The following is a 55,173-nucleotide window of genomic DNA, read 5'->3' on the forward strand; positions in this document are numbered from 1 at the left end:
CGCCGCCAACGACCTGCAGGTGGGCCAGACCGGCAAGATCGTGGCGCCCCAGCTCTACATTGCGGTGGGCATCAGTGGTGCCATCCAGCACCTCGCCGGCATGAAGGACAGCAAGGTCATCGTGGCCATCAACAAGGACCCCGAGGCACCGATCTTCAGCGTGGCCGATTACGGCCTGGAAGCTGACTTGTTTGTGGCCGTGCCCGAGTTGACAGCCGCAATTTGATACCTTGCGGGTCAGACCACTCGCGCAGCGACGTGCTCTGACCCCAACTGATTAAGGAAAGACCCATGAGCTACATCGCCCCCGTCAAAGACATGCTGTTCAACATCGAGCATCTGGCCGGCATTGACCAGATCGCCCAACTGCCCGGCATGGAAGACGCCGGTCTGGAAACCGCCCAGGCGGTGCTCGAAGAGGCGGCCAAGTTTTGCGAGGGCGTGCTCGCGCCGCTGAACTGGGAGGGCGACAAAAATCCGTCCACCTGGAAAGACGGTGTGGTCACTGCGGCCCCCGGCTTCAAGGAGGCCTTCAGGCAATACACCGAGGCCGGCTGGCAGGGCCTGCAACACCCCACCGACTTCGGTGGCCAGGGCCTGCCCAAGACCATCGGCTCTGCGGTGGGTGAAATGCAGAATGCTGCCAACCTGAGCTTTGCCCTGTGCCCGCTGCTCACCGACGGCGCCATCGAGGCGCTGCTCACCGCAGGCTCGCCGGAACTCAACGCCATCTACCTGGAAAAACTCGTCAGCGGCGAGTGGACCGGCACCATGAACCTGACCGAGCCACAAGCCGGCTCTGACCTGGCCGCGGTGCGCACCCGCGCCGAACCCCAGGCGGATGGCAGTTACAAGGTGGCAGGCACCAAGATCTACATCACCTGGGGTGAGCATGACATGGCCGACAACATCATCCATCTGGTGCTGGCCCGCGTCACCGGCGCACCGGAAGGCGTGAAAGGCATCAGTCTGTTTGTGGTGCCCAAATTCCTGGTCAACGCCGATGGTTCACTGGGTGCGCGCAACGATGTGCATTGCGTCAGTATCGAACACAAGATGGGCATCAAGGCCAGCCCCACGGCGGTCCTGCAGTTTGGCGACCACGGCGGCGCGGTCGGCTACCTGGTGGGTCAGGAAAACCGCGGCCTGGAGTACATGTTCATCATGATGAATGCCGCCCGTTACGGCGTGGGGGTGCAGGGCATTGCCATTGCCGACCGGGCGTACCAGAAAGCGGTGCAGTTTGCCAGGGAGCGCATTCAAAGCCGCCCGGTCGACGGCTCGCTGCCGGCGGCCGGCCCCATCATTCACCACCCGGATGTCAAGCGCATGCTCATGACCATGCGCGCCTACACCGAGGGCTGCCGGGCCCTGTCCAGCGTGGCCGCAGCCGCCTATGACGCGGCACACCACCACGAAGACGCTGAGACGCGCAGGCAAAACCAGGCGTTTTATGAATTCATGGTGCCGCTGATCAAGGGTTACAGCACCGAGATGAGCCTGGAAGTGACCAGCCTGGGTGTGCAGGTTCATGGCGGCATGGGTTTCATTGAGGAAACCGGCTGCGCGCAGTATTACCGCGACGCCAAGATCCTGACCATTTATGAGGGCACCACCGCCATCCAGGCCAACGACCTGGTGGGACGCAAAACCGCGCGCGATGGCGGCCAGACCGCCAAAGGTATTGCCGCACAGATCGAAGCCACCGAATTCGAGCTGCAGCAAAGCGGCAGCGACGATGCCGAGGCCGTGGCCAAACGCCTCAAGGCGGCGCGACTCGCATTCCTGGACGTGGTGACGTTTGTGGCCGCCAACACCAGGACCCAGCCCAACGACGTCTTTGCCGGCAGCGTGCCCTACCTGATGCTGGCCGGCAACCTGATGGCGGGCTGGCAACTGGCGCGCGCCCTGCTGGTGGCCCAGGTGCAGTTGGCCAAGGGGCAGGACGCCGCCTTCATGCAGGCCAAGATCATCACCGCACGTTTCTACGCCGACCACCTGCTGACCAAGGCGCCGGGCCTGCGCGACAGCATTGTGGAAGGGGCGGCCTGCGTGACTGAGTTGGCGCTGGACGCGTTTTAAAACTTTTGCCACAGCAGGCATGACGCTAAACCCGGTGCGGCGACCGGGCCATGCGCATGCGGTTTTGGGAGCAAATCACGCACGAAATAGAGGGTGCCTTTGCCCGACCTGCTGTCTGCGCGCGCCTTTGCCCCCAAAGCCCGGTCGCATGACCCTATCCCCGCACCTATGCGCCTGTGTGGCAAGTCGTTTTGTCGAAATTTCCCCTGCCAGTCGACCCACCAGCGCATCGCCCGACTGATTGGGCAAGCACCGTAATGCAGCCTTGGCCCCAGCATCGCTCCCCCCCGCGGGTCAGAGTGCCGGATCTGTAAATATCAGCGTTTGAGCTTGTCCGACTTGCCACGGCGGGTACTTGACCATGACCAGTTGAAACAGCGCCGAACCCTCGAAGCTGGCCAGCCAGGCCTGCAACCGGGGCCAGGCCTGGCTGGCAAACCAGACACTGTCGGTGTGCGCGAATTGACGCACAAAGGGCGCAATGGCGGCATCGGTCAAACCCCAATGGGCGCCTGACAGGCAGGCTGCTTCGGTCAGGCGCTGGTTCAGGTCAGCGAGAAATGCACCAGCCTTGTCGCGGGGCTCAGAAGCATCAGCAAGGTCAAACCGGTTCGGGTACTTGGTGCGGTCCAGCTGCGGCTTGAACTCATGGTCACAGCGCCTGATTAAACCCATGGCATCGGTCAGCCCGTCATCGGCTGGCAGCCAATTCAGCGGGTCACGGCGCTGCAGCGCCCACAGCATGATGTCGAGACTTTCTTTTAATACGTGACCATACGGGTCAATCAGCACGGGCACCGTGGCCTTGGCTGACACTTGCTGCAGTGCAGCCGGTTTGTGGCTCAGCACCACCTCGCGCAATTCGCACGGTTGCCCGCTGACCGCCAGCGCCAGGCGGGCGCGCATGGCGTAGGGGCAGCGGCGAAACGAGTACAGAATCGGATGGCTTATTTGGATGCCCCAACCCAGTCCAGCCCGCGCGCCTTGGCCAGGTCCCACTGGCGCTTGCGTTCACGGGCACCCGCTTTTTGGCTTTCGCTGGTGATGGCGTGGCAGCGGGCGCAGCTGACGCCGTCCTCGAACAGCGGCGACAACTTGTCAGCTTCGCTGATGGGCATGCGGCAAGCCCGGCACAGGCCGTAGTCACCCACTTCGAGGCCGTGACCGACCGCCACCCGTTCGTCAAAGACAAAGCAGGCGCCCTGCCACAGGCTTTGCTCGGGCGGCACGGTCTCCAGGTATTTCAAGATGCCGCCTTCAAGGTGGTAGACCTCATCAAAACCCTGGGCACGTAACAGCGCCGTGGATTTTTCGCAGCGAATGCCGCCGGTGCAAAACATGGCGACCCTGGGTTTTTTGCCGCTGGCCGGGTTCAGTGCAGCCGTTTGTTCGACCCACTGTGGCAATTCTGAAAAGCTGTCGATGTGGGGATTCAGCGCGCCGGTAAAGGTGCCGATGTCCACCTCGTAATGGTTGCGGGTGTCGACCACCACCACGTCCGGGTCCGAGATCAGCTGGTTCCAGTCGGCCGGCTTGACATAGGTGCCCGCCAGTGTGGCGGGGTTGGCCTCGGGCACACCGAGTGTGACGATTTCGCGTTTCAGGCGCACCTTCATGCGGTAAAAAGGCGCTTTGTCCGACCAGGCTTCCTTGTGCTGCAGGTCCGTCAGCCGTGGGTCCTGACGCAAATAAGCCAGCACCGCGTGCACGCCATCCGCCGGGCCGGCAATGGTGCTGTTGATGCCCTCGGTGGCCAGCAAAATCATGCCCTTCACGCCATGCTGTTGGCAAATGGCCAGCAGCGGTTCTTTCAGCGCGGTGTAGTCGGGCAGGTCGACAAATTTGTAAAAGGCAGCGGTCAGGAATTGCATTCGGGCTATTTCATTGGAAGAACTTGCGGGTCAGACCACTCGCGTAGCGACGTGCTCTGACCCCAACATTATGTCGGCCAGGTGGAGCCGTGCTCGGGCACGATGGCGCGCCAGCCGAGTTCGTGCTTGATGCGGCTGCGCAGCATATCGGCCGGGCCGGCATCGCCGTGCACCACATAGACCTGGTCGGGCGCCTGCGGCATGGTGCGCAGCCAGGCCAGCAGCTGGTTGGCGTCGGCATGGGCCGAGGCTGATTCGAGTTGCACCACTTCGGCGTTGACATCCACATCGCGCCCGTGAATGCGCACCGACTTGGCGCCGCTGGCCAGTGTGTCACCGCGTGTACCGGGGGCCTGGTAGCCGGTCAGGATGATCATGTTGCGGTGGTTGCCGGCATAGTGCGCCAGGTGGTGCAGCACGCGTCCGCCAGTGGCCATGCCGCTGGCCGACAAAATGACCATCGGACCGTGGCGACTCGCCAGGGCCTTGGATTCATCGGTGCTGTTGATCATGGTGGCGTTGCGTGTCAGGGCGCGCGTGTCCTGGTGGCTCAGGCGGTGTTCGCCGGGGTGGTCTTCAAACAGATGGGTGGTGTGCACTGCCATCGGGCTGTCCAGAAAAACCGGCAATGAGGTCGGCAGGTCACCCTTCATCTTGAGCAGGTGAATGGCATGCAGCAAGGCCTGGGCCCGGCCCACGGCAAACACCGGCACCACCGCCACGCCGCCGCGTTTGGCCACGCGCTGCAGGGCCGGTGCCAGCTCGGCCGGGATGTCTTCCCTGGGGTGGACGCGGTCGCCGTAGGTGGACTCGATCAGCACGGTGTCGGCCTGCGGCGCATCGTCGGGCGGGCTCATGACGAGGTCGTCGGGGCGGCCCAGGTCACCCGAGAACAATATGCGCCGGCCTGCCACTTCGAGCAGGATGCTCGACGCCCCCAAAATATGCCCGGCCGAACTGAAGCTGGCTTTCCAGCCCGGCATGAGGTTGATGGTCTTGTCGAACTCGACGGCTTTGAGCAAGTGCAGGGCGTCCAGTGCGTCCTGCCGGGTGTACAGCGGCAGGGCCGGTGCGTGTTTGGAAAAGCCATGCCGGTTGGCAAAGGCCGCGTCTTCTTCCTGAATATGGCCGCTGTCTGGCCACAGGATGCGGCACAGGTCGCGTGTGCCCCGGCTGGCATACACATGGCCAGTGAAGCCTTCCTTGGCCAGCAGTGGCATGTAGCCGCTGTGGTCGAGGTGGGCATGGGTCAGCAGCACCGCATGGATCTGGTCGGGCGGCACGGGCAGCGGGTTCCAGTTGCGCAGTCGCAATTGCTTGTAGCCCTGAAACAGGCCGCAGTCCACCAGCAGGCGCTTGCCGTCGTGCTGCACCAGGTACTTGGAGCCGGTCACGGTACTGGCCCCGCCGAGGAAGGTGATGGTGACGCTCATTTCAAGGTCTCCTCATGAAGCTCAATTAAAAAGCCACGCCGTTGTGCGTCAACGGCGTGGCTTGATTTTGAACTTTTTACAGCTGGGTCAGACGACAAATATCAACTAAAAAAGTTTTTCAGCCGATCCGTCCAGCTGTCGCCGGTGGGCGAGTGTTTGCTGCCGCCCTTTTTGAACGACTCGTCGAGCTCGCGCATCAGCTTTCGCTGGTGTTCGGTCAGCTTGACGGGTGTTTCCACCAGAATGTGGCAATACAGGTCACCGGGGTAGTTGGAGCGCACGCCCTTGATGCCCTTGCCGCGCAGGCGGAACTGCTTGCCGGTCTGCGTGCCTTCCGGGATGTCGATGGCCGCCTTGCCTTCGAGCGTGGGCACGTCGATCTCGCCGCCCAGGGTGGCGGTGATCATGCTGATCGGCACCGAGCAGTGGATGTCGTCGCCGTCGCGCTCAAAGATGTCGTGTTTCTTCAGGCGGATTTCTATGTACAGGTCCCCCGGTGGCCCGCCATTGGTGCCGGGTTCGCCATTGCCCGCGCTGCGGATGCGCATGCCGCCGTCGATACCCACCGGGATTTTGACTTCCAGGGTTTTCTGCTTTTTGATCTTGCCCTGACCATGGCAGGCAGTGCAGGGCTCGGGAATGACCTTGCCGGTACCGCGGCAGGTGGGGCAGGTCTGCTGCACGCTGAAAAAGCCCTGGCGCATCTGCACCGCACCCGAGCCGCCACAGGTGCCGCAGGACTTGACCTGGGTACCGGGCTTGGCACCGCTGCCGTGGCAGCTGTCGCAGTTGTCCCAGCTGGGGATGCGGATTTGTGCGTCCTTGCCCTTGGCGGCTTCTTCCAGCGTGACTTCCATGGCGTAGCTCAGGTCGCCACCGCGGAACACCTGGCGGCCCCCGGCACGGCCGCCGCGTTGCTGACCAAACATGTCACCAAAGATGTCACCGAAGGCCTCTGCAAAACCACCATAGGCTTCACCGCCGGCGCCACCGCGCATGTTCGGGTCCACCCCGGCAAAGCCATGCTGGTCGTAGGCCGCACGTTTTTGCGGGTCCGACAGCATCTCATAGGCTTCCTTGGATTCCTTGAATTTCTCCTCGGCCACCTTGGCGGCATCCCCCTGATTGCGGTCGGGGTGGTGCTTCATCGCGTGTTTGCGATAAGCCTTCTTGATCTCTTCGTCCGAGGCGTTCTTGGGAACACCCAGCACTTCGTAGTAATCTCTTTTGGACATGGTCTGGTCTTGCCTGATGTCAATGCAAACGCCGCGGTGAACTTGTAAGGTTCAGCGCGGCGCCCACCGACGGTTTAAAAACAGCGTGAAAACAAGCGCTTAGGGCTTCTTGACTTCTTTCACTTCGGCATCCACCACATTGTCGTCGGCCTGGGCCGAACCACCCTGTGCGCCTTGACCGGCGTCACCTGCCTGCGCGCCTTCAGCGGCCTGCTTGGCCTGCATGTCGGCGTACATTTTTTCGCCGAGTTTCTGGCTCACCGTCATCAGGGCGGCGCTCTTCTCGTCGATGGCGGCCTTGTCGTCGGATTTAAGCGCGTCTTCGAGCTGCTTGATGGCGTCTTCGATGCTGGTCTTTTCAGCGGCGTCAATCTTGTCACCGTACTCGGTCAGACTCTTCTTGACGCTGTGCAGGCTGGCATCGGCCTGGTTCTTGGCTTGCACCAGTTCCAGTTTGCGCTTGTCGTCGGCCGAGTTGAGTTCAGCATCCTTGACCATTTGCTGGATTTCAGCCTCGGTCAGGCCGGTGTTGGCCTTGATGGTGATCTTGTTCTCTTTGCCGGTGCCCTTGTCCTTGGCGCCCACGTGCAAAATGCCGTTGGCGTCGATGTCAAACGACACTTCAATTTGCGGCGTGCCGCGCGCCGATGGCGGGATGCCTTCGAGGTTGAACTCGCCCAGCAGCTTGTTGCCGGCGGCGATTTCGCGCTCGCCCTGGAACACCTTGATGGTCACGGCCGGCTGGTTGTCGTCGGCGGTCGAGAAAGTCTGGGCAAACTTGGTCGGGATCGTGGTGTTCTTGGTGATCATCTTGGTCATGACACCACCCAGGGTTTCAATGCCCAGGCTCAAGGGGGTCACGTCGAGCAGCAGCACGTCCGTGCGGTCACCCGACAGCACCTGGCCCTGGATGGCCGCACCCACAGCCACGGCTTCGTCCGGGTTGACGTCTTTGCGCGGCTCCTTGCCAAACAGTTCCTTGACCTTTTCCTGCACCTTGGGCATGCGGGTCATGCCGCCGACCAGGATCACGTCGTTGATGTCGGAAGCGCTGACGCCGGCGTCCTTCAGGGCGGTGCGGCAGGGCGCAATGGTGCGCTCGATCAGCTCTTCGACCAGACTTTCCAGCTTGGCGCGGGTGAGTTTGATGTTCAGGTGTTTCGGGCCCGAGGCGTCGGCCGTCACGTAAGGCAGGTTGATGTCGGTCTGGGCGCTGCTCGAGAGCTCGATCTTGGCTTTTTCAGCGGCTTCCTTCAGGCGTTGCAGCGCCAGCACATCCTTGCCCAGGTCCACGCCTTGTTCTTTTTTGAATTCGGCAATCACGAAGTCAATGATGCGCTGGTCGAAGTCTTCACCGCCCAGGAAGGTGTCGCCGTTGGTGGACAGCACTTCGAACTGTTTCTCGCCATCGACATCGGCGATCTCGATGATCGACACGTCAAACGTGCCGCCACCCAGGTCATACACCGCAATCTTGCGGTCGCCTTTTTCGTTCTTGTCCATGCCGAACGCCAGCGCTGCGGCGGTGGGCTCGTTGATGATGCGCTTGACATCGAGGCCGGCAATGCGGCCGGCGTCCTTGGTGGCCTGGCGCTGGGCGTCATTGAAGTAGGCCGGCACGGTGATGACCGCCTCGGTCACGGCTTCGCCCAGGTAATCTTCGGCGGTTTTCTTCATCTTGCGCAGAATGTCGGCGCTGACCTGCTGCGGTGCCATGCGGTTGCCGCGCACTTCGACCCAGGCGTCGCCGTTGTCGGCGGCGGCAATCTTGTAGGGCATCAGGTCGATGTCTTTTTGCACTTCTTTTTCAGAGAACTTGCGACCAATGAGGCGCTTCACCGCGTACAGGGTGTTCTTCGGGTTGGTGACCGACTGGCGCTTGGCCGATGCGCCCACCAGCACTTCGCCGTCTTCCTGGTAAGCAATGATGGACGGCGTGGTGCGCGCACCCTCGGCGTTCTCGATCACTTTGGCGGTGTTGCCTTCCATGACAGCGACGCAGCTGTTGGTGGTGCCCAAGTCAATACCAATGATTCTTCCCATGATGCTTCCTTAAATGTTGGGGCAGTTGCCCAGCTGCAGTGCAGCCAGTCCAAGCGCCCGGGAGGGTTTTGAAATTCGAATGTGGATAAGGTGTGGCTACCCGCGCTTATTTCAAGCCGGGCAGTCGTTTTATTTTGCGGCGGCCACCGTGACCAGCGCCGGGCGCAGCACACGCTCGGCAATCAGGTAGCCCTTTTGCAGCACGGTGACCACGGTGTTGGCCTCCTGCTCTGAGGGCACCACGCTGATGGCCTGATGCTGGTGCGGGTCGAACTTGTCACCCGCGGGCGGATTGATGGCAATGACCTTGTTGCGCTCCAGGGCCGAAACCAGCTGGCGCAGCGTGGCCTGCGAGCCTTCGCGCAACTGCTCCAGCGTGGTGTCCTTGATGGCCAGACCGGCTTCGAGGCTGTCGACCACCGGCAGCAGGCTGTCGGCAAACGACTCCAGCGCGAACTTGCGCGCCTTGGACACTTCGTCCTCGGCGCGGCGCCGGGCGTTCTCGGTGTCGGCTTTGGCGCGCAGGTATTGGTCGGACAAGTCACTGTACTTCGCCTGCAACTGGACCACTTCAGCCTGGCAGCTGGCCAGCGTCTGCACTTCCAGTTCAGGCGGGGCAGTTTCGGTGTTGGCGGCGTTCACGGGCTCGGCAGCGTCGGGCTGAGAGTCGTTGGGGGGGGTGCTGGAGTGAGTCATTCAGGTGAAATGGTGGTTGGCAACAAGTTCTGTAGCTTGGGTTGAAGGCCGCTTTTGCAAGAGCTCAACGGCAAAAAAGTTGGGAGACCCTTCGCGACAGAAAAAAAGCGGGCTTGAAAAGCCCGCTACTTTGTGGAACGTGGGGCCGCCCAAGCGGCCGATGACCGGGGTTTAACCCAGGTTCAGCAATTCGACGTCAAATTTGAGCGTGGCATTGGGCGGGATGACGCCACCAGCACCACGCGCACCATAGCCCAGCTCGGGCGGGATGATGAGGGTGCGCGCGCCACCCACCTGCATGCCGGCCACACCCTCGTCCCAGCCCTTGATCACCATGCCAGCGCCCAGGCGGAACACAAAGGGGTCGCGACGGTCCTTGCTGGAGTCGAACTTGGCACCTTGCACGCCGTCCTGGTAAAGCCAGCCGGTGTAGTGCACAGTCACATTTTGGCCGGCAGTGGCGACTGTGCCGCTGCCCAAAATGGTGTCTTCAATGGTGAGGCCGGAAGCAGTTGTAGTCATGGAATGAATCGGTTCGTTAAGGGTAAAAGTGCATTTTAAGCCGCGGCCGTGGCAGCGACTTGACTGGCCAGCCATCTGTTGGCAAAACCTGCCAGGTCGCCCATGCGTTTGAGCAAATCAAGGCCCATGGGCGTGGCCAGGTAGCCGTCGCGGCCGTGGTCCAGAAAACCTGCGGCGCGTAACTCCTTGATACGGGTGTTGAGCGTGTTGGGCGTGATGTGGCCGACGCTGTCCTGCAGGATACGAAAGGTTTGCGGGTGCCCGTCTTTCAGGGCCCACAGCACCCGGATGGCATAACGTGACTCCAGCAGGCTCAACAATTGACCCACGGCAACATTGTCTTTGGAAGTCATGAAATTCATCTCCAGGAGGCAGGGTGTGGTGAAAGACCCGATCGGCAAGCGTGATCAGGGTGGCCGCACATGATGCGACGGTTTTTTTTTAAACTATAGCGCAATTTCGGTGCCTGCTACAGGTTTCATAGTGAAAAGGCGGGCATGACCGTCAGTCACCCGTGAATTTCCCGGGGTGGAAAGTTTTCACCTTTTGTACGCAATCGCACAGATTGTTGCTCCGCCCCTGAGTAAGCTGGGCCAACACGTCAAAAGCGTGTTGTTCACAATCCAAGGAAAACCTCCCATGAAAAAACTTAACTTCACCCGACTTCTTATTTCTGCCGCCGTTTGTACCGTGGCCATGAGCGCCCAGGCGCAAAGCGGTTTCTACGGCCTCACTGCGCCGGGCAGCTCTTACGTTGAGCTGGGCATCGGTCAATCCGATTACTCGGTGGGCAATGGCAGCGGTCTGTTTGACTCCGAAGACGGCGATACCGCTTACAGCATTCGTGGCGGCAGTTTCTTCAATGCCAATTTGGGCATGGAAATTGGCTACACCAACTTTGGCAAGATCAACCGCGCGGGTGGCACCACCAAGGCCGAAGGCATCAACCTGAGCCTGGTCGGCAAGATGCCGCTCAGCCCGAGTTTCAAGGTGCTTGGCAAGATCGGCACCACTTACAGTCACACCAATGTGTCGAGTCTGGACCCGAGCGTCGCCGCCGGGTCTGAAAAAGACTTCGGTCTGTCCTACGGCATTGGCGCCGAGTACCTGCTCACACCGCAGTGGTCGGGCGTTCTGCAATATGAGTCGACCAAGATGCAGTTTGCCGGTGATCGCAGCGACCGCGTTGGTCTGACGAGTTTGTCGGCCCGATACCGCTTCTAAACTCGGAATCTGCCTCTGGCATGGGGCAGGGCGTATGCTCTGACCATGCCACGCCTCACCCAAGCCCCCAATCTGTTCATGGCCACGCTGTGGGCGGACTGGCTGCGGACCGAGGGTATTGACGCCAGCGTCCAGCGCGAGTTCCTCCGCAGTGCCGCTGGCGAACTGCCGCCCGATCAATGCCTGCCGGAAGTCTGGATCAAAGACCCGCTTCAAGAAGCCCGGGCGCATGCGCTTTTGGGCTTGCTGCAGCATGTTCAGCAGCGCCGCTGGGTGTGTACTTGTGGTGAGTTGGTCGAAGGCGGCTTCGAGCAGTGCTGGCATTGCGGCAGCATGATGCCGGCAATTGAACAAGGTTGACGAGCCTGACCCCGGCACTGGCTCCACAGTTAGGGCTGCTTGGTTCCCCACCTGACCCGGTTGGCCGCTTCACCATGCGGGAAGGCCCGTCAAGCGGAATTGTAAGGGCAGGACGATGTCCCTGGTCTCCGTGGCCCTAAAACAGGGTCGCCATGCTGGCATGCTTGCTGCCGTGTCGCCCTTTAGAATCAAGAAATGTCATATCTTGTGCTCGCCCGTAAATACCGTCCCCGAAATTTCACTGAAATGGTGGGCCAGGACCACGTGGTGCAAGCGCTGACCAATGCGCTCACCAGCCAGCGCCTGCACCATGCCTACCTGTTCACCGGCACGCGCGGCGTCGGCAAGACCACGGTGTCGCGTATTCTGGCCAAGTCGCTCAATTGCCAGGGCGCCGACGGCCAGGGCGGCATCACCGCCACGCCGTGTGGCGTCTGCCAAGCCTGCACCGACATCGACAGCGGCCGTTTTGTCGACTACACCGAGCTCGATGCCGCCTCGAATCGGGGTGTGGACGAGGTCCAGGCGCTGCTGGAGCAGGCGGTGTACAAGCCGGTGCAGGGTCGCTTCAAGGTGTTCATGATCGACGAGGTCCACATGCTCACCAACACGGCCTTCAACGCCATGCTTAAAACGCTGGAGGAGCCGCCCGAATACCTCAAGTTTGTGCTGGCCACCACCGACCCGCAAAAAGTGCCGGTCACGGTGCTGTCGCGCTGCCTGCAGTTCAATTTGCGGCCCATGGCGCCTGACACCATCCGTGAGCATCTGCAAAAAGTGTTGTTGACCGAGCAGGTGCAGGCCGACGTGCCGTCCCTGCGCCTGCTGGCGCGTGCCGCGCGCGGCTCCATGCGGGATGCCTTGAGTCTGACCGATCAGGCCATTGCCTTTGGCTCGGGTGTGTTGCAGGAAGCCACGGTGCGCCAGATGCTGGGCAGTGTCGACCGCTCCTATGTGTTCAGGCTGCTGCAGGCGCTGGCGCAAGGCGACGGCAAAACCGTGGTCGACACCTCCGAGACCTTGCGCACCCATGGCCTGAGCGCAGCCTCCACACTGGAAGAAATGAGCGGTGTGCTACAGCGCATGGCGGTGTTGCAGGCGGTGCCCGACAGCGCCCAGGACGACAACGACCCCGAGTTTGCCGAGATCGCGCAGTTGGCGGCCCTGATGCCGGCCGACGAGACCCAGTTGCTCTACAGCATCTGCCTGCATGGCCGGGGCGAACTGGGGCTGGCGCCGGATGAATACGCGGCGCTCACCATGGTGTTGCTGCGCCTGCTGGCGTTCAAGCCTGCGGCGGCCGATGCGGCCACTGCGGAAAAAAAAACACTGAAAATTCTTTCGCGCCCCGGCGCTGAGCCATCGGCCCAGCCAACGAAAATTGCGCCCGGGCCAGCGCCAGCGCCGGTGACTGCCGCGGTGCCCCAGGGGCATCGTCTGCCGGTGCGCGACATGCCGCGCCCGCAAACCCCAAGCACCACGCCCGAGCCGCCGCTGGTACCGGATCCGGTTCAGGTCGTGTCCGATGCGCCCCCGCAGGCCGCAAAAATTGAAGCTGTTCAGGTGCACGAGCAGCCAGACCCCCGGCGCGATGTGCCGCTGGAGCGCGTGGCTGAAGCGGTGGCTGGCAGCACTGACGGTGATTTTTGGTACGCCACGGTGCAGGCCCTGATTGCCTCGGAGGCCATTACCGCGATGGTGCGCGAGCTGGCCTTGCAGGCGCAGCTGGTGGCGCGTGACACCGACCAATGGTTGCTGCGGGTGGAGCGTGAGTCGCTCAACCAGCCCGGCAGCCGCGAACGTCTGGCGGCAGCGCTGGCCACGGCGGGTTACCCGGTGCGTCTGGTGGCCGAAGTCGGGCGTGTCAGCGACAGCCCGGCCCGGCGCAATGCAGCTGCAGCAGCACAAGCCCAGCTGCTGGCTGAAAAAATCGTTTTCGACGATCCGTTGGTGCAGTCGCTGATGCGTGATTTTGGGGCGAAAATCGTTCCTGGCAGCATCAAGCCGGGGTGAAATTCATTTGCCTCCCTGATCTTTTTTGTGCCGGGCGGGCATGGCCTGATACCCGGCGTTTTTGACGATTTAAATTCAACAAGGAAATTCCATGTTCAACAAAGGACAACTCGCCGGTCTCATGAAGCAGGCGCAAACCATGCAGGACAACATGAAAAAAGCCCAGGACGAGCTCGGCAGCATCGAGGTCACGGGTGAGTCGGGCGCCGGTCTGGTCAAGGTCACCATGACCTGCAAGCACGATGTGAAACGCATCACCATTGACCCCAGCCTGTTGGCCGACGACAAGGACATGCTCGAAGACCTGGTGGCCGCCGCCTTCAACGCCGCCGTGCGCAAGGCCGAGGAAACCTCGACCGAGAAAATGGGCAAGATCACCGCCGGCATGCCTGGCCTTCCCGGCGGCATGAAGTTCCCCTTCTGACACGCACAAGCTCTGTCCCCAACATTTCAATATGGCCGACACCAACGCGCTTGAAACCCTGATCCAGTCACTGCGGCGGTTGCCGGGGGTGGGCGTCAAGTCGGCGCAGCGCATGGCGTTTCATTTGCTGCAGCACGACCGCGCCGGGGCGCAAACGCTCTCGATGGCGCTGGCGCATGCGGCGCAAGCCGTGCAGCATTGCGAACGCTGCCACACTTTCACCGAAGCCCAGGTGTGCAGCACCTGCCTGGACACGCGCCGCGATGCCAGCAAACTCTGCGTGGTGGAAACCCCCGCCGATCAGTCAGCGGTGGAACGCACCGGCGCCTACAAGGGACTTTATTTTGTGCTGATGGGCAAGCTCAGTCCGCTTGACGGCATCGGTCCGCACGACATCGGCCTGAAAAAGCTGTTTGACCGGGCGCTCGATGGCACGGTGCTGGAGGTCATTCTGGCGACCAACTTCACCGCCGAGGGCGAGGCCACGGCCCATGTGATCAGTGAGGGGCTCAAAGCCCGCGGGCTGCACCTGACGCGGCTGGCGCGCGGCGTGCCGGTGGGCAGTGAGCTGGAGTATGTGGATTTGGGTACCATTGCCCACGCGCTGGTCGACCGCCGTTAGGGCCTTTACTGGCGTGCCAGCTTGACGGGTTTTTTCTTGGCGGCTGATTTGGCTGGCGCGGCTTTGGCCGATTTGGCAACGGCCGTCTTGCCGCGTGCCTTGGTACTGCCTTTGACGCGGGCCTTGGCCGGCAAGTACAGCACCACCGATTGACCGCGCTTGAAGGTGGCCGACGTGCTGACCTTGTTCCAGTCGGCAAGTACCTGGGCGCTCACGCTGAAACGCCGGGCCATGCTGGCCACGTTGTCTTTCTTGCCGGCTTTCACCACGGTTTTGCGCAGCACCACATCGGGCGCCAGGGTGAGGTAGCCGTTGTTGGCCACGTGCTCTGTCACGTCACTGTTCAGGCTGGCCGAGCGGCGCACCAGCAGGGTCGAGCCCGCCTTGACATTCATCCGGGGCGGGATGTTGTTGACGTTGCGCAACTCATCCTCGCTCATGCCGACGCGCTTGGCGGCGTCTGCCGGATTGAGGGTGGTGGGGGCCACCCAGGCGGTCCAGTTGGCCAGACGCCCGCCGTTGTAAGCGCTCAGCTTGTTTTGAAAAAGCTCGGCGTTGTCCCAGGGCAGCAAAATCTGCGAATTGCTGGCCGCCAGCAAAACGGGCTTGTTGGCGGAGGGGTTGAGTGCCCGGAAGTCGGCCAGCGGCACCTCGGCGAGTTCGGCTGCCAGCGCCACATCGATGTCGCGCTCAATTTCGACGCTCTGGAAATAGGGGTGATTGCCGATGTCGGGCAGGGACACACGGAACGACTGGGGCGTGGCCACGATGTTTTTCACCGCCTGCAGCTTGGGCACGTACATGCGGGTTTCCATGGGCATGACCAGGTCCTCATAGCGGGTACCGGTGCCGGCATTTTTGGCTTTCTTGATGGCCCGCTGCACGCTGCCTTCGCCCCAGTTGTAGGCGGCCAGCGCCAGGTGCCAGTCGCCAAACATGCGGTGAAGCTTTTGCAGGTAGTCGAGCGCGGCGCGGGTCGACTCAATCACGTCACGGCGGTCGTCGCGAAACATGTTCTGCTTGAGCTCGAAGTACTTGCCGGTGGCCGGCATGAACTGCCACATGCCGGCCGCCTTGGCGCTGGACACCGCCTGCGGATTGAAGGCGCTCTCGATGAAGGGCAACAGCGCCAGTTCGCTCGGCATGTCGCGTCGCTCCAGTTCTTCGACGATGTAGAACAGGTACTTGCTGCCGCGCTCGGTCATGCGCGCCACGTAGTCGGGGCGGCTGCTGTACCAGAGCTCGCGCTCGCGCACCAGGTCGGAGTCCAGGTCGGGCATGGCAAAGCCGCCGCGCACACGATCCCAGAGGTCAACCGGGGGTGACAGCGACTGCACGCTGCGCGAGCGCAGCGAAGGCTCGCTGGCCAGGGGTTTGAGGCCACCCCCCGGGTAGACAGAAAAATTGCTGTCAGGGGTGCCGGGCAGGCTGGCGCCCGAGCCGGTGGCTGCCGTGGTCGAGCGGGTCGACGTTGGGTCGGCAGGCACCGATGTCGCGCAGCCGGCCAGCCACAGGACGGGCAGCAAGGCCAGTGCGTAAAAAAACTGTTTCAAAATTGATCTTTCCAGGTTCTCAGGGCGGCAAAGACAGCGACCGGGTCGCGTGCCATGGGGTCGAACTGCTGCACCGCATGGGCCACGGTCGGCAAATGGGTGCGTAAAAAGGGGTTGACAGCTCTTTCAAGGCCAATCGAGGAGGGTAGCGTGGGTTGCAGTTGCTGACGCAGCGACTGGGCCTGCGCCTGGTAGTTCAGCAGCGCGCTATTGTCAGGCTCAACGGCCCGGGCAAAGCGCAAACTGCCCAAAGTATATTCATGCGCGCAGCAGACCCGGGTGGCGTCGGGCAGCGCAGCCAAGCGTGTCAGGGAGGCCAGCATTTGGGCTGGCGTGCCCTCAAACAAACGCCCGCAACCGGCGCTGAACAGGGTGTCGCCACAAAACAGCACAGGGTCGGCGCCCGGCACCTGGCCCCAGTAGGCAATGTGCCCGGCGGTGTGGCCTGGCACCAGCAATACCTCAAGGCGCAAGCCGAGCACCTCGACGATGTCGCCGTCGGTGAGCCGATGCAGCGGCTCGGGCATGTCTTCGGTGGCGGGTCCGTACACCTGGGCACCGGTGCGCTGGCGCAGGACATCGACCCCGCCGGTGTGGTCGCCATGGTGGTGCGTGACTAAAATCGCCGCCAGGGTCAGTCCGTGTTGGGCCAGGGCCGTGAGCACGGGCTGTGCGTCCCCGGGGTCCACCACCAGCGCCCGACGTTCGTCGTGCAACATCCAGATGTAGTTGTCGTTGAAAGCAGGTATTGGAATTAATTTCATGGCTGATCAAATTATAGGTTTGCACGAATGGATCGCGACGCCACCCGGGGCTTACCTGCTGGCCTGGGAGCGTGCGCAAATGGCCACGGCCGTGGCCGACGTGTTTGGTTTTCATGCGCTGCAACTGGGTTTGCCCGAGCTCGATGCCTTGGCCGCCAACCGCATGCCGCACCGCTGGCTGGCCACCGAAACCCCCAATGAAAAAGCCGCTTTTGTCACTGACTTTTCGGCGCTGCCCTTTCCTGCCAACAGCCTTGATCTGGTGGTGCTGCCGCATGCTCTGGAACTCACCGCCGACCCGCACTCCGCCTTGAGTGAGGTGGCCCGGGTGCTGGTGCCGGAAGGGCGCGTCGTGATTTGCGGCTTTAACCCCATGAGTTTGTGGGGCTTTCGCCAGCAGCGCGGCCACCTGTACCGGCGCCTTGGCGTGAACCGCTTGTTTTTGCCGCAGGCGGGCGAATTCATTGGCTACCTGCGCTGCCGTGACTGGCTGCGTCTGCTGAGTTTTGAGATCGAGTCCGGGGATTTCGGCTGCTACCGGCCGGCCTTGACCCGCGAGCCCTGGTTGCAGCGTTTTGCCTGGATGGACCAGGCCGGCGCACGCTGGTGGCCCTTTTTCGGTGCCGTTTATTGCCTGGTGGCGGTCAAGCGGGTGCGCGGCATGACGCTGCTCAACCCGGCCTGGAAGCCGACCCGGCTGTTGCCGAATGCCCCTGTGTCCGTTGCCAATAGCTCGGGCTCCCGCAAGTCGGGTGCCTGAGTGTTTTTTACTTAATTGGTTGGGGGCAGAGCACGTCGCTGCGCGAGTGGTCTGGCCCGCAAAGTTTCAATTCAACCTGAGGTCATGCTTTTGAATTCGATCGAGATTTATACCGACGGCGCCTGCAAGGGCAACCCTGGCCCGGGTGGTTGGGGCGCGCTGCTCAAATCTTCTGACGCCCAAAAAGAGCTCTGTGGCGGCGAACTGGGCACCACCAACAACCGCATGGAAATGATGGCGGTGATCGAGGCGCTGGCGGCCTTGAAGCGCCCTTGCAAGGTCACGCTGCACGTGGACAGCCAGTATGTGCTCAAGGGCATGACCGAGTGGCTGCCGGGCTGGAAAGCGCGGGGCTGGAAGACGGCCGCCAAGGCGCCGGTGAAGAACGTCGATTTATGGCAGCGCCTGGACGCGCTGGTCAACAGCGGCAAGCACCAGATTGATTGGCGCTGGGTGCGCGGCCACAACGGCGACCCCGGCAATGAGCGTGCCGATGAACTGGCCAATCGGGGCGTTGACATGGCGCTGCGCCAGCGCTGACGACCGGGCTGCCCTTTTTTCGGCAAAGTGTGCGTTGTGCCGCTACAGTTGCCCGGTGCAGTTGGTAATGGCATTGACTGGAAAAAATAAACATGGCTTCTAAATTTTCTTTTGTGGCAGTGGCAGCGGTTGGTATCGCACTGGCCGGCGGCGTGGCCTGGTGGCTGCAGTCGCGCCCCCAGTTGCCCAACCCCATCAAGGGTGCCGAGGGCAGTGCCGCGCGACCTGCCGGCGGCGCGCCGGGTGCTCCCCGGGTGGTGGGTGTGGAAGTGGCCCGGGTCGCGGTGCAGGCGCTGCGTGACGATGCCCAGTCTGTGGGCAGTTTGCGCGCACGCAACAGCGTGATGTTGCGCCCCGAGTTGGTCGGGCGCATCACGGCGCTCAATTTCAAGGACGGTGGCCCGGTGCGCAAGGGCCAGGTGCTGGTCCAGTTTGACAACCAGTTGCAGCAGGCCGAGGTGCAGCAAATGCAGGCGCAACTCGCCATTGCCCAGGCCAATTACCAACGCACCCAGGAACTCGTGGCTGAGAAGTTCCTGGCCCAACAAACGCTTGACACCAGCGCGGCCAATCTCAAGGTCGCACAGGCTCAACTGGCGCTGGCCCAGGCGCGTTTGGGCCGCATGGCGGTGCGTGCCCCCTTTGACGGCACGGCCGGCATCCGGCTGGTGAATGTGGGCGACTACGTGAAAGACGGCACCGACCTGGTGGCCCTGGAGGATGCGCGCCAGATGCTGGTCGACTACCGGCTGCCCGAGCGCTACGGCGGAATGGTCAAATCGGGGCAAAGCGTCGAGCTGACACTCGACGCCTTGCCTGGTCGCAGTTTCAGGGCGGCTGTCGAAGCCATTGATCCGCTGCTGGACACCACCGGACGCTCTGTGGGCGTGCGCGCCTTGCTGGCGGTGCCCGAGCGTGCGCCGTTGCGCACCGGCATGTCGGCCCGTGTGACCACGGTGTTTTCAATCAACGAGGCGGCGCTGGTGGTGCCGGAAGAAGCGCTTGTGCCACAAGGCGGCAAGCAGTTTGTCATCCAGCTGGTCGCGCCGCCCGCCGGAACCACGCTGCCCGCCGACAGCCAATTTGTCTCGCAGCGTCAAGAGGTCAAGCTGGGCGTGCGCCGTGCCGGTCGGGTTGAAATCGTGGCGGGCTTGGCCGCAGGCGACACCGTGGTGGTGGCCGGCCAGCAGCGGCTGCAAAAAGACGGCTCACCGGTGCGCATCGTGGCGCTCGGCAAGCCCGCGGGCAAAGCGGCTTCTGGCTCCGCGCCAGCCGCTGATGCGCCAGGACACTGATCATGCAACTGGCTGAAACCTCCATCCGCCGCCCGGTCTTTGCCACCGTGCTGTCCCTGCTGATCGTGCTGATTGGCGCGGTCTCCTTCAACAGTCTGACGGTGCGCGAGTACCCCAAGATCGACGAGCCCGTGGTGTCGGTGTCCACTACCTTTGCTGGCGCTTCCAGCGAGGTCATGGAAACCCAGGTCAGCAAGGTGCTGGAAGACTCGCTCTCGGGCATCGAGGGCGTGGACGTGATCACCTCCACCAGCCGCCAGGAGCGCAGCCAGATCAGCGTGCGTTTTGCCCTGACCCGCGATGCCGATGCCGCCGCCGCCGATGTGCGCGACAAGGTCACCCGGGTGCGCCAGCGCCTGCCCCAAGGCATAGACGAGCCGGTCATTGCCAAGGTCGAGGCCGAGTCCTTCCCGGTGATTTTTCTGGCCCTGAGTTCTGATACCCACACCGCGCTGCAACTCTCCGAGATGGCCAACACCCTGGTCAAGCCGGTGCTGCAAACGGCACCGGGAGCCGCCGAGGTGAATATTTACGGCGAGCGCAAATTTGCCATGCGCATCTGGGCCGACCCTGACAAACTGGCGGCCTACAAGCTCACCGTGCAAGACCTCGAGGACGCCTTGCGCCGCGCCAACCTGGAGGTGCCGGCCGGGCGCATCGAGAGCGCCCAGCGCGAGTTCAACGTCACCGCCGCCACCGATCTTTCGCAGCCCCGGGAATTTTCCCAGGTGGTGATTCGCACGGTCAATGGCCAGCCGATTCGCATTGGCGACGTGGCCCGGGTCCAGGAGGCACCGGTGGATGAGCGCTCCTTTGTGCGCCTGAATGGGCGCGACGCCGTGGGCGTGGGCGTGGTGCGGCAAAGCACTGCCAACCCGCTGGACCTGAGCGCGGGCGTGCGCGGCCTGCTCGACAAATTGCGCCGTGACTTGCCGCCGGGCGTGCAAATCGAGGTGGCCAACGACAACTCGGTGTTCATCGACGAGTCCATCAAGGCCGTCTTCATCACCATTGTCGAAGCCGCAGTGCTGGTGGCGCTGGTGATTTTTGTCTTTTTGCGCACGCTGCGCGCCTCGCTGATTCCGCTCATCACTATTCCCGTGTCGCTGATCGGCACCTTTGCCATGATGGCGCTGGCGGGCTTCAGCATCAATACCCTGACGCTGCTGGCGCTGGTGCTGGCGATTGGTCTGGTGGTCGATGACGCCATCGTCATGCTGGAGAACATTTACCGCCACATCGAGGAAGGCATGGCGCCGTTTCAGGCCGCCATCAAAGGTGCGCGCGAGGTCGGCTTTGCCATTGTGGCCATGACCATGACGCTGGTGGCGGTGTACGCGCCGCTGGCGTTTTCGCCCGGGCGCACCGGGCGCCTGTTCACCGAATTTGCACTGGCGCTGGCGGGTGCGGTGGTGATTTCGGGCGTTGTTGCGCTCACTTTGTCACCCATGCTGTCGTCCTTGCTGCTGCGCCACAATCCGCACCCGACCTGGTTTGATTCGCACATGGAAAACCTGCTGCAATGGGTGACGCGGGTGTACGCCAGGCTGTTGGCCTGGTCCCTGCACCGGCGCGCCCTGGTGCTGTTGGTGATGGTGGCCAGCGGTGCGGTGTCCTGGTGGGTGCTGGGCGACATCAAGCGCGAACTGGCGCCGCTCGAAGACCGGGGCGTGGTCTTGGCGCGCGTCAGCGCACCCGACGGCGCCACCCTGGCTTACACCGACCGCTATGTGCGCGGGGTGGAAAAAATAGCCGAGGACTACCCCGAGTTCGACCGCATTTTTGCCACTGTGGGCAACCCCACGGTGTCCCAGGCCAATGTGTTTTTCAGGGCCAAACCCTGGGATGAGCGCGAGCGCACCACGCTGGACATGGCCCGCGCCATGACGCCGCGTTTTTCAAGCTTGTCGGGCGTCAACGCCACCCCGATCACGCCGCCGTCGCTGGGTCAGGGCTTTCGCAGCCAGCCGATTGAATTCGTCATCATCACCTCGGACAGTTACCAGGAGCTGGCGAAAACCGTTCGTGCTTTCGAGGACGAACTGGCCAAAAACCCCGGCTTTGTCCAGGTGGACTCGGATTTGCGCCTGAACAAGCCCGAGATCAAGCTCGAAGTGAACCGCGAGCGCGCCGCCGACCTGGGCGTCAGTGTCGATGCCATCGCGCGTTCCATCGAGACCTTGCTGGGTGGGCGCAAGGTGACGCGCTACAAGCGCGGCGGCGAGCAATACGACGTGATCGTGCAAACCACGGCCTCGGGGCGCGACACGCCCGACGACATTGAAAAAATATTTGTCCGCGGCAAGGGGGTGGAGCTGATCCCGCTGTCCAGCCTGGTGACCATCCGCGAAGTGGTGGTGCCGCGCGAACTGATCCACTTTGGCCAGCGTCGCGCCGCCACCATCACGGCCAACCTGACGGCCACTTATTCGGTGGGCGAGGCGCTGGACTTCATGGACGCCACCGCCAAGACCGTGCTCAAGCCCGGTTACGCCACCGACCTGAATGGCATCAGCCGTGAGTTCAAAAAATCATCTGATTCACTCACGCTGGTCTTTGCGTTGGCGCTGCTGTTTATTTTTCTGGTGCTGGCGGCGCAGTTCGAGAGCTTCGTTGATCCGTTTGTGATTTTGTTCAGCGTGCCGCTGTCCATGGCCGGCGCGCTGCTGGCGCTCAAATGGTCGGGCGGCACGCTCAATGTGTTCAGCCAGATCGGGCTCATCACGCTGGTCGGCTTGATCACCAAGCATGGCATTTTGATCGTGGAATTTGCCAACAAGCTGCGCGAGCAGGGGCTGGACACCCTGGCCGCCATCCAGCAGTCGGCGGCCCAGCGCCTGCGTCCCATCATGATGACCACCGGTGCCATGGTGCTGGGTGCGGTACCGCTGGCCATTTCCACCGGTGCCGGTGCCGAAAGCCGGCAGCAAATTGGCTGGGTGATTGTGGGCGGCATGAGCCTGGGCACCTTGCTCACGGTCTTTGTGGTGCCCACCATGTACACCTTGCTGGCGCGTAAAAAGGTGCCCGGGCCCAAGACGGAACCGGCTTTAAGCCCGGCGGTCAAACCCGGTTAACGCGAAAGAACAGCGTCAGGTCGTTTCCCCCGCCCTGCGGGCCCCTCCTAACCTGCGCAGAGCACCCAGACAAGCTGCTTTATCGCGCGGCCGTCAAAGCATTCCCGCGCTGTGTCTGCCAGCGAACAGACCTTTCCGGATGCCCCGCCTATAACCTGATCTGCCCAAGGCGATTCCGCTTTCGGAGCTCAGTTACAGGAGATTCCATGACGAAAATGAACACCCGAGGCGGCCTCGCCTTGTTGTCTGCCGCCGCCCTTGCGCTGACGGTGGGTTGCACCAGTTTGAAGACCCCTGCAACCGCCGATGTGGCGGTGTCGAATGCCGCCGTGGCCAATGCGGCGGGTGCCGGTGGCGCCCAGTATGCGCCGCTCGAAATGACCGCAGCCCGGGAAAAACTGGCACTGGCCAACAAAGCCATGCTGGCCAAGGACTACAAGCTGGCGATCGAACTGGCCAACCAGGCCCAAGCCGATGCCAAGCTGGCGCAAAGCAAAGCCAGTTCCATCAAGGCACAGGCTGCTGCCGATGTCTTGCAGGATGACATCCGCGTGCTGCGCGAAGAGCTCGATCGTCCGCGTTAAACCCTTTTCATCCTGACAGGAAAAATCATGACTAAAACAAAATTGGCCCCGATCGTTCTGGCGGTCGCCGCCCTCATGGCGGGCTGCAGCTCAAGCCCTAAAACCACCTCCCTGCTGGAGCAGGCCCGAGACGACTACACCGTGGCTCAAGGCAATCCCAACGTGGCTACTTACGCGCCACTGGAAATGAGGCAGGCCACCGAGGCCATGGCCCAGGCCAATGTGGAAGCCAAGGAGCGCGGCAGCGACGACAAGATCAACAACCTGGCTTACCTGGCCAAGCAAAAAATTGCCCTGACACAAGAGGTGACGAAACGCAAGATGGCCGAGGCAGAAATCGCCACGGCGGGCAAGGAGCGTGACCAGATGCGCCTGGACTCGCGCACCAACGAAGCCAATGCCGCCAAACTGAGTGCTGAAAGAGCCACCCTGGCCGCACAACAGGCGCAAAGCAATGCCGCCCAGTCACAACTTGCCGCCCAGCAAGCCCAACTGGATGCCGCCAACGCCCAGCGCCAGACGCAAGAGGCTCAGGCCCGCGCCGCACAGCTTGAAGCCCAACTGGCTGATCTGGCCGCCAAAAAGACCGCACGCGGCATCGTCATCACGCTGGGTGACGTGCTGTTCGGTACCGACCTGTCGCGCCTGACCGCCGACGGCATGCGCAGCGCCCAGAAGCTGGCTGATGTGCTGCAGCAAAACCCGCAGCGCAAGGTGCTGATTGAAGGCTTTGCCGACAGCACGGGCGCCGCCGACTACAACCAGGGTTTGTCAGAGCGCCGTGCCGGTGCGGTGCGTACCGCCCTGCTGGAGATGGGGGTGGCGCGTGAGCGCATTGACATGCGCGGTTACGGCGAATCTTTTCCGGTGGCTGGCAATGACAGCGCCGCGGGTCGCCAGCTCAACCGTCGTGTCGAGATCATTTTGTCGGATGACAGCGGCAAGGTGATTGCACGCTGATTTCCAAGTCATTCAACCCAAGGAAAAATCATGACCACCAAAAATGTGTACATCGAAAAAATGAAGTCGCAGCTTGACGAGCTCAACGCCAGCATGAACAAGCTTGACGCCAAGGCCACCGAGGCCAAGGCCGACGCCCGCGCCGCTTACCTGGAAGAAATGCGCAAGCTGCGCCACCAGTCCAAGCTGGCCAGCGCCAAGCTCGATGAGCTCAAGGCGGCGGGCGAAGACAACTGGAACGTCATGACGACGGAAATGGAGAAGGTGCGAGAGGCTTTCGTGCATTCCTTCAACTACTTCAAATCCCAGATTTGAGCGTCTTTCTGGAGCCAAACAGGTTGGCGTAAACCCAGGTGAATTCGGCCCCGATCAAAAAGATCTGGGCCGAGTAATACACCCACAACAGCACCACCACCAGCGAGCCGGCAGCACCAAAGCCCGACACGATGCCGCTGCTGCCAATATAGACGCCGATCAGGGCCTTGCCCAGGCTGAACAACAGGGCGGTGAACAGCGCACCGGTCCAGACGTCACGCCACAGCACTTGGGCGCGCGGCATCACCTTGTAGATCAGGGCAAACATGGCGGTGACCAGGGCAAACCCGGCGGCCGCATTGCTGGCGCTGGCGATCGCGATCCAGCCGCCAAACAGCGGGCTCCACAAACGTTCCATGGTGGCCAGTGCGGCACTCAGCACCAGCGATACCATCAGCAAGAATCCGATCACCAGAATCATGCCAAAGGACAGCAAGCGGGCGCGCAGCAGGCGCAGCCAGCCGCTCACCGGTGCCGTGGCGGGCACGCGCCAGATGCGGTCGAGCGCCGTTTGCAGTTCCCCAAACACGGTGGTGGCCCCAATCAGCAACAGCAGCACGCCCAGCAGCGTGGCCCAGGTGCTCTCGGCGGGTTTGCCGACGCTGACCAGCAGCGCCTGAATGGCGTCCGCGCCGGGCTCACCCATCAAGGAGCGCAACTGCAGCGCAATCTCGCCGCGCGCCGCTTCCTGACCAAACACCAGTCCGGCCACGCTGACCACAATGAGCAGCAGCGGCGCCAGCGAGAACAGCGTGTAGTAAGCCAGGGCAGCGCCCATGCTGGGCACATCATCATCGAGCCAGGCATGAAAGACCTGTTTCAGCAAAACCCAGTACAGCGGCAGGTCAAGGGGCATGGTCAAGGCAATGGGAGGTCAATACAAGGTTTGCTGGCGCAACACTTCCGTGCGCTTCATCGCCAGATAGTCTGAGCGATCCACGTCATGCAGCTGGCGCGGGTAACGCTCGACGGCGTTGAACCAGCTTTGCAGGCGATGCTCCAGCTGCGCCGCGGGGGCTTCGCGCCGCGACGCCAAAAAACTGTCAATGGCGAGGTAATAACGCATGGTGTTGCGTTCGACCACGCCGCGCACTCCCGAAACATAGTCCGTTTCGCCGTCTGCGCCGCCAGCCAGTCTGCTGAAGCCCACTTTGCCGGCACCCACGGTGGCCAGATAGGTCTGCATGGCCAGGCGCCCGGCAAAGCCCACGCTGTAGGCGTAGGTCAGGTGCACAAACGACTGCTGGTCTGGCAGTTCAACCACTTCCAGACGAATGCGGTAGTTGCTGGTGCCCAGCGGACCTTCTTTGGCGCTGAGCGTGATGGCAAAGTAGTTCTTGAAGGTTCTGGTTTCGTTGTAGCGAAACACCAGCCGGCTCGCATCTGCCATCGCCTGGGGTGTCTTTTTACCAATGTTGACCAGCAGGCGTGTGCCCTGCGGCCCGGCGACTGCGTGGCAATATTTGGTGTTGATGTGCAGAATCATCACGTCGCACCAGTGGTCAGCGGACTTCATTTCAGTCTTCACGGCAGCAAACGGGTAGGGCACCACGGCAAAAATGTCGCCGGACAAACCAGTGGCACCTTCAGCCGATTGGAGCACCATGGGCTGTCCAAACGCGTTGTTTGTCAGGGCGGGTGACAGGCGCGTGTAGTCACCCAACAGGGCGCCTGCCGGCCCCGCATCGCTGGCAGCCCAGGCGCCACAGCAGGCGCAGGCCAACACCAGTGCTGCCAGGCGACGCAAGCTGTTGCCTGGCCAGGCGTGCGTTGCGCGCATGGGTCGAAAACAGGTCAGTGTTATTTGGTCACTTCGTGGCCAATGACGCCACCCACGGCAGCACCGGCGGCCGTTCCCAACAGGCCACCACCGACGATGTTGCCGGCGACGCCACCGATCACGGCACCCGTTGCGGTACCTTTTTCCTGGTGCGTCATGCCGGCACAGCCACCCAGGCCCAGGGCGGCTAACAAAAGTGCGGCGGCAGAAATGCGTTGTGTAAAGTTCATGAGAATTCTCCAGTCAGTTAAAAGTTGGATCGCGCAACGCAGCACATGCTGGCACGGACGAGCTTGCATTGTTGAATGCCTGCGGTGAGGGGTCTGTGCGCTTGCGCACACAGGCAGGATGGTTTTTGTGCCTGAATCATGGGCCTGTGTGTGCCAGCGCACAAACCTTGCAAGCCGGTACCGGTAGGCTGGAAGCATGTCAATCGATGACCCTGTCAGGCAAAACAAGAGCCCTTGGGCGACAGATGCGTGTATAAGGGGTATCCATTTCGCGTCTAGTCAGTCCTGCATCACGAGTACCCCATTTTGAAAATTATCCCCAAGACCCTGACTTGGCTGGCTGTTGCCTTGTTGCTGGTGGCTGGTGGCATTGCCTTCATGTTCTGGTCTTACCAGCAGATCTCGGATGCCGCCATCCAGCGCCAACAAACCCGCAATGTCATCGGCATGGCCAACGACCTGCTGTCTGGCTTGAAAGACGCCGAAACCGGGCAGCGGGGCTATGCCTTGACGGGCAATGAGTCCTACCTGCAACCCTATCTGGCGGCGCGTGACCAAGTCATTCCGGATCTGAACGCCTTGCGCAAAGAAGTTGGCACTGCCACTGCCCGGGCCAGCCTGGACAGCTTGTCGCCGCTGATCGAAGCCAAAATGGTCGACCTCGCCGCTGCCATTGCGCTGAGCCGTGTTGGCGACCAGAACGCTGTGCGATTGCTGATGGAGGCCGGCACGGGCGAGCAGCTGATGGGTCAGATCCGCAGCGCAATGGACAGCTTTATCCTCGCGCAGGCCACGGACCGCTTGCGCAACGAGGCAAGTTTTGATGCCGCCATGCGACGCCTGTTGCTCACCCTGTTTGTGGTGGCCGCGCTGGCGCTGCTGTTCGCATTGAATTTTGCCTATTTGATCTACCAGAGGTCCCAGCAGCGGGTGAAGAGTCTGGTGCACCTCGAAACCCTGCATTTGCTGCAGGCGCAGGAAACCAGCAACACGCTGCTGGCCCAGGCCAACCACCGCTTGCAGGAGGGTGAGCAACGGCTCTGGGTCACGCTCAATTCGATTGGTGATGGTGTCATCACCACCGATGCCGCCGCGTGCATCACCCTGCTCAATCCGGTGGCCGAGGCGCTGACCGGTTGGACGCAGGCGCAGGCGCTTGGCAAACCGGTTGGTGAGGTGTTCCATATCGTCAACAAGGACAGCCGCACGCTGGCCACCATCCCGGTGGCCGAGGCCCTGGCCCACGGCACGGTGCAGAACCTGGTCAACCACACGGTGCTGATTTCCCGCGATGGCAGTGAATTTGACATTGCCGACAGTTGCGCTCCGATTCGCGCCTTTGACGGCCTGGTGGTGGGTGCCGTGCTGGTATTTCGCAATATCTCCGAAGAATACGCGGCGCAACAGGCCCTGCGCGACAGCGCCGCCCTGGTGCAGACCATCCTGAACACGGTGGTGGATGGCCTGGTGACCATCCATGCCCAGGGCGGCATCATCGAAACCGTGAATCCGGCCATTGAACTCATGTTTGGTTACAGCGCCGCCGAGCTTGGCGGCAAACACCTGAGTCTGCTGATCCCCGAGCTTGACGAGGACCATCACAACGGGTCGCTGGCCTATTACGGCGTCAGCGCCGAGGACCGCGCCAATGGCCTGGGTCGTGAGGTGCTTGGCCGGCGCCACAATGGCAGTATTTTTCCGCTGGAAATTTCCGTGAGCGAAATGACGCTGCGCGGCCAGCGATACTTCACCGGCATTTTGCGTGACATCAGCGCGCGCAAGGCGGCAGAAGAGGCATTCCGCAAGGCGGGGGCCCTGCAAAAGGCGATTTTCGACAGTGCCAATTTTTCCAGCATCGCCACCGATGCCAAGGGCGTGATCCAGATTTTCAATGTGGGTGCCGAGCGCATGCTGGGCTACACCGCCGCAGAAGTGATGAACAAGATCACGCCGGCCGACATTTCTGATCCGCAGGAGGTCATTGCGCGGGCAAAATCCTTGAGCGCCGAGCTCGAGACCAACATCCGCCCCGGTTTTGAGGCGCTGGTGTTCAAGGCATCGCGCGGTATCGAAGATATTTACGAACTCACTTACATCCGCAAGGACGGCAGCCGTTTTGCTGCCGTGGTGTCGGTGACGGCGCTGCGCGATGCCCAGCAAAACATCATTGGCTATTTGCTGATTGGCACCGACAACACGGCGCGCAAGGCGGCAGAAGAGGCACTGCACAAGGCCGGCGCCCTGCAAAAGGCGATTTTCGACAGCGCCAATTTTTCCAGCATCGCCACCGATGCCAAGGGCGTGATCCAGATTTTCAATGTGGGTGCCGAGCGCATGCTGGGCTACACCGCCGCAGAAGTGATGAACAAGATCACGCCGGCCGACATCTCTGATCCGCAAGAGGTCATTGCCCGGGCCAGGTCCCTGAGTGTCGAACTCGACCGCAACATCAGCCCCGGTTTCGAGGCACTGGTGTTCAAGGCCACCCGCGGCATTGAAGACATTTACGAACTCACCTACATCCGCAAGGACGGCAGCCGTTTTGCTGCCGTGGTGTCGGTGACGGCGCTGCGCGATGCCCAGCAAAACATCATTGGCTATTTGCTGATCGGCACCGACAACACGGCGCGCAAGCAGGTCGAGGCCGAGCGGGCCCGGCTCGACCTGGTGCTGCAAAACAAGAACGTCGAACTTGAGCGCGCCCGTCGCCTGGCCGACCATGCCAACCAGGCCAAGTCAGACTTTCTCTCCAGCATGAGCCACGAATTACGCTCGCCGCTGAACGCCATCCTGGGCTTTGCCCAGTTGCTGGAGTCGGGTACCCCGGCGCCGTCCGGAACACAAGCCGCCAGTGTCGGACAAATCCTCAAGGCCGGCTGGTACCTGCTGGAACTGATCAACGAAATACTTGACCTGGCGCTGATCGAATCCGGCCGCCTGTCGCTGTCGCTGGAGCCCACCTCGCTTCAGGACGTGTTGCAGGACTGCGAGGCCATGATCGCGCCCCTGGCCGAGCAAAAGGGCGTTCGCATCAAGTTTGCACCGGTCGACCATGCCTGTTTTGTCCTTGCTGACCGCACCCGGCTCAAGCAGGTGCTGGTCAATTTGCTGTCGAACGCCATCAAGTACAACCGTCCCGGCGGCACGGCCGAGCTCACTTACCAGTTGTATGCCCCCGGGCGTCTGCGCATCAGTGTGCGCGACAGCGGCGAAGGCCTGAGCGCGGCCAAAATGGAACAGCTGTTCCAGCCCTTCAACCGGCTGGGACAGGAGACCGGCGCCGAAGAGGGTACCGGCATTGGCCTGGTGGTGAGTCGCCGGCTGGTGGAACTGATGGATGGTGAAATCGGTGTCACCAGTTCCGTGGGGGTGGGCAGTGTGTTCTGGTTTGAGCTTGATGCGGCCTCCGAGCCGAAACTGGCGTTCGATGCGCAAACGGTGGTCGACTTGCCCGCGCCGCTGGCGCTATCAGACGGGCAGGTGCACACCGTGCTGTATGTGGAAGACAACAAGGCCAATATGGCGCTGGTGGAGCAGTTGGTGGCGCGCCGCGCGGACCTGCGGCTGCTGGGCGCCGAAGACGCCATGCGCGGCATTGCCATGGCGCGCGCGCACCAGCCCGACGTGATCGTGATGGACATCAACCTGCCCGGCATCAATGGCATGCAGGCGCTGGCCATTTTGCAGGACGACAGCGCCACCCGGCATATACCGGTGCTGGCGCTGAGCGCCAACGCCATGCCGCGTGACATTGAGAAAGGCATGGCCGCGGGCTTTTTTCGCTACCTCACCAAGCCCATCCGGGTGCCTGAGTTCATGGCCGCGCTCGACGAAGGCCTGGCACTGGCCGAGACCCATGAACCATAGCCTCGCAGGCCACGCAAAAAAAAGCAGGCACTACACTGCCACTTGTTGATCTACCAGACCGCCGGGTCTGACACTGGAGAATCTCATGGCCACACGCCCCAAAGTCAAAGCCAAAGGGCCGGTCACTGGCGGCAGCGGGGCGCAGCCTGTTCCGCTGCCCTTTCCCATCGTCGGCATCGGGGCTTCGGCGGGTGGCCTGGCGGCCATTGAGGCGTTTTTTTCGGGCATGCCGCGCGACGTCGATCCCGGCATGGCCTTTGTGCTGGTGCAGCACCTCGACCCCGACCACAAAAGCCTGCTCACCGAATTGATCCAGCGGCGCACCCGCATGCAGGTGTCCGAGGTCAAGGATGGCATGGTGGTGCGGGCCAACTGCGTCTACATCATTCCTCCCAACCGCGACATGGCTTTTCTCAATGGCACGCTGCAACTGCTGGAGCCCGCAGCGCCGCGCGGGCACCGCCTGCCGATCGACTTTCTGTTCGCGTCGCTGGCTTCTGACCAGCAGGAGCGCGCCATCGGTGTGGTGCTTTCGGGTACCGGCAGCGACGGCACCCAGGGCGTGCGCGAAATCAAGGCGGAGGGCGGCATGGTGATGGTGCAAAGCCCGGCTTCCGCTGAATTCGACGGCATGCCGCAAAGCGCGCTGGCCACCGGCCTGGTGGACTTTGAGCTGCCACCGGCCGAAATGGCGGCGCAACTGGTGGCCTACGTCGCCCATGCCCTGGGCCGTCCACCGCACCCTGCCAGCGCGGCGTCGGTGATGGGCGGGAACGTCCTGAAAAAAATATTTGTCTTGCTGCGTGCCCAGACCGGCCACGACTTTTCGCAGTACAAGCCCAGCACCATTCACCGCCGTATCGAGCGGCGCATGGCGGTGCACCAGATCGACTCGATGGCCGCTTATGTCAAGTACCTGCAGCAGACCCCGGTGGAAGTCCAGGCCTTGTTCAATGACCTGCTGATTGGTGTCACCAATTTTTTCCGCGACCCTGAGGCCTTTGCGGCACTCGAGGAAAAGGTCGTCCCGAGGCTGTTCGAGGGCAAGGCGGTGGGGAGCGCCGTGCGGGTCTGGTGCACGGGCTGTTCCACCGGCGAAGAAGCTTACTCGATTGCCATTTTGCTGCAGGAACGGCTTGAACTGCTCAAGGCCAGCTACAAGGTGCAGGTGTTTGCGACCGACATCGACAGTCGCGCCATTGCCGTGGCCCGGGCGGGTCTTTACCCCGCCAGCCTGGCTGAGTACGTGACGCCCGAGCGCCTGGCAAGATTTTTTACGCTGGAGCCCGACGGCAGCGCCTACCGGGTGCACAAGGGCATCCGTGATCTGCTGGTGTTCTCGGAGCAAGACGTGATCAAGGACCCGCCATTCTCGAAACTCGACCTCATCAGTTGCCGCAACCTGATGATCTACTTGGGCGCAGAGTTGCAAAAAAAGCTGATTTCGCTGTTTCACTATGCGCTGCAGCCCGGCGGCATGCTGTTCCTGGGCTCCTCGGAGTCCGCCGGTGAACAGGGTGACCTGTTTGCCGTGCTGGAGCGCAAGGCCAAAATTTACCAGCGCAAGGAGGATTTCCAGGGCGCCCAGCGCGCGGCCCTGGGCCGATTTTTGCCACCTTTGATGAACAAGAACATGTCGCCGATGCCCACCACCGAAAAAACGCCCATTCTTGCCAAGCTTTCCTTGCGCGAGCTCACCGAGCAAGCCTTGTTGCAGCAACTCTCGCCGGTCGCGGCGCTGGTCAACAGCCAGGGCGAGATTCTTTACCTGCATGGGCGCTCCGGCATGTACCTGGAGCCCGCGCCGGGCGAGGCCGGTATCAGCAACATTCTGAAAATGGCGCGCGACGGCTTGCGGCGCGACCTCACGGTGAGTTTGCACAAAGCCGCCGCCAGCCTGGATACCGTGCGCGTTGCGGGCGTGCGCGTCAAGACCAACGGCCACTTCACGCAGGTTGACTTAAGCGTTTCCCCGGTGCCGGGCGTCCCGGCGGCGGCGCTGGCGTCGCCCTTGTTTTTGGTGGTGCTGGAACAGGCGCCCGACAACCCGGGCGCCATCGCGCCGGCGCCGTCTGCCCTCCCTGCCGTCAGCGCCGCTGCCGGCAGCGACAAGCTGCAGACCGATGCCCGCGCCCAGATCACCGAACTCCATGAAGAGCTGCAAGCCAAGGAAGAGTACCTGCGCGCCATCAATGAAGAGCTGGAAACGACCAACGACGAGCTCAAGTCCAGCAACGAGGAAATGCAGTCGGTCAACGAAGAGCTGCAAAGCACCAACGAGGAGCTGGAAACCTCCAAGGAAGAAATGCAGTCGATCAACGAGGAGCTGAACACCGTCAACTCCGAACTGCAAACCAAGGTGGGTGACCTGTCACGCGCCAACAACGACATGAACAATTTGCTGGCCGGCACCGGCATCGCAACCATCTTTGTCGACCACAGCTTGCGCATCCTGCGCTTCACCCCGTCCGCCAGCCAGATCATCAACCTGATTCTGAGCGACGTGGGCCGTCCCGTGGCCCATATTGTGAGCAACCTGGTGGGTTACACCAGCCTGGTGGCGGATATGCAGGAAGTCCTCAAAACCCTGGTTCCGAGGGAGACCGAGGTGCAGACGACCAATGGCAAGAGCTACACCCTGCGTATCCTGCCCTACCGCACGCTGGACAACGTGATCGAGGGAGCGGTGGTGACCTTTGTCGACGTGACCGAGGTCAGGCGCACGCGTGAGGCGCTGCAAAAGGTCAATGCCTTGTTGCGCCTGGCCGTGGTGGTGCGCGATGCGCACGATGCCATCACCGTGCAGGCGCTGGACGGCCGCATCATTGCCTGGAACCCGGGGGCCGAGCAGCTGTATGGTTGGTCCGAGGCCGAGGCCTTGCAGCTCAACGTGAGTGACCGGATCCCCAAGGCGCTGCAGACCGTTGCCCTGAACCAGGTGCACCAGCTCAGCCAGGCGCTGACGCTGGCCCCCTTTCAGACCCAGCGCCTGACCCGGGACGGCCGCTGTCTTGATGTGTGGCTGACCGCCACCGCCCTGCTTGATGAGACCGGTCGGGTGGACGCCATTGCCACCACCGAGCGCGTCAGCGACGTCGGGGCTGCGACCGATGGAGCGCCATAGTCATGACCCACGGCCCCCTCACAACCGAGCAGTTGATGCACGACCTGCAGGTGCATCAGGTCGAGTTGCAATCGCAGAACGAGGAGCTGCGACGCGCGCAGCTGGCACTCGAGTTGTCGCATGCGCGCTATTTCGACCTGTATGACCTGGCGCCAGTGGGTTACCTCACGGTGGCGGCCAGCGGCCTGATTGTTGAAGCCAACCTGCGCGCAGCCACCTTGCTGGGTATTCCCCGCAGTGTGCTGGTCAAGCTGCCCCTGAGCCGTTTCATTGTCAAGACCAATCAGGACAGCTATTACCAATGCCGTCGGCAATTGCTGGAAACCGGGCAAGCCCAAAGCTGCGAACTGCAGGTGTTGCAAAACGATGGCGTCATGCTCTGGGTCAGGGTGATCGTGAGTGCGGTGCAGGACGGCACGGACGCGCCTGCCTTGCGCGTGATTTTGATGGACATCTCGGAACGCAAGCGCCTGGATGAGGCCTTGCGCGAGACCAACAAAAATCTGGAACTCGCCCGTGTGCAAGCGGACCGGGCGAACCTGGCCAAATCCGAGTTTTTGTCGAGCATGAGCCACGAACTGCGCTCACCCCTGAATGCCATTCTGGGTTTTGCCCAGCTCATGGAGTCAGGCACACCGCCACCCACACCGAGTCAGCAGGCCAGCCTGGACCAGATTCTGAAAGGTGGCTGGTATTTGCTGGACCTGATCAACGACATTCTGGACCTGGCCTCGATCGAATCGGGCCATGCGGCCTTGACCATGGAAGCCGTGGCTTTGAACGCCGTGCTGCTGGATTGCCAGACCCTGATCGAGCCCTTGACGACAGACCGCGGTGTCCACATCAGTTTCCCGGAATTGCCCGACACCTGCCGTGTGCAGGCCGACCCGACGCGGCTCAAGCAGGTGCTCATCAACCTGTTGTCCAACGCCATCAAGTACAACCAGCTCGGAGGTTCGGTGGTGGTGAGTTGTGAAAGTCCTGCTGCCGGACGCCTGCGCATCGGTGTGCGCGACTCTGGCCCGGGCTTGTCGAAGCAAAAGCTCGCCCAGTTGTTCCAGCCGTTCAACCGCTTGGGTCAGGAAATGGGCGGCACCAAAGGCACGGGTATCGGCCTGGTGGTGAGTCAGCGCCTGGTGCAGTCCATGGGCGGTGAGATGGGGGTGGATAGCAGGGAAGGCGAGGGCAGTCTGTTCTGGTTTGAGCTGACGCATGTCGACGCGGAGTCGGCTGAAGTCGGCCCTGCAGTTCGGGCGACGCAGCCGGTGCCTGTGCACGTGCCCGTGCTGGCGCTCCCGCTGACCAATTCGGTGCAGCGCACGGTGCTCTACATTGAAGACAACCCGGACAACATCGCCCTGATGTCCCAGCTGCTGGCCGCGCGCCCGAACCTTCGCCTGGTGGGTGCGTCCGATGCCATGCGTGGCATGGCCATGGCGCGCGGCCTGGCGCCGGATGTGGTGGTGATGGACATCAACCTGCCCGACATCAATGGCTTTGAGGTGCTCCAGCTGTTGCAGTCTGACCCGGTCACCCGGCATATCCCAGTGCTGGCGCTGAGCGCCAATGCCATGCCGCACGACCTTGAAAAAGGCCTGGCAGCCGGCTTTTACCGCTACGTCACCAAGCCGATCAAGGTCGCCGATTTTTTGCACGCGCTCGACGAGGGCCTGGCCCTGGCCGAAAAACGCGCATGACTTATTTCGTCTCGTCAATCATCTGCAGGATATTTTCTTCAACCTCTTCGGCCACCTGCACCAGCGCGGCGTCCTGGGACAAGACCGTCAGCATGGGGACGGGTCTGATCATGCCGATCCGGGTCACGCCTTTTTCGGTGAACACCGAGATGCGACACGGCAAGGCCATGTTCAGCCGCATATCGACGGACAAAACCTTGGCCGCCTGTGCCGGGTTGCAGACCTCGAACACCTTGCATTCCTCGACAAATTCAATGCCTTTGCTGCGCAGCGTGGCGCCCAGGTCATGAACATGCAGCACGCCAAAACCATGGCGCAGCACAGCGGCCTGAAGGTCGGTGCTGGCCTGGTGAAAGGTCTTGTCGGTCGTCACGATGTAATACATGGGAATACTCCAATGGAAGCCCCGCGCCGAAAAGTCAGTGCGGGGTTCGGTCGTTCAATTAATAAGGGCTGGAGACGGTGCCGTAATAGCTGTGAATGCCGGTCGCCCAGATCGGATCGGCCATGTCGGGCCAGTTGTCGGCGTCAAAGCCCGGCGCGCTTTCGAGGCGTTCCTTGCTGACGTTCAGGATAAAACGCTTGTTCTCGGTGTCGAGCGTGAGCGCGGCCCATGGCACGGCAAAAAGCTTTTCGCCCATGCCGAGGAAGCCGCCGAAAGACAAGACAGCGTAGGCGACCTTGCCGGTACGCATGTCCAGCATGAGTTCCTTGACATCGCCCAAATCTTCATCCAGCAGGTTGTAAACGTCTTCGCCCATCAGCGAGCCGGCCGACATGAAAGCCGGGCCGGGTCCGTCGACAATTTCTGCCGTACGCATGATGGAGGTGTCAGTGGTTTCGTAGTTCATTTGTATTTCCTTGAAGAGTTGTTGTGAATCAAAAGCGGCACCAAGTGCTTGGTGTGCCCTTTGAGAATAGGGGCGCGACGCGATTGAATCTGTTCGTCAACGCACCAAAAGACCATCAATTGGCCGTCTTGTGAGCAGGCGTTTCAGGCTGGGCTTTACCTTGCGATGCTTTCATTTTTTCTTCGACTTCCTTGGCGCCTTTGGCATAGAGCTTGGCCTCTTCGGGCGCCAGCACATGCAGCAACCGGAGAAACTCGCCGGCGTGGACGATTTCCTCGTTGGCAATTTCCGTCAGCACCTTGATGGCCAAGGGGTGATCGGTGGATTCGGCCAACTGCATGTACAACTGGGTGGCTTCATACTCAGACGCCACCATGAAACGAATGGCTCTGACCAGTTCCTCGGGTTTGAGTTTTCTGTCGTTGGCGAGCCCTGAAAAGGGGGATCCGAAATTTGGCATGGGTGTTCTCCGGGTTTGGGCGCTAACGCGGGTTGCGTTGTGACGCTGTGCCCATGGTAGGAAATCAGGTCTTTTTTTTCGGTGCGCCATCACACCGTGAAGGGGCTAAACCGGCTTGGCGAACTGCTTCGCCGCAAAGGCCCAGACCATGCGTGATGCGTCCGGCCCCTTGGGGTCGCTGTAAGCCTGGCTGGCAGCGCCGCCGCTCCAGGCATGGCCCAGTCCCTGGATTGTGCACAGGGTGCTCACCAGCCGGCCTTTGGCTTTGTAGTCGGTCAAGGTGCTCGGGTGGCGGGCGCCGCGTTGCACGCTGCGTGGCCGCACCGGGTTGGCGCCTTCGCGGGCTGCCCAGAGTTGCGCCACGGCCAGGCCGTTGGCGGGCGCCACCAGCGGGTCGGCGCTGCCCTGAATGACCAGCAAAGCCGGCAGGTGCGTGCCCTCGGTCAGGGCTGACAGCGGTGCTGCCACGCTGTGGCCGCGCATGGCTTTGAGCGCATCCGCCAGCGAATGGGCCATGCCCGGCGCGATGCCCGAATGCATCGCAATGGCACGAAAGCGCGCCGGGTGGCGAATGGCCAGCAGGGCGGCCATGCTGGCGCCCGCCGACAAACCCGCCAGCGCAATGCGTGCCGGATCAACCGACACGCGCTGGCACACCTGCAAGATGGTGGCAAGAATGGTATCGGCCTCCGTCTGGGCCTTGCCCGAGCGCGTCTGGTGCCAGTTCCAGCAGCCTTGCAGGTTGGCCAGCTGATTTTGTTCGGGGTAAAGCACCGCAAAACCCTCTTTGGCGGCAATCTGGTTCATGCGTGTGCTGATGGCAAAAGCTTCGCTGCTTTGGCTGCAGCCATGCAGCATGACCAGCATGGGCAAGCGCTCGGTCTTGCGCGCACCAGCTGGCACGAAAAGCCGGTAGCGCTGGGCCCCGGCGTAGCCCGCCGTGCTTCCGCTGGGCAAGTTCGTCGTGACCTTGGCCTTGGGTCGGACCGCGGTAGTTTTGCTGGTTACGCGTTGGCGGGCTGCCGGCTTGCCGGTCACCAAGGCCTGCTTGACCGCCTTGGTGCCAGCGCGCACGGCGCTGCGCGTCAGCGCCTTGAACGTGCGCTGGAGGGATCGGCTGAAGATGGTGCTTCGAATGCTTCTGGCCATGGCCGTCAGATTCGGCCCATCAGCAGCAGTACAACGATGATGATCACCACCAGTCCCAGGCCGCCGGTTGGACCGTAGCCCCAGCTCTTGCTGTGCGACCAGGTCGGCAGGGCACCGACCAGCATCAGGATCAGAACGATTAGCAGGATGGTGCCTAAACTCATGGTTTATTTCCTTAAAGTGGTATTGGGTTGGATTTACTTGGTGGGTTCAGGTGGCACCACGATGACGGTGGTGCCATCACCCGTTTTGCCGGTTTTGCCGGTGGCTCCGGTATCGCCCGTGGCGCCGGTGTAGCCTGTGTTGCCTGTGGCGCCTGTGTCGCCCGTGGCGCCCGTGTAGCCGGTTGCACCGGTGGCACCGGTTCCGCCAGCGCTGCCGGTATTGCCTGTGCTGCCGGTGTCACCGGTCGCTCCCGTGGCGCCAGCCGGGCCGGCAGGGCCGGGCACCACAATCGGTGCCACAGGAACGGCAACGACGGCGGTGCGCTCACATGCGGCCAAACTCAGGGCGGCAACGACAGCGAAAAGAGGCAGGGTGTATTTCATTTGGAATCCTTGAAGAGTAAAAAATGTGGCACAGCAATTGGATGAAACTTTTGCTGGTGGTTTGACGCAGCCAAAGCTGTCGCGACCCACCACGCCCAGAGCTTAAGACGCACCGCTCCCAGCGTCTGTACGACAACACACACAGTTTCTCGTGATGTCTTCGTTGAAGCTTGCAGGGCAGGTCGGTGGGGTGCCGCACAGACCCGTGTTGGCCATCAATGAAAAATCTTTTGCATGAAACCCATGACATTCAAGTTATCCGTAGCGCAAGAGTTTTGCGTTAAACCGGAAAGTGACAGCCGATGACCAAGGTTCAATCCCATATGGAAAAGGCGTCTGACAAGGCGCTTACCGGCATTGCCGGCTTTGATGACATCACAGGGGGTGGCCTGCCGCGCGGGCGCACCACGCTGTTGGTGGGCGGGGCAGGTGCTGGCAAGACGGTCATGGCGCTGCAATTCCTGGTGCACGGCGCAAGGCATTGCAAAGAGCCGGGCATTTTTGTCGCCTTCGAGGAGTGCGCCGAGCGTATCCTCACCAATGCGAACAGCTTCGGTTGGGATATCGAGGCCTTGATGCCGAAAAAGTTGTTCATCATGAATGCCCAACCATCACCCGGCCTGGTCCAGTCGGGAGACTTCGACCTGGGTGGCATGCTGGCTGCCCTGGAGCTCCAGACCCGGGCCATGCGGGCCCAGCGCATTGTGCTGGATGCCCTGGACGTGGTGATGGCCTTGCTGCCTGACCTGGACGCACGAAGGCGTGAAATCTACCGCCTGCATGAGTGGTTACTGGCACATCAAATGACCGGGCTCATCACTTTGAAGGCCGATGCGTTAGAGAGCAAAGACATCAATCCGCAAGCACTTGGTTTCATGCAGTTCATGGTGGACTGCAATGTGATCCTCAACCACGGCGTGGTCCATGGCATCTCGGAACGGACTCTGCGGGTGCAGAAGTACCGCGGCTCCAGCTTTGATGAGGATGAGTCGCCGTTCGTGATCGGCAATCGGGGCCTGGAAGTCCGGCCCGACTGCGGGAAGCGATTGCGCCATGAGCCAGACGCAGACGGTGTTGCAGGCCCTGGGGCTGGTTGAGGCATCCTCATGATCCCGAAGACTTCACCCACAGGGCCAGCCACCGACGTGCAACACCTGTTGCACGAGTTGCAAGTCCACCAGATCGAACTGGAGCTGCAAAACGACGAGTTGCGCCAGTCACAGCTGGCGCTGGAGCATGCACGGGCGCGTTACTTTGACCTGTACGACATGGCACCGGTTGGCTATCTCACGCTGGGTGTCAGTGGCCTGATCCTGGAGGCCAACCTGACGGCCGCCACACTGCTGGGCGTGCCCCGCAGCGCCTTGGTGCAGCGCCCGCTGCACGCCTTTGTGGTCAAAGATGACCAGGACAGCTTTTATCTGCTGTGCAGGCAACTGCGTGAAACCGGTGCGCCGCAGTCGCGCCAATTGCGTGTGACAGGCCGTGATGGCCACCGGGTGTGGGTGCACCTGATGGCCACCGTGGTCACCACGGACTCGGGGGCGCGCGAACTGCGCATGGTCCTGAGTGACATTAATGCCCTCAAAACCCTTGAGCGCCAGCTCGACCGTTTGGCACATTTTGATACGCTGACCCAATTGCCCAACCGTTTGCTCAACGCCGACCGCCTGCAACAGGCCGTGGCACAGGCGCGACGCACCGGTCAGGGGCTGGCCGTGGTGTACATCGATCTGGACGGCTTCAAATCCATCAACGACCAGTTCGGCCATGACATCGGTGACCAGATGCTGGTGGCGGTGGCCAGCCGCATGCAACAGGTGCTGCGCGAGGGTGACACTTTGGCGCGCGTGGGTGGTGATGAATTTGTCGCCTTGCTGATCAACACGGGCCACATCCACACCTGTGCCGCATTGTTGGCCCGTTTGCTGGCCGCCGCCGCTCAGCCCATGCAACTCAAAGACGAGCTGCTTCAGGTGTCGGCCAGCCTGGGTGTGACGTTTTACCCCCAGTCGCAGGAGCTCGATGGTGATCAGTTGTTGCGCCAGGCCGACCAGGCCATGTACCTGGCCAAGCAGGCAGGCAAGAACCGTTACCAGGTCTTCGCGCCAGCCGCGCCCGCCAACATCCGGTGCGCCGGGGTTGTCGATCTGAATTTCGAAAAATCTACTTCGGTGGGTAAAGCGAGTCCGTCATGAGTCGTCCAGCCCAGTACAAATTCCGGCTTTATGTGGCCGGCGACGCACTCAACTCGGCGCAGGCGCGCGCCAACCTGGCTGCACTTTGCCAGACGCATCTGGCGGGGCGGTATCAGATCGAGATCGTTGATGTGTTCAAGGAACCCCGACGTGCCTTGGCCGACGCCATTTTCATGACCCCAACCCTGGTCAAGCTGACGCCCTTGCCCGAGCGCACCCTTGTGGGTACCTTGAGCCAGACACAGACGGTACTGCAGGCCCTGGGGCTGCTCGGGGTGGCCGCATGAAGAAGAATGCACCTGACGAAGCGGATCGAAAGGAAGAAGTTTCTTCACTGATCGAAACCCTGCATGTCACCGGACGCCGCCTGGAGGACCTGACGCACGGCGAGGTCGACACGGTCACCGACCGCCGTGGCCGAACGGTCATGTTGCGGCGCGCGCAGGATCACTCGCGTTTTATTGAAGCCGCCAAGCAGGCTGCGATCCTGAACGCATTGCCGGCGCATATTGCCTTGCTGGATGCCCAGGGGCGCATTGACTCGGTGAACCAGGCGTGGCGCCAATTTGCCGATGCCAACTTGCTGCCAGAGTCCGCTTATGGCGTGGGTCAGAGCTACCTTGACCTGTGCGACAAGGCGCAGGGCGACAGCGCAGCCGAAGCGCAGCGGGTGGCCGCCGGCATTCGGTCGGTGCTGGCGGGCACGGTCAAGAGCTTCTCGCTCGAATACCCCTGCCATTCACCCACCGAGCAACGCTGGTTTTTGATGGCGGTGACGCCACTGGCAAGTCAATCTCCGCATGGTGGGGTGGTCATGCACCTGGACATCACCGAGCGCAAGCTGGCAGAACGCACGGTCATTCGCCTGAACCGGGTTTATGCCGTGCTCAGTGGCATCAACACGCTCATTATTCGCGTCACGGACCGCGACGAGTTGTTCAGGGAGGCGTGTCGGGTCGCGGTTGATGCCGGTGGTTTTCGCATGGCCATGATCGCCATCGTCAACCGCAGCACGCGGGCCCTGACCCCGGTGGCCTCAGCCGGCAAGGATGAGGCGCTCATGAGCGCCATCAAAGGTATCCTGGCCTCGGCGGATGCCCCGAAAACCATGGGTGCGCGGGCCGTCCGCGAGAAAAACGTCGTGGTCTCCAACGATTCGCAACACGACCCCCAGGTGGTGTTCAAAGTCAATTACGCAGAGGCCGGTGTGCTCTCGATGGCGGTGTTGCCGCTGATGGTGGCCAATGACGCCGTCGGCGTGCTCGCCCTGTATGCCGGTGAAATCGACTTTTTCCAGGAAGAAGAGTTGAAGCTGTTGACCGAGCTGGCCAGTGATATTGCGTTTGCCATGGATCACCTCGACAAGCAGGAGCGGCTTAATTACCTGGCCTATTACGACGTATTGACCGGCCTGGCCAACCGCAGCCTGTTTCTGGAGCGGGTGGCGCAGTACCTGCGCATTGCAGCCATCGGCGGACACCCGCTGGCCCTGTTTCTGGTGGACCTGGAGCGCTTCAGGAACATCAACGACAGCCTGGGCCGTTCGGTCGGTGACGAGCTGTTGCGTCAGGTGGCGCAATGGCTGACGCACCATGCAGCGGGTGACGTGAATTTGCTGGCACGTGTGGGGCCGGATCATTTTGCGGTGGTGATGCCGGTTGTGCAACCTGAAGGAAACCTGGAGGGGCTTCTGGAGAAATGGCTGCAGAACTTTGTGAAGCATTCGTTCCGATTGAATGACGCCACGTTCCGGATCTCCATGAAGGTCGGTGCTGCGGTATTTCCCGTGGATGGCACGGATGCCGACACCCTGTTCAAGCATGCCGAGGCGGCGCTGAAAAAAGCCAAGGCCAGCAGCGAACGTTATTTGTTCTACACCTCGACCATGACCCTTACCGGGAGCGACACGCTGGTTCTTGAGAACCAGTTGCGCGAGGCGCTGGAGAACGGGGAATTCGAGCTGCACTACCAGCCCAAGGTGAACCTGGTCAGCGGCAAAATGACCAGCGCCGAGGCCCTGATTCGCTGGAATGATCCGCGCACCGGCCTGGTGCCGCCCGACCAGTTCATCCCGATCCTGGAACAAACCGGTTTGATCCATGAAGTGGGCCGCTGGGCGTTGCGCCAGGCCGTCAAGGACTACCTGGGCTGGCGTGCCGCAGGCTTGCCGATGGTGCGCATTGCCGTCAATGTGTCACCACTGCAATTGCGCGATCGTGGCTTTATTGAGGAGGTGAGAAGCGCCATCAGCATCGACCCGCAGGCCGCCGCCGGGCTCGAGCTGGAAATCACCGAGAGTCTGATCATGGAGAATGTCGACCACAGCATTGCCAGCCTGCACGCGCTGCGCGAGATGGGCATCAGCATCGCCATTGATGACTTTGGCACAGGCTTTTCCTCGCTCAGTTATCTGTCCAAATTTCCCGTCGACACGCTCAAGATTGACCGTTCCTTTGTGACCGAGATGACAGCGTCGGCGCAAGGCCTGGCCTTGGTGTCCACCATCATCAACCTGGCGCATGCGCTCAAGCTCAAGGTGGTGGCTGAAGGCGTTGAAACCGAAGCCCAGGCGCAGCTGCTGCGCGGGCTTGCGTGCGACGAGATGCAGGGCTACCTGTTCAGCCGGCCGGTGCCGGAAGAGATTTTCAAGACCAAGTTTCTGAAGCCATCTGTCTAAGGCGTCGTGGTGGCCTTCTGGCTGGCTTTGGGCGACGTCGTTGAGTGGTCGTTGGCCTGACCGGGCATGGGCATGGCACTTGATTGCTGTGCCTTGGTGAGGTCCGTGGGGGTGGCCGAGGCGTTTGCCGGTTCTTCCCGCGTGGGCCCCGCCGGCACGGTGCCAACCAGGGTCGTCTGGGCCGAGGTGTCCGAGGCAGACGCCGCAGGCAGCTGCAGGGTCGGTGTCGGTGTCGGCATGACCGTGTCCGAGCATCCGGCGAGCAGCGTCGCGGCAACAAAGAGGGCGGCCAATGACCGCTGGGCAAGGGGCAAGTGATTCATGGAAACTCCTGGTGCTCAGTGGCACTCACGCCCGTGTTGGCATGAGGTGCCTCTGCTTGTTCACGTTATCGGGCTTAGTACCTGCCGAAGTTGGTTTTTGCCGTTGCGACGCAAGCGTCCTTGGCGGCACCCGCCAGGGCTTCGCATTTTTCAAGGGCTACCTGGTAGTTGGCATTGTTCTTGTCCATGGAGGCTTCCTTCCTGGCTTCGCCGATTTGTTTGCCCAGCTTGGCATCCGCCAATGCCCTGACCTCAACAGCCCTGGCTTCCTTCACGCACACATCCTTGGCATTGCCGGCCTGGTCGTCGCATTGTTCCTTGGCCACTGCGTAGGCAGATTTGGCCATCACTTCGAACAGCTTGGTCTGGTCGGCGGCTTTTCCGGTGTAGCTGAATTCGAGCTCGGCCAGAGCAACTTTTTCCTTGGCCTTGGCTTGCTCCTCGCAGATGTCCTCGGCGTTGTCCTTGAAGGAATCACAGACTTTTTTGTCAATTTTGTACGCTGCGCTGATGCGGGCTTTCTCGGCCTTGTATTCGGCCTTGGTCAACGTGGCCGCCTGTGCCACCGAGAAAGACAGCAGGGCGGCCATGAGCAGGGAAGCTTTGAAGTGGCGAGAGTGGTTCATGACTTTCCTTGTGGTGCTTGTCAGGAACAAAGAGGCAAAGGCCGGAGCCTGCGCCTCAAGCACATGCCAAATGGCTGTGCGATGTATGACATGTCCCGACTTTGGGCTGGCTCAGGCGGGAGGTCTGTGCGTTGGCGAACCCATGGCTGTGTGACGTACCGAACAGACCCCTGGCACCCGGATGCCTAAGCTCATGTTCACTTCTTTTCACGTGCTGACACCCTGAAATCCCAGCGAGGACCCGCCATGCAAGCCACCCCGAAAACGCCAACGGTGATCGAGATCCGCAAGGGCCAGGCACCCACCCCACTGCCCCGCGATGAATTCGGCATCCGGTTTCGTGCAAGTTTTGTTGACCCGGCCTTTCGCGCCGAAGATGCTGCCATTGCGCGCCTGGAAGAGGTGGCCTGGGCCGCTTATACCGAGGGGCGCAAAGCCCCGTTCACCCAGGAAGCGGGCCAAGGCTATGCGGACCCGACGTACCAGTTGTCCGTGGAGTGGCTGGCGACGAGGCAGCGCATCCTCGACGCCCAGTTGCAGTGGATCAAGCCCGGGAGTCCGTCCCGGGTGCTGCTGATTTGTGGCTCGGCGCGCAACGATGGTACCTGCCCGGGCGAAATGTCCAAGACCTTCCGTTTGGTGCAGCTTGCCCGTGAAACGCTGGAACAGCACCACATGGCGGTCGATATGCTGGACCTGAGCCTGCTGACCTCCGACTATGGGCGCCACATTTATCCCTGCAAAGGCTGCGTGTCCACCGCGATGCCCTTGTGCCACTGGCCGTGCAGTTGCTACCCCAACCATGCGCTCAACCAGACCAACGACTGGATGGCTGACATCTATGAGCGCTGGGCCGCCGCCCATGCGGTGCTGATCGTGACGCCGGTGTACTGGTACCAGAGCCCCAGCCCCTTGAAGCTGATGATGGACCGCCTGGTGTGCGCCGACGGTGGCAATGTCGACCCGACCGCGACCTCAGGCAAGAACGCGGCCAAAGCCAAGGCGCTGGAAATGGCGGGCTGGGACTACCCGCAACACCTGGCCGGACGCGCCTACGGGCTGATTGTTCACGGCGATGTGGCCGGTGTTGAAGGGTCGCGTCGGGCACTGTCGGACTGGCTCGATTGGATGGGCCTCCTTGATGCCGGTGTTCAGGCGCGACTGGATCGGCTGATCGGCTATTACCAGCCCTATGCCAGCAGCCACGAGGCGCTGGATCAAGATCAGGCCGTGCAAGAGGAATCGCGCAATGTGGCACATGCGGTGGCCATGGCCGTGACCAAGCTGCGCGCCGGCCGCTTGCAGGCCGCGCAGCCGGGCTTGACGCGGCCGCGGCCGAAGTAAGGCAGGTGGTTCATGGCACACAAAACTGGTCCAGGAAATTTCCCGATCGTTTGCGTGGGTGGCTCGGCAGGCGGGCTTGACGCCTACATCCGGCTGCTGAAATGCCTGCCCGCCGACATGGGCGTGGCGATTGTGATCGTCAACCACATTACCCTGTTTCCGACGCAGCTGCATGAGGTGCTGCCACCTTTCACCCCCATGCCGGTCGAACTGATTACCGAAAACCTGGTGATCGAGCCCAACCACGTGTTCATCATCCCGGCCAATCGGGACTTGCATGTGGAGAACGGCGTGTTTCATCTGAAGCCGATCTCCAAACCACGCGGTTGGCCCGATGTGATCACGGTTTTCTTGAAGTCGCTCACCGAGTACTGGGACGGCAAGCTGATTGCCGTGATCGTGTCCGGTTATGACGGCGACGGCGCGGCCGCGCTGTGCGGCATCAAGGAGGCGGGAGGCATCACGCTGGCGCAAAAGCTCGGCACCGCCATCCAGCCCGACATGCCCGAGAGCGCCATTGAGTCCGGTTGCATCGACTTTGTGCTGTCACCCGAAGACATTGCCAAGGAAATTGTGCGCATTGCACAGCGCGAAGACATGGCGGTGACCCATGCCAGCACGGTCCAGCGACCCCATCCCTAACGAAAGTGAAACCTGATGAACCCAACCATCGACCCTGCGCAATTGCCGCCACCGCCACCAGAACCCTTGCCGCCATTGCCCGTGCCGCCATCCCCCGCGCCGGGTCCGCTGCCGATGCCAATCCCGATGCGTGTGTTGGGTCCCTGAATTCGCTTCGTCAGACACCCAACGCACGCTGCACAGGTTGTCGTCGGCCCCGCGCATCGTTTTGCAGTCAACGCCCGCGCCTGCGCCCCGGCCTGGGGTGGTCTGCCAGGTGACAGGCACGTCGGTAGGCCTGCAGGGTGACCTGGGCGCGGCCCAGCACGGTGTCTGGCGCGTAACCGCTGGTCGTGCCCGGCAGACCGCTGGCATGGCCGGTCAGCAATTCAATGCCTTCACTGACATGCTCGGCCGTGTACACATGAAATAGGCCTTGCGCCACCGCCTGGGTGACTTCCGTGCTCAGCATCAGGTGGCGCCGGTTGCGCTGCGGGATCAGCACACCCTGCTCGCCGCTGAGCCCGGCCTGCGCGCAGACGCGGTAGAAGCCTTCTATTTTTTCATTGAGGCCGCCCACCGGCAGCACCTCGCCGTGCTGGTTCACCGCGCCGGTCACGGCAATGCCCTGCTTGAGCGGCAGCCCGGACAGGCAGGACAGCAGGGCGTACAGCTCGGCACATGAGGCGGAGTCGCCCTCGATGCCGTGGTACTCCTGCTCGAACACCAGCGTGGCATCCAGTGCCAACGGCGCCTGCGCAGCAAACAGCGTGGACAGGTAGCTGTGCAAAATCAGCACGCCCTTGTCGTGGATCGGGCCTGACAGCGCCACCTCGCGCTCCACGTTGACCAGGCCGTCTTCGCCGGCTGAGGTGCGCGCCGTGACCCGCACCGGAAAACCAAAGCGGTAGTCGCCCAGGTCGATCTGGGTCAGGCCGTTGATCTGGCCGGCTTTTTCGCCCTGCAGGCTGATCAAGCGCTCACCGTCGGTGATGGTTTCCTGCAGCCGCTGGTCGGGATAATCGTGGCGCAGGCGGCGCGCCTGCAGCGCAGCGCTGACATCATCCGCTTCCACCCGGGCGCCGGCGCGCGCGCGGCAGACCGCCGCCGCTTCCATCACCAGCGCTTCCATGCGGGCAAAGGTGGCGCTCTGACGCGCCTGGTCGTCGACCTCGCGGTGCGCATCCTCCAGCAAACGTGCCACGGCGGTGGCCGTGAAATGCGGCAGGCCCAGGCGCTGGCAGGTGTGCGACACAAACACGGCGGACGCCGCATAGGTCTGTGCACTGGCGAGAAAACTCTCGGCAAAATCCACCTTGACGCGAAAACGCCGGGCAAACTCGGGGTCGGCCTCCTGCAGCAGGTAGTACTCTTCGGTGGCGCCGATCAGCACGATCTTGACGTGGATGTCGAGCGCCTCCGGCGTCAGCGATACCGTGGCCATGGGGGCAAACATCTGCATCGGTTCTTCAATTTGCAGGCGCCCGGTGCGCGAAAAGCGGCGCAATTTTTCCCACACCAGATCGTCGGTCAGCAGGTCGCGCACATGCAGCATCAGGTAGCCGCCATGGGCCTTGAGCAGGCTGCCGGCACGGATGCGCGAGAAATCGGTGAGCAGCACGTCCTCTTCGGCCTGGTACTCGACACTGCCAAACAGGCTGTGGTAAGACGGGTTGTCTTCGATGATCACCGGCGCGCCGCGCAGGCCTTCGTTGTCCACCACCAGGTTGACGCGGTAGCGCGCCAGCACGGAGGCCAGCTCTTCCTGGCGGATCTCGTCGTCCAGGCCTGGCTCGGCCTCGGCCGCCCGAAAGACATCCAGGTTGTCCAGCACGTCCTGCATCACGCGGTCCAGATAGCGGCCCAGCTTGAGCGTGTCCTTGATCTGCTTCTTGAGCTCCAGCCGAATGGCTTGCAGTTCGTGCTCCAGCAACGGCTTGATGGTCTGGCGCCGCAAGGCGGCCAGGCCTTCGTTCTTGAGGCGTTCCATCGGGCGCACCTTGTCCAGGTAGCGGGCGATCTCAGCACGTAATTCCTGCTCGGCCTGTTCCACCTGGGCGCGCTGCTCCTTGGGCAGCGAGCGCGCCTCGCTTTCGGTCAAGGCCTTGCCCTTGGCCCCCAGCAGGGTAAAGATCAGGTGGCCGTCTTCCCGGTACAGGGCAAAGTTGCGGGCCTCGGCAAAGGCGTCGAGTTCGGCGTAGGCGCCGGATTCTTCCTGCTTGTAGGTTTTTTCCAGGTGCGCACTTTCGGCCTTGAAGTCGGGGCCGTCCAGCCGCTGCGGGATTTCCTTTTGCAGGGTCTTGCTCATTTGCGCCATGAGCTGGCGCAACATCCGCCCCTGGCCGGCCGGCATGCGCAGCGCACGGGGTCGCTCGGGGGCATCAAAGTTGTGCAGGTAACACAGGTCGGGCGGCACCGGTTTGTTGGCGGCCACCTCGCGCATCAGTTGCTGCAGCAGGCTTGAGCGGCCGCTGCCGACTTCGCCGAGCACAAACAGGTTGTAGTCGGGCTGGTCCATGGTCAAGCCAAAACGCGCGGCGGTTTCGGCCCGCGCCTGACCGATCCAGGGCAGTGGTTCTTGCAGGAGTTCGGCGGTGTCGCTGAAGCCGAAGGTTTCAGGGGCGATGGTGAGGGCCAGTTCATGCGGGGCCAAATGGCAAAGTGTCATGGTCTTGCTCCGGTGGTGGTGCGGCTACCAGTTTTCACCCAATTATTCAGCCACGGCTTGATATTGCGCAAGCCTGCCTGCGTTGGCGCTGGCGCCGGCTGTGTGTGGTGGCGCACAGATCAGCCAGGCTGGGTCAAGCACCATGGCAGTTTTGGAAAATACTGTTCCAATGGAAGCCAGACAACAAGGAATTGATCATGCCCATGACGTTCGAAATCCACCAAGCCAGCATCCTGATCGTCGATGATCAGCTGGCCAATGTGCAATTGCTGGAGCAATTGCTGCGTGACGCCGGTTACACCCAGGTGAGCTCCACCATGAATCCCGAGGAGGTGTGTGCGCTGCACCGTAAACACAGCTATGACCTGATCCTGCTGGACCTGCAAATGCCGGTCATGGATGGTTTTCAGGTGATGGAAGGCCTCAAGACCAATATCAGCGACGACTACCTGCCCGTGATTGTGCTGACGGCCCAACCGGGCCACAAGCTGCGCGCGCTGGCGGCCGGGGCCAAGGACTTCATCAGCAAACCGTTTGATCTGGTCGAGGTCAAGACGCGCATCCACAACATGCTCGAAGTGCGCCTGCTGTACCGCAAGCTCGCCGACTACAACAAGGAGCTTGAAGCCACGGTGGCCGAGCGCACCGCCGAGTTGCGCGAAAGCGAGGCGCGTTACCGCAGCCTGACCGAGCTGGCCTCGGACTGGTACTGGGAACAGGACGAAAACGGCCAGTTCAGCAAGGTGTCGGGGCCGGTGCTGGAGATGCTGGGCCTGCAGGTGGCGCCGCTCAGCAGCGAAATAGGCGCAAGCCTGGTCGGCGGCTGGAATGAGGAAGAACGCTCCAAATTGCGTGCCACCATTGCCGACCGCAAGCCCTTTCTGGACTTTGTCTTTCACCGCGTCAATGCCGATGGCAGCAAACAGAGCTTTCAGGTCAGCGGGGAACCCATGTTCAACAGCAACAGTCGCTTTGTCGGCTACCGCGGCATTGGGGTGGAGCTGACCTCCAAACTCAAATAAAAAAATAACAAATTACAGATAACAAAGGCAGGGTTAGTCATGTCATTTCTTCACCACCCCAGTCAGAACCATCTCCTGGCGGCCTTGCCGACCAAGGATTTTGAAGCCTTGATCGCGGACCTGGAACTGGTACCGCTGGCACTGGGCCAAATGTTGTACGACCCCGGCACGCAGATGCGCCATGCGTACTTTCCCACTACCTCCATCGTGTCCCTGCACTATGTGACCGAATCCGGTGCGTCGGCCGAGACGGCGGGAGTGGGCAATGAAGGCGTGGTCGGTATTTCGCTGTTCATGGGCGGCGACACCACCTCCAGTTCGGCGGTGGTGCAAACTGCCGGCCATGCCTACCGGCTTGAGCGCCACCTCATGAAACAGGCATTTGAAGCAGCCGGGTCTTTCCAGCACCTGCTGTTGCGCTACACCCAAGCCCTGATGACCCAAATGGCCCAGACCGCCGCCTGCAACCGCCACCATACCGTCGAGCAGCAGTTGTGTCGCTGGTTGTTGCTGACGCTGGACCGCTTGCCGGACCGCGAACTGGTCATGACGCAGGAGCTGGTGGCCAGCATGCTGGGTGTGCGCCGCGAAAGCGTGACCGATGCGGCCGGCCATTTGCAGACCCTGGGCTACATCCGCTATCGGCGTGGCCATATCGGCGTGCTGGACCGTGCCGGCCTTGAGGCGCACGCCTGCGAATGCTATGGCGTGGTCAAAAAGGAGCTCAACCGCCTGCTCAGCGACGTGCGCCTTTGAAATTGCTTGGGGTCAGAGCACGTCGCTTTGCGAGTGGTCTGAGTCGAAAGGCATCTGATCGGTTGGGGTCAGAGCACGTCGCTGCGCGAGTGGTCTGACCCCAATGTTTCAGTATCGCGTTGCTACCCCGTTGTCGATGCGCACGCTGTCACCGACGCGGATGTCATTGGCACTGGACTGCGTCAGGGTCTGGTAGCTGCCATTGTTTAGGCGAACCGACAGTTGGTAGGCATTGACTTGTTGCGCCTGGTTGCGCTTTTCCAGTTCGTGGCCGGCGTAGGCGCCACCCGCTGCCCCCAGCACGGTGGCGGCCGTTTTGCCGGAGCCGCCGCCCACCTGGTTGCCCAAAATACCACCCACCACGGCACCGGCAATGGTGCCGGCTCCAATGGGGGTGCTGCTGGGATTGTTCTGAGCCACCAGCGTGATGGACTGCACCACGCCATATTGCGTGTAGCTGCTGGTGTTTTGCTGCGGGTAGGCCGTGCCCGTGTTGGCATTGGGGTAGGTGTTCATGTCGGCGCAGGCGCCGAGCATGAGGGTGGCCGCCAGGGCGGATACGGCTGTCAAGGTGTGCAAAGTTTTCATGTGTTTACTCCAGTTACTGTTTGATGGTCATTTCATTGTTGATCCGGACCACGCCCTTGATGCTGCCAGCCACGGCAAGGGCGCGGTCAATTTGTGGCTGGTTGTTGACAAAGCCGCTGAGCTGGACCACGCCGTCACGGGTCACAGCGGCAATGTCAGCACTCTTGACGCTTTCGTCCGCCATCAGCGCAGCCTTGACCTGGGCGGTGATGACGGCGTCGTCGATCTTGGTGCCGATGGTGGTGGGCGCGCCCTTGAGGCTGACACCGTTGCTCACCGTCACCACGCCGGGCACGCTGCGGGCAATGGCCAGCGCGTGGTCTATTTGCGTCTGGTTGTCGACAAAGCCACTCAGCAACACTTCACCCTTGCGGGTTTCGACCTTGAGGTCAAAGCTCTTGATGTCGATGTTGTCGAGCAGCGCCGCCTTGACCCGGGTGGTCAGCACGCTGTCGTCAATTTCAGTCCCGATGGTGGTGCTGGCTGTCGGCGCTCGGGGGGGGTCTTCAACTTTGCTGCAGCCCGCCAGGTAGAGGGTCATTACACCGGCCAAAGTGGTGCTTGCAATGCGCAGGCCAAGAAGGGTTCTTGTCATTTTTTCTCCAGTTGCCAAGTCGTTGAAACAAAGCTCACTGTCGTCGTGTTGAAGGCATTTATCTGTGCGATTGCGCACAGACCTGTGCCGACGTCAGTCTTAGGCTTGGCGGCTTCATGAGAACACACTTGGTGGCCCCTGCAGCCGTCTCCCAAACCACGCCACAAGTCATCGCACTGACGGGCTGCTGGACGGCGCGCGGCCTGGGTGAGCGCGAGCGTGACCTGCTGCAGCAGCTTGCTGACAGACCCGCTCCCTTGACGGTGGACGCCTCCGGCATCGAAGCCCTGGATACCGCCGGGGCCTGGGTGCTGCACGCCTTGCTGAGCGGGCCGCGTGGCGACGGGTCCGGCCTGCCCCTGCAAGGCCTGCCGGCTGAATTTGGCGGTCTGCTTGAAAGCGTGCGCGCGCATGCCGTGGCGCAGGCCCATGTGCCCGTGACGGCCGTTGCTGCTGCGCCATCGGGACTGGAGAGCGCCGGCCGGGCCGTGGTCAGCATGGTCGAGCAATTTCTGGCCATGCTGAGCTTCATCGGTGAAAGCGCCCAGGCGCTGGTCAACTGGCTGCTGCATCCGTCGCGCATTCGCTGGCGGGCGGTGCTGTTCAACCTGCGCAGTGCCGGCTTTGATGCCTTGCCCATTGTGGGCCTGCTGTCGTTTTTGTTGGGTGTGGTGGTGGCCTACCAGGGCGCCGACCAATTGCGCCAATACGGTGCCAATATTTTTGTCGCCGATTTGGTGGGCCTGTCGATGCTGCGCGAGTTTGCGCCGCTGATCACCGCCATCATCGTGGCCGGCCGCTCCGGCTCGGCCTACGCTGCGCAAATCGGCACCATGGCGGTGACCGAAGAAATTGACGCCATGCGCACGCTGGGCCTGGCCCCCCAGGAACTGCTGGTCCTGCCCAAGGTGTTGGCGCTGGTGATTGCGCTGCCGCTGCTTACCGTTTTTGCCGATGTCATGGGCATTCTGGGCGGCATGATGATGGCCAAAACGCAGCTGGACGTGGGCTTTGGCGAGTTTCTCGACCGGCTGGTGAAGGCGGTCAGCATCACCTCCTACCTGGTGGGCATTGGCAAGGCGCCGGTGTTTGCCGCCATCATCGTGATGGTCGGGTGTTTTCAGGGTTTTCGCACCCACGGTGGGGCCGACAGCGTGGGGCGCCAAACCACCCGCAGCGTGGTGCAGTCGATTTTTCTGGTGATCGTGGCCGACGCCTTGTTTTCGGTCGCCTTCAGCCTGCTGGACCTGTGACATGAGTGCCACTTCAGCTGCAACAGCCGCAGACCGCGACATCGTGATCGACCTGCGCGACGTGGAGACCCGCTTTGGCGCGCATGTGGTGCATCAGAAGCTGTGTTTGCAGGTCCGCCGTGCCGAGGTCTTTGCCATCATCGGCGGCAGTGGTTCGGGCAAATCAACGCTGCTGCGCGAGATGATCCTGTTGCATCGCCCCGATGCCGGCAGCATCAAGGTGCTGGGGGTTGAACTGAACGACCTGTCGCCCGAGGCAGCGCTCGACCTGCGCCTGCGCTGGGGCGTGCTGTTTCAGCACGGTGGCCTGTTCGGATCGCTCACGGTGCTGGAAAACATCGGCCTGCCGCTGCGCGAACACACCCGCCTGGGCAATAAATTGATTGACGAGATTGCGGCCTGGAAGCTCCACATGACCGGCCTCAAGCCCGAAGTGGGTGCGCAGTATCCAGCGCAGCTCAGTGGCGGCATGATGAAACGTGCTTCGCTGGCGCGGGCGCTGGCGCTCGACCCCGAACTGCTGTTTCTGGACGAGCCCACCGCCGGCCTCGACCCCGAAAGCGCGGCGGGCGTCGATGAGCTGGTGTTGCGCCTGCGTGACCTGTTCGGCCTCACCATCGTCATGATCTCGCACGACCTGGACCTGCTGTGGCAGGTGGCGGACCGGGTCGCCGTGCTGGGCGAGGGCAGGGTGCAGGGCGTGGGCGCCATGGCGGAGCTCGCGCGGTTGGATCAGCCTTTGATCCGGCCATTTTTTGAAGGCGCGCGCGGGCGCGCAGCGCAGCCGCAGTCCTTTCCTCCAAGCCAAACCAAGGAGCCATCATCGAAACCAAAGTGAACTACACCCTGGTCGGCGCGTTTGTGCTGAGCTTAAGTGCCGCCCTGATTGCCGGCGTGTTGTGGCTGGCCTCGGGCGGCTCCTGGCAGAAGCAATACGACCTCTACCTGGCGGTGGTGGACGAATCGGTCGCCGGGCTCAACTTGAATGCGCCGGTGAAATACAACGGCGTTGACGTGGGCAAGGTCCAGGACATTGCCCTGGACAGCGCCAACCCGCAGCAGGTCAGGCTGCTGTTTGCCATCGAGTATGGCGCGCCCATCCGCGAGGACACCGTGGCGGTGTTGAAAACCCAGGGACTGACCGGCATTGCCTACGTGGAACTGAGCGGCGGCGCGGCCAACTCGCCGGTGCTGCAGGCCAGGCCGGGCAGCCTCTACCCCGAGATTCGCACCAAGCCGTCCCTGTCCACACGGCTCGAATACATTCTGACCAGCGTGCTGAGCAAGCTGGACAGCACCTCGGACGGCATCAACAGCCTGCTCGGGCCGGAAAACCAGGCCGCCTTCAAGAACGCACTGGCCGACCTGGCCGCCGTGGCGCACACCGTGGCGGCGCGCCGCGCGGACATTGACAAGGGGCTGACCCAGGCCGCCAAAACCTTTGACAACACCGCTCGCGTCACGGCCGACCTGGCGCCGGTCCTGGCGCGCATCGGGCGCAGTGCCGATGCACTTGAAAAAATGGGTGTGGAAGTGGCGACCACCAGCGTCAAAGCCGGCAGCACCGTGGATGCCATGGGCGCCGATGTGAAGCGTTTCAGCGTGGAAACCCTGCCCGAACTGGAGCGCCTGCTGGGTGAGTTGAGCGCCTTGACCACGTCGCTGCGGCGTTTGAGCGACCAGACTGAGCGCGACCCACGCGGACTGATTTTTGGCCGTCAACCGGTCCCTGCCGGGCCTGGAGAAAAAGGAGTGTCACCATGAGTGGATGGAAATCAAGAACGACATCGCGGCTTTTTCGAGGCACGTTGGCCGCAGTGTCTTTGGCGGCGCTAAGCGCTTGCAGCGCATTGGCCCCAGCGAGCGCACCGGCGACCATTTTTTATGCGCTCAACAACCCGGTACCGGAGCATGCCCGCACGGTCACCGGGCCGACCCCCGGTGCGTCCACAGCGCCCACCCTGCTGATCAATCCGCCGCACGCCGCCGCCGGTTTTGACAGTCCTCGCATCATCTACCTGCGCGAAGCGCACAAGCTCGACTACTTCGCGCTCAGCCAGTGGGTGGAGCCGCCGGCGCGCATGCTGGGGCCACTGTTGGTGACTGCGATCGAAAAAACCGGCGCTTTCCGCGCCGTGGTGCTGATGCCCGGTGCGGCCTCGGGTGAGCTGCGGCTCGATACCGACCTGGTGCGTCTGCAACACGACTTTCAGACCCGCCCGAGCCAGGTGCGCCTGACCCTGCGCGCCACCCTGGTGGACGACCAAACCCGCCGCGTGCTGGCCTGGCACGAGTTTGAGGCCGCAGAACCCGCCGATTCGGAAGATGCCTACGGCGGCGTGCTGGCCGCCAACCGCGCGGTGCAGAAAGTAGCGGGCCAACTGGCCGGGTTTTTGGCGGCTACAGCAAGCGTCCCCAGTGCT

Annotated in this window: 55 protein-coding genes, 1 other RNA gene and 1 pseudogene (2 of these 57 cut by a window edge); 31 read left to right on the forward strand and 26 right to left on the reverse strand. The window is 62.1% G+C overall.

Going from position 1 to position 55,173, the window contains the following annotated elements:
* Positions 1–226 (forward strand): FAD-binding protein (locus tag Q7U49_RS03775; RefSeq protein WP_304762422.1); only part of this gene is annotated, 226 nt, incomplete at its 5' end.
* 65 nt (positions 227–291) lie between these two features.
* Positions 292–2,082, forward strand: a complete 1,791-nt coding sequence (locus Q7U49_RS03780) for an acyl-CoA dehydrogenase (RefSeq protein ID WP_304762423.1) — start codon at positions 292–294, stop codon at positions 2,080–2,082.
* 294 nt (positions 2,083–2,376) lie between these two features.
* Here Q7U49_RS03780 and Q7U49_RS03785 read toward each other — a convergent pair whose 3' ends face one another.
* The 8 genes from Q7U49_RS03785 to Q7U49_RS03820 form a co-directional block, all read right to left on the reverse strand.
* A complete protein-coding gene (locus Q7U49_RS03785; protein ID WP_370653955.1) occupies positions 2,377–3,081 on the reverse strand; it encodes a glutathione S-transferase in 705 nt (234 codons plus the stop codon).
* A complete protein-coding gene (locus Q7U49_RS03790) occupies positions 3,030–3,953 on the reverse strand; it encodes a rhodanese-related sulfurtransferase (RefSeq protein ID WP_304762424.1) in 924 nt (307 codons plus the stop codon). The genes Q7U49_RS03785 and Q7U49_RS03790 overlap by 52 nt, the downstream gene beginning before the upstream one ends.
* Positions 3,954–4,021: 68 nt before the next feature.
* Positions 4,022–5,386 (reverse strand): MBL fold metallo-hydrolase, encoded by a 1,365-nt coding sequence (locus Q7U49_RS03795; RefSeq protein WP_304762425.1) that lies wholly within the window; start codon positions 5,384–5,386, stop codon positions 4,022–4,024.
* 101 nt (positions 5,387–5,487) lie between these two features.
* Positions 5,488–6,621: a molecular chaperone DnaJ gene (gene dnaJ / locus Q7U49_RS03800; RefSeq protein ID WP_304762426.1), complete on the reverse strand. Its 1,134-nt coding sequence runs from the start codon at positions 6,619–6,621 to the stop codon at positions 5,488–5,490.
* Positions 6,622–6,720: 99 nt separating this feature from the next.
* A complete protein-coding gene (gene dnaK, locus Q7U49_RS03805) occupies positions 6,721–8,664 on the reverse strand; it encodes a molecular chaperone DnaK (protein ID WP_304762427.1) in 1,944 nt (647 codons plus the stop codon).
* A 129-nt stretch (positions 8,665–8,793) separates the two neighbouring features.
* On the reverse strand, positions 8,794–9,360 hold the full coding sequence (gene grpE / locus Q7U49_RS03810) for a nucleotide exchange factor GrpE (RefSeq protein WP_304762428.1): 567 nt from the start codon (positions 9,358–9,360) through the stop codon (positions 8,794–8,796).
* Positions 9,361–9,531: 171 nt separating this feature from the next.
* Positions 9,532–9,882 carry an FKBP-type peptidyl-prolyl cis-trans isomerase gene (locus tag Q7U49_RS03815; protein WP_304762429.1) on the reverse strand — a complete coding sequence of 117 codons (351 nt, stop codon included), beginning with the start codon at positions 9,880–9,882 and terminating at the stop codon, positions 9,532–9,534.
* Between the two features lie 35 nt (positions 9,883–9,917).
* A complete protein-coding gene (locus Q7U49_RS03820; RefSeq protein ID WP_304762430.1) occupies positions 9,918–10,235 on the reverse strand; it encodes a helix-turn-helix domain-containing protein in 318 nt (105 codons plus the stop codon).
* A 286-nt stretch (positions 10,236–10,521) separates the two neighbouring features.
* On the opposite strand from Q7U49_RS03820, the gene Q7U49_RS03825 reads away from it, so the two are divergent.
* Entirely contained in the window at positions 10,522–11,106 is a 585-nt protein-coding gene (locus tag Q7U49_RS03825) for an outer membrane beta-barrel protein (protein WP_304762431.1), read from the forward strand.
* 45 nt (positions 11,107–11,151) lie between these two features.
* On the forward strand, positions 11,152–11,466 hold the full coding sequence (locus Q7U49_RS03830) for a DUF2007 domain-containing protein (RefSeq protein ID WP_304762432.1): 315 nt from the start codon (positions 11,152–11,154) through the stop codon (positions 11,464–11,466).
* Here the strand turns inward: Q7U49_RS03830 and ffs are convergent.
* Positions 11,462–11,557, reverse strand: an RNA gene (gene ffs / locus Q7U49_RS03835) — signal recognition particle sRNA small type. The genes Q7U49_RS03830 and ffs overlap by 5 nt on opposite strands.
* Positions 11,558–11,661: 104 nt before the next feature.
* Here ffs and dnaX point away from each other — a divergent pair.
* The 3 genes from dnaX to recR all read left to right on the forward strand — a co-directional run bounded on the left by dnaX (position 11,662) and on the right by recR (position 14,525).
* The gene (dnaX, locus tag Q7U49_RS03840; RefSeq protein ID WP_304762433.1) at positions 11,662–13,479 is read left to right on the forward strand and encodes a DNA polymerase III subunit gamma/tau; all 1,818 of its coding nucleotides are present in this window, start codon (positions 11,662–11,664) and stop codon (positions 13,477–13,479) included.
* Between the two features lie 91 nt (positions 13,480–13,570).
* Positions 13,571–13,903 carry a YbaB/EbfC family nucleoid-associated protein gene (locus tag Q7U49_RS03845; protein ID WP_304762434.1) on the forward strand — a complete coding sequence of 111 codons (333 nt, stop codon included), beginning with the start codon at positions 13,571–13,573 and terminating at the stop codon, positions 13,901–13,903.
* A 31-nt stretch (positions 13,904–13,934) separates the two neighbouring features.
* Entirely contained in the window at positions 13,935–14,525 is a 591-nt protein-coding gene (recR, locus tag Q7U49_RS03850; protein WP_304762435.1) for a recombination mediator RecR, read from the forward strand.
* Between the two features lie 5 nt (positions 14,526–14,530).
* Here the strand turns inward: recR and Q7U49_RS03855 are convergent, their stop codons facing one another.
* Entirely contained in the window at positions 14,531–16,078 is a 1,548-nt protein-coding gene (locus Q7U49_RS03855) for a transglycosylase SLT domain-containing protein (protein WP_304762436.1), read from the reverse strand.
* A complete protein-coding gene (gloB, locus tag Q7U49_RS03860) occupies positions 16,075–16,842 on the reverse strand; it encodes a hydroxyacylglutathione hydrolase (protein ID WP_304762437.1) in 768 nt (255 codons plus the stop codon). The genes Q7U49_RS03855 and gloB overlap by 4 nt, the downstream gene beginning before the upstream one ends.
* On the opposite strand from gloB, the gene Q7U49_RS03865 reads away from it, so the two are divergent.
* The 7 genes from Q7U49_RS03865 (at position 16,841) to Q7U49_RS03895 (ending at position 24,373) form a co-directional block, all read left to right on the forward strand.
* A complete protein-coding gene (locus Q7U49_RS03865; protein ID WP_304762438.1) occupies positions 16,841–17,602 on the forward strand; it encodes a class I SAM-dependent methyltransferase in 762 nt (253 codons plus the stop codon). The two genes, gloB and Q7U49_RS03865, sit on opposite strands and share 2 nt — an antisense overlap.
* Before the next feature lie 90 nt (positions 17,603–17,692).
* Positions 17,693–18,142: a ribonuclease HI gene (rnhA, locus tag Q7U49_RS03870; protein ID WP_304762486.1), complete on the forward strand. Its 450-nt coding sequence runs from the start codon at positions 17,693–17,695 to the stop codon at positions 18,140–18,142.
* A gap of 92 nt (positions 18,143–18,234) precedes the next feature.
* Positions 18,235–19,437 (forward strand): efflux RND transporter periplasmic adaptor subunit, encoded by a 1,203-nt coding sequence (locus Q7U49_RS03875; protein WP_304762439.1) that lies wholly within the window; start codon positions 18,235–18,237, stop codon positions 19,435–19,437.
* Positions 19,438–19,439: 2 nt separating this feature from the next.
* Complete coding sequence (locus Q7U49_RS03880; protein ID WP_304762440.1) at positions 19,440–22,514, forward strand: efflux RND transporter permease subunit; 3,075 nt, start codon at positions 19,440–19,442, stop codon at positions 22,512–22,514.
* 206 nt (positions 22,515–22,720) lie between these two features.
* Complete coding sequence (locus Q7U49_RS03885) at positions 22,721–23,098, forward strand: DUF4398 domain-containing protein (RefSeq protein ID WP_370653956.1); 378 nt, start codon at positions 22,721–22,723, stop codon at positions 23,096–23,098.
* A 27-nt stretch (positions 23,099–23,125) separates the two neighbouring features.
* Positions 23,126–24,058: an OmpA family protein gene (locus Q7U49_RS03890; protein ID WP_304762441.1), complete on the forward strand. Its 933-nt coding sequence runs from the start codon at positions 23,126–23,128 to the stop codon at positions 24,056–24,058.
* A 30-nt stretch (positions 24,059–24,088) separates the two neighbouring features.
* Positions 24,089–24,373 carry a hypothetical protein gene (locus tag Q7U49_RS03895; protein ID WP_304762442.1) on the forward strand — a complete coding sequence of 95 codons (285 nt, stop codon included), beginning with the start codon at positions 24,089–24,091 and terminating at the stop codon, positions 24,371–24,373.
* On the opposite strand, the gene Q7U49_RS03900 is transcribed toward Q7U49_RS03895, so the two are convergent.
* From Q7U49_RS03900 to Q7U49_RS03910, 3 genes are read right to left on the reverse strand one after another with little or no spacing between them, the layout of a single operon-like run.
* Positions 24,357–25,229, reverse strand: a complete 873-nt coding sequence (locus Q7U49_RS03900; RefSeq protein WP_304762443.1) for a YihY/virulence factor BrkB family protein — start codon at positions 25,227–25,229, stop codon at positions 24,357–24,359. The genes Q7U49_RS03895 and Q7U49_RS03900 overlap by 17 nt on opposite strands.
* A gap of 18 nt (positions 25,230–25,247) precedes the next feature.
* The gene (locus Q7U49_RS03905) at positions 25,248–26,153 is read right to left on the reverse strand and encodes a hypothetical protein (RefSeq protein WP_304762444.1); all 906 of its coding nucleotides are present in this window, start codon (positions 26,151–26,153) and stop codon (positions 25,248–25,250) included.
* A gap of 20 nt (positions 26,154–26,173) precedes the next feature.
* Positions 26,174–26,383 carry a glycine zipper 2TM domain-containing protein gene (locus tag Q7U49_RS03910; RefSeq protein WP_304762445.1) on the reverse strand — a complete coding sequence of 70 codons (210 nt, stop codon included), beginning with the start codon at positions 26,381–26,383 and terminating at the stop codon, positions 26,174–26,176.
* 378 nt (positions 26,384–26,761) lie between these two features.
* On the opposite strand from Q7U49_RS03910, the pseudogene Q7U49_RS17400 reads away from it, so the two are divergent.
* From Q7U49_RS17400 to Q7U49_RS03925, 4 genes and pseudogenes are all read left to right on the forward strand, one after another.
* Positions 26,762–27,784 (forward strand): annotated as a pseudogene (locus tag Q7U49_RS17400) (CHASE3 domain-containing protein); the annotation flags it as partial.
* A gap of 27 nt (positions 27,785–27,811) precedes the next feature.
* Positions 27,812–30,250: a PAS domain S-box protein gene (locus tag Q7U49_RS03915; protein ID WP_370653957.1), complete on the forward strand. Its 2,439-nt coding sequence runs from the start codon at positions 27,812–27,814 to the stop codon at positions 30,248–30,250.
* Between the two features lie 85 nt (positions 30,251–30,335).
* Complete coding sequence (locus tag Q7U49_RS03920; RefSeq protein ID WP_304762447.1) at positions 30,336–33,374, forward strand: chemotaxis protein CheB; 3,039 nt, start codon at positions 30,336–30,338, stop codon at positions 33,372–33,374.
* Positions 33,375–33,376: 2 nt separating this feature from the next.
* Positions 33,377–35,071, forward strand: a complete 1,695-nt coding sequence (locus Q7U49_RS03925) for a PAS domain-containing hybrid sensor histidine kinase/response regulator (RefSeq protein ID WP_304762448.1) — start codon at positions 33,377–33,379, stop codon at positions 35,069–35,071.
* Position 35,072: 1 nt separating this feature from the next.
* Here the strand turns inward: Q7U49_RS03925 and Q7U49_RS03930 are convergent, their stop codons facing one another.
* The 6 genes from Q7U49_RS03930 to Q7U49_RS03955 all read right to left on the reverse strand — a co-directional run bounded on the left by Q7U49_RS03930 (position 35,073) and on the right by Q7U49_RS03955 (position 38,079).
* A complete protein-coding gene (locus Q7U49_RS03930) occupies positions 35,073–35,456 on the reverse strand; it encodes a DUF302 domain-containing protein (RefSeq protein ID WP_304762449.1) in 384 nt (127 codons plus the stop codon).
* 58 nt (positions 35,457–35,514) lie between these two features.
* Entirely contained in the window at positions 35,515–35,922 is a 408-nt protein-coding gene (locus Q7U49_RS03935) for a PRC-barrel domain-containing protein (RefSeq protein WP_304762450.1), read from the reverse strand.
* 115 nt (positions 35,923–36,037) lie between these two features.
* The gene (locus Q7U49_RS03940; protein WP_304762451.1) at positions 36,038–36,382 is read right to left on the reverse strand and encodes a ferritin-like domain-containing protein; all 345 of its coding nucleotides are present in this window, start codon (positions 36,380–36,382) and stop codon (positions 36,038–36,040) included.
* A 105-nt stretch (positions 36,383–36,487) separates the two neighbouring features.
* On the reverse strand, positions 36,488–37,531 hold the full coding sequence (locus Q7U49_RS03945) for a PHB depolymerase family esterase (protein ID WP_304762452.1): 1,044 nt from the start codon (positions 37,529–37,531) through the stop codon (positions 36,488–36,490).
* 5 nt (positions 37,532–37,536) lie between these two features.
* Positions 37,537–37,695: a DUF3309 family protein gene (locus Q7U49_RS03950; protein ID WP_304762453.1), complete on the reverse strand. Its 159-nt coding sequence runs from the start codon at positions 37,693–37,695 to the stop codon at positions 37,537–37,539.
* A gap of 33 nt (positions 37,696–37,728) precedes the next feature.
* The gene (locus Q7U49_RS03955) at positions 37,729–38,079 is read right to left on the reverse strand and encodes a collagen-like protein (protein ID WP_304762454.1); all 351 of its coding nucleotides are present in this window, start codon (positions 38,077–38,079) and stop codon (positions 37,729–37,731) included.
* A gap of 323 nt (positions 38,080–38,402) precedes the next feature.
* Here Q7U49_RS03955 and Q7U49_RS03960 point away from each other — a divergent pair, with 323 nt between their 5' ends.
* From Q7U49_RS03960 to Q7U49_RS03975, 4 genes are read left to right on the forward strand one after another with little or no spacing between them, the layout of a single operon-like run.
* Positions 38,403–39,176 (forward strand): ATPase domain-containing protein, encoded by a 774-nt coding sequence (locus Q7U49_RS03960; RefSeq protein ID WP_304762455.1) that lies wholly within the window; start codon positions 38,403–38,405, stop codon positions 39,174–39,176.
* Positions 39,177–39,185: 9 nt separating this feature from the next.
* A complete protein-coding gene (locus tag Q7U49_RS03965; protein WP_304762456.1) occupies positions 39,186–40,277 on the forward strand; it encodes a GGDEF domain-containing protein in 1,092 nt (363 codons plus the stop codon).
* Entirely contained in the window at positions 40,274–40,564 is a 291-nt protein-coding gene (locus Q7U49_RS03970; RefSeq protein ID WP_304762457.1) for a circadian clock KaiB family protein, read from the forward strand. Before Q7U49_RS03965 ends, Q7U49_RS03970 begins: the two co-directional genes overlap by 4 nt.
* Positions 40,561–42,954 (forward strand): EAL domain-containing protein, encoded by a 2,394-nt coding sequence (locus tag Q7U49_RS03975; protein ID WP_304762458.1) that lies wholly within the window; start codon positions 40,561–40,563, stop codon positions 42,952–42,954. The genes Q7U49_RS03970 and Q7U49_RS03975 overlap by 4 nt, the downstream gene beginning before the upstream one ends.
* Here Q7U49_RS03975 and Q7U49_RS03980 read toward each other — a convergent pair.
* Together Q7U49_RS03980 and Q7U49_RS03985 are read right to left on the reverse strand one after the other, a co-directional pair.
* Entirely contained in the window at positions 42,951–43,193 is a 243-nt protein-coding gene (locus tag Q7U49_RS03980; protein ID WP_304762459.1) for a hypothetical protein, read from the reverse strand. The two genes, Q7U49_RS03975 and Q7U49_RS03980, sit on opposite strands and share 4 nt — an antisense overlap.
* Positions 43,194–43,351: 158 nt before the next feature.
* Entirely contained in the window at positions 43,352–43,903 is a 552-nt protein-coding gene (locus tag Q7U49_RS03985) for a hypothetical protein (protein ID WP_304762460.1), read from the reverse strand.
* 246 nt (positions 43,904–44,149) lie between these two features.
* Here Q7U49_RS03985 and Q7U49_RS03990 point away from each other — a divergent pair, with 246 nt between their 5' ends.
* The 3 genes from Q7U49_RS03990 to Q7U49_RS04000 are packed head-to-tail and all read left to right on the forward strand — an operon-like array spanning position 44,150 to position 46,036.
* Positions 44,150–45,247, forward strand: a complete 1,098-nt coding sequence (locus tag Q7U49_RS03990; protein ID WP_304762461.1) for a flavodoxin family protein — start codon at positions 44,150–44,152, stop codon at positions 45,245–45,247.
* A gap of 12 nt (positions 45,248–45,259) precedes the next feature.
* A complete protein-coding gene (locus tag Q7U49_RS03995) occupies positions 45,260–45,889 on the forward strand; it encodes a chemotaxis protein CheB (protein ID WP_304762462.1) in 630 nt (209 codons plus the stop codon).
* 15 nt (positions 45,890–45,904) lie between these two features.
* On the forward strand, positions 45,905–46,036 hold the full coding sequence (locus Q7U49_RS04000) for a hypothetical protein (RefSeq protein ID WP_304762463.1): 132 nt from the start codon (positions 45,905–45,907) through the stop codon (positions 46,034–46,036).
* 67 nt (positions 46,037–46,103) lie between these two features.
* Here the strand turns inward: Q7U49_RS04000 and Q7U49_RS04005 are convergent, their stop codons facing one another.
* Positions 46,104–48,536, reverse strand: coding sequence for a Lon protease family protein (locus tag Q7U49_RS04005; RefSeq protein ID WP_304762464.1), 2,433 nt, complete (start codon positions 48,534–48,536; stop codon positions 46,104–46,106).
* 197 nt (positions 48,537–48,733) lie between these two features.
* Between Q7U49_RS04005 and Q7U49_RS04010 the strand changes: the two genes are divergently transcribed.
* Complete coding sequence (locus tag Q7U49_RS04010; protein WP_304762465.1) at positions 48,734–49,558, forward strand: response regulator; 825 nt, start codon at positions 48,734–48,736, stop codon at positions 49,556–49,558.
* A gap of 39 nt (positions 49,559–49,597) precedes the next feature.
* Positions 49,598–50,314 carry a Crp/Fnr family transcriptional regulator gene (locus tag Q7U49_RS04015; RefSeq protein ID WP_304762466.1) on the forward strand — a complete coding sequence of 239 codons (717 nt, stop codon included), beginning with the start codon at positions 49,598–49,600 and terminating at the stop codon, positions 50,312–50,314.
* A gap of 108 nt (positions 50,315–50,422) precedes the next feature.
* On the opposite strand, the gene Q7U49_RS04020 is transcribed toward Q7U49_RS04015, so the two are convergent.
* Both Q7U49_RS04020 and Q7U49_RS04025 read right to left on the reverse strand, forming a co-directional pair.
* Positions 50,423–50,902 carry a glycine zipper 2TM domain-containing protein gene (locus Q7U49_RS04020; RefSeq protein ID WP_304762467.1) on the reverse strand — a complete coding sequence of 160 codons (480 nt, stop codon included), beginning with the start codon at positions 50,900–50,902 and terminating at the stop codon, positions 50,423–50,425.
* Positions 50,903–50,915: 13 nt separating this feature from the next.
* Complete coding sequence (locus tag Q7U49_RS04025) at positions 50,916–51,497, reverse strand: BON domain-containing protein (RefSeq protein ID WP_304762468.1); 582 nt, start codon at positions 51,495–51,497, stop codon at positions 50,916–50,918.
* Positions 51,498–51,613: 116 nt separating this feature from the next.
* On the opposite strand from Q7U49_RS04025, the gene Q7U49_RS04030 reads away from it, so the two are divergent.
* From Q7U49_RS04030 to Q7U49_RS04045, 4 genes are all read left to right on the forward strand, one after another.
* A complete protein-coding gene (locus Q7U49_RS04030) occupies positions 51,614–52,750 on the forward strand; it encodes an MlaE family lipid ABC transporter permease subunit (RefSeq protein WP_304762469.1) in 1,137 nt (378 codons plus the stop codon).
* Between the two features lies 1 nt (position 52,751).
* Positions 52,752–53,588 carry an ABC transporter ATP-binding protein gene (locus Q7U49_RS04035; RefSeq protein WP_304762470.1) on the forward strand — a complete coding sequence of 279 codons (837 nt, stop codon included), beginning with the start codon at positions 52,752–52,754 and terminating at the stop codon, positions 53,586–53,588.
* Positions 53,585–54,514, forward strand: coding sequence for an MlaD family protein (locus Q7U49_RS04040; protein ID WP_304762471.1), 930 nt, complete (start codon positions 53,585–53,587; stop codon positions 54,512–54,514). Before Q7U49_RS04035 ends, Q7U49_RS04040 begins: the two co-directional genes overlap by 4 nt.
* Before the next feature lie 86 nt (positions 54,515–54,600).
* On the forward strand, positions 54,601–55,173 hold the 5' portion of the coding sequence (locus tag Q7U49_RS04045) for an ABC-type transport auxiliary lipoprotein family protein (RefSeq protein ID WP_304762472.1). It continues 18 nt past the right edge of the window; 573 of the gene's 591 nt are visible here — the first part of the coding sequence; the start codon lies at positions 54,601–54,603; its stop codon lies off the right edge, out of view.
* Positions 55,151–55,173: the end of a cardiolipin synthase gene (gene cls, locus Q7U49_RS04050; protein ID WP_304762473.1), read on the reverse strand. It continues 1,363 nt past the right edge of the window; 23 of the gene's 1,386 nt are visible here — the last part of the coding sequence; its start codon lies beyond the right edge, outside the window; the stop codon is at positions 55,151–55,153. The genes Q7U49_RS04045 and cls overlap by 41 nt on opposite strands.

Source organism: Rhodoferax sp. (assembly GCF_030653815.1).
Taxonomy (GTDB): domain Bacteria; phylum Pseudomonadota; class Gammaproteobacteria; order Burkholderiales; family Burkholderiaceae_C; genus Rhodoferax.

Excerpts from the sequence above, each read along its gene's own strand:
- Q7U49_RS03970 (WP_304762457.1), top strand. The coding sequence starts at position 40,274 with ATGAGTCGTCCAGCCCAGTACAAATTCCGGCTTTATGTGGCCGGCGAC.
- Q7U49_RS03990 (WP_304762461.1), top strand. The coding sequence starts at position 44,150 with ATGCAAGCCACCCCGAAAACGCCAACGGTGATCGAGATCCGCAAGGGC.
- Q7U49_RS04005 (WP_304762464.1), bottom strand. The coding sequence starts at position 48,536 with ATGACACTTTGCCATTTGGCCCCGCATGAACTGGCCCTCACCATCGCC.
- Q7U49_RS04010 (WP_304762465.1), top strand. The coding sequence starts at position 48,734 with ATGCCCATGACGTTCGAAATCCACCAAGCCAGCATCCTGATCGTCGAT.
- Q7U49_RS03930 (WP_304762449.1), bottom strand. The coding sequence starts at position 35,456 with ATGTATTACATCGTGACGACCGACAAGACCTTTCACCAGGCCAGCACC.
- Q7U49_RS04030 (WP_304762469.1), top strand. The coding sequence starts at position 51,614 with ATGAGAACACACTTGGTGGCCCCTGCAGCCGTCTCCCAAACCACGCCA.
- recR (WP_304762435.1), top strand. The coding sequence starts at position 13,935 with ATGGCCGACACCAACGCGCTTGAAACCCTGATCCAGTCACTGCGGCGG.
- Q7U49_RS03985 (WP_304762460.1), bottom strand. The coding sequence starts at position 43,903 with ATGAACCACTCTCGCCACTTCAAAGCTTCCCTGCTCATGGCCGCCCTG.
- Q7U49_RS03960 (WP_304762455.1), top strand. The coding sequence starts at position 38,403 with ATGGAAAAGGCGTCTGACAAGGCGCTTACCGGCATTGCCGGCTTTGAT.
- Q7U49_RS04020 (WP_304762467.1), bottom strand. The coding sequence starts at position 50,902 with ATGAAAACTTTGCACACCTTGACAGCCGTATCCGCCCTGGCGGCCACC.
- Q7U49_RS03815 (WP_304762429.1), bottom strand. The coding sequence starts at position 9,882 with ATGACTACAACTGCTTCCGGCCTCACCATTGAAGACACCATTTTGGGC.
- Q7U49_RS03925 (WP_304762448.1), top strand. The coding sequence starts at position 33,377 with ATGACCCACGGCCCCCTCACAACCGAGCAGTTGATGCACGACCTGCAG.
- Q7U49_RS03895 (WP_304762442.1), top strand. The coding sequence starts at position 24,089 with ATGACCACCAAAAATGTGTACATCGAAAAAATGAAGTCGCAGCTTGAC.
- Q7U49_RS03900 (WP_304762443.1), bottom strand. The coding sequence starts at position 25,229 with ATGCCCCTTGACCTGCCGCTGTACTGGGTTTTGCTGAAACAGGTCTTT.
- Q7U49_RS03780 (WP_304762423.1), top strand. The coding sequence starts at position 292 with ATGAGCTACATCGCCCCCGTCAAAGACATGCTGTTCAACATCGAGCAT.
- Q7U49_RS03830 (WP_304762432.1), top strand. The coding sequence starts at position 11,152 with ATGCCACGCCTCACCCAAGCCCCCAATCTGTTCATGGCCACGCTGTGG.
- Q7U49_RS03980 (WP_304762459.1), bottom strand. The coding sequence starts at position 43,193 with ATGCCGACACCGACACCGACCCTGCAGCTGCCTGCGGCGTCTGCCTCG.
- Q7U49_RS03995 (WP_304762462.1), top strand. The coding sequence starts at position 45,260 with ATGGCACACAAAACTGGTCCAGGAAATTTCCCGATCGTTTGCGTGGGT.
- gloB (WP_304762437.1), bottom strand. The coding sequence starts at position 16,842 with ATGAAATTAATTCCAATACCTGCTTTCAACGACAACTACATCTGGATG.
- Q7U49_RS04015 (WP_304762466.1), top strand. The coding sequence starts at position 49,598 with ATGTCATTTCTTCACCACCCCAGTCAGAACCATCTCCTGGCGGCCTTG.
- Q7U49_RS03920 (WP_304762447.1), top strand. The coding sequence starts at position 30,336 with ATGGCCACACGCCCCAAAGTCAAAGCCAAAGGGCCGGTCACTGGCGGC.
- Q7U49_RS03820 (WP_304762430.1), bottom strand. The coding sequence starts at position 10,235 with ATGACTTCCAAAGACAATGTTGCCGTGGGTCAATTGTTGAGCCTGCTG.
- Q7U49_RS03885 (WP_370653956.1), top strand. The coding sequence starts at position 22,721 with ATGACGAAAATGAACACCCGAGGCGGCCTCGCCTTGTTGTCTGCCGCC.
- Q7U49_RS03865 (WP_304762438.1), top strand. The coding sequence starts at position 16,841 with ATGGCTGATCAAATTATAGGTTTGCACGAATGGATCGCGACGCCACCC.
- Q7U49_RS03955 (WP_304762454.1), bottom strand. The coding sequence starts at position 38,079 with ATGAAATACACCCTGCCTCTTTTCGCTGTCGTTGCCGCCCTGAGTTTG.
- Q7U49_RS03875 (WP_304762439.1), top strand. The coding sequence starts at position 18,235 with ATGGCTTCTAAATTTTCTTTTGTGGCAGTGGCAGCGGTTGGTATCGCA.
- dnaX (WP_304762433.1), top strand. The coding sequence starts at position 11,662 with ATGTCATATCTTGTGCTCGCCCGTAAATACCGTCCCCGAAATTTCACT.
- Q7U49_RS03880 (WP_304762440.1), top strand. The coding sequence starts at position 19,440 with ATGCAACTGGCTGAAACCTCCATCCGCCGCCCGGTCTTTGCCACCGTG.
- Q7U49_RS03945 (WP_304762452.1), bottom strand. The coding sequence starts at position 37,531 with ATGGCCAGAAGCATTCGAAGCACCATCTTCAGCCGATCCCTCCAGCGC.
- Q7U49_RS03790 (WP_304762424.1), bottom strand. The coding sequence starts at position 3,953 with ATGCAATTCCTGACCGCTGCCTTTTACAAATTTGTCGACCTGCCCGAC.
- Q7U49_RS04035 (WP_304762470.1), top strand. The coding sequence starts at position 52,752 with ATGAGTGCCACTTCAGCTGCAACAGCCGCAGACCGCGACATCGTGATC.
- Q7U49_RS03950 (WP_304762453.1), bottom strand. The coding sequence starts at position 37,695 with ATGAGTTTAGGCACCATCCTGCTAATCGTTCTGATCCTGATGCTGGTC.
- Q7U49_RS03845 (WP_304762434.1), top strand. The coding sequence starts at position 13,571 with ATGTTCAACAAAGGACAACTCGCCGGTCTCATGAAGCAGGCGCAAACC.
- Q7U49_RS03795 (WP_304762425.1), bottom strand. The coding sequence starts at position 5,386 with ATGAGCGTCACCATCACCTTCCTCGGCGGGGCCAGTACCGTGACCGGC.
- Q7U49_RS03890 (WP_304762441.1), top strand. The coding sequence starts at position 23,126 with ATGACTAAAACAAAATTGGCCCCGATCGTTCTGGCGGTCGCCGCCCTC.
- dnaJ (WP_304762426.1), bottom strand. The coding sequence starts at position 6,621 with ATGTCCAAAAGAGATTACTACGAAGTGCTGGGTGTTCCCAAGAACGCC.
- Q7U49_RS03905 (WP_304762444.1), bottom strand. The coding sequence starts at position 26,153 with ATGCGCGCAACGCACGCCTGGCCAGGCAACAGCTTGCGTCGCCTGGCA.
- Q7U49_RS03940 (WP_304762451.1), bottom strand. The coding sequence starts at position 36,382 with ATGCCAAATTTCGGATCCCCCTTTTCAGGGCTCGCCAACGACAGAAAA.
- Q7U49_RS03825 (WP_304762431.1), top strand. The coding sequence starts at position 10,522 with ATGAAAAAACTTAACTTCACCCGACTTCTTATTTCTGCCGCCGTTTGT.
- Q7U49_RS04000 (WP_304762463.1), top strand. The coding sequence starts at position 45,905 with ATGAACCCAACCATCGACCCTGCGCAATTGCCGCCACCGCCACCAGAA.
- Q7U49_RS03975 (WP_304762458.1), top strand. The coding sequence starts at position 40,561 with ATGAAGAAGAATGCACCTGACGAAGCGGATCGAAAGGAAGAAGTTTCT.
- Q7U49_RS03910 (WP_304762445.1), bottom strand. The coding sequence starts at position 26,383 with ATGAACTTTACACAACGCATTTCTGCCGCCGCACTTTTGTTAGCCGCC.
- grpE (WP_304762428.1), bottom strand. The coding sequence starts at position 9,360 with ATGACTCACTCCAGCACCCCCCCCAACGACTCTCAGCCCGACGCTGCC.
- Q7U49_RS04025 (WP_304762468.1), bottom strand. The coding sequence starts at position 51,497 with ATGACAAGAACCCTTCTTGGCCTGCGCATTGCAAGCACCACTTTGGCC.
- dnaK (WP_304762427.1), bottom strand. The coding sequence starts at position 8,664 with ATGGGAAGAATCATTGGTATTGACTTGGGCACCACCAACAGCTGCGTC.
- Q7U49_RS03965 (WP_304762456.1), top strand. The coding sequence starts at position 39,186 with ATGATCCCGAAGACTTCACCCACAGGGCCAGCCACCGACGTGCAACAC.
- Q7U49_RS03935 (WP_304762450.1), bottom strand. The coding sequence starts at position 35,922 with ATGAACTACGAAACCACTGACACCTCCATCATGCGTACGGCAGAAATT.